53 protein-coding genes (2 of these 53 running past the window's edge) are annotated in these 57,671 nt (G+C 65.2%); 17 read left to right on the forward strand and 36 right to left on the reverse strand.

Going from position 1 to position 57,671, the window contains the following annotated elements:
• A protein-coding gene (locus OIE68_RS17980) for an MFS transporter (protein WP_327100513.1) crosses the window boundary here: on the reverse strand, window positions 1-410 show its start. It extends 1,105 nt beyond the left edge of the window; 410 of the gene's 1,515 nt are visible here — the first part of the coding sequence; its start codon is at window positions 408-410; its stop codon lies beyond the left edge, outside the window.
• 299 nt (window positions 411-709) lie between these two features.
• Here OIE68_RS17980 and OIE68_RS17985 point away from each other — a divergent pair, with 299 nt between their 5' ends.
• Both OIE68_RS17985 and hsaA (OIE68_RS17990) read left to right on the forward strand, forming a co-directional pair.
• A complete protein-coding gene (locus OIE68_RS17985; protein ID WP_327100514.1) occupies window positions 710-2,188 on the forward strand; it encodes an aldehyde dehydrogenase family protein in 1,479 nt (492 codons plus the stop codon).
• Between the two features lie 84 nt (window positions 2,189-2,272).
• The gene (gene hsaA / locus OIE68_RS17990; RefSeq protein ID WP_327100515.1) at window positions 2,273-3,433 is read left to right on the forward strand and encodes a 3-hydroxy-9,10-secoandrosta-1,3,5(10)-triene-9,17-dione monooxygenase oxygenase subunit; all 1,161 of its coding nucleotides are present in this window, start codon (window positions 2,273-2,275) and stop codon (window positions 3,431-3,433) included.
• Between the two features lie 19 nt (window positions 3,434-3,452).
• On the opposite strand, the gene OIE68_RS17995 is transcribed toward hsaA (OIE68_RS17990), so the two are convergent.
• The 6 genes from OIE68_RS17995 to OIE68_RS18020 form a co-directional block, all read right to left on the reverse strand.
• Window positions 3,453-3,992, reverse strand: a complete 540-nt coding sequence (locus OIE68_RS17995) for a flavin reductase family protein (protein WP_327100516.1) — start codon at window positions 3,990-3,992, stop codon at window positions 3,453-3,455.
• A 129-nt stretch (window positions 3,993-4,121) separates the two neighbouring features.
• On the reverse strand, window positions 4,122-5,024 hold the full coding sequence (locus OIE68_RS18000) for an IclR family transcriptional regulator (RefSeq protein ID WP_327100517.1): 903 nt from the start codon (window positions 5,022-5,024) through the stop codon (window positions 4,122-4,124).
• Between the two features lie 80 nt (window positions 5,025-5,104).
• The gene (locus OIE68_RS18005; protein WP_327100518.1) at window positions 5,105-5,932 is read right to left on the reverse strand and encodes an NAD(P)-dependent oxidoreductase; all 828 of its coding nucleotides are present in this window, start codon (window positions 5,930-5,932) and stop codon (window positions 5,105-5,107) included.
• Window positions 5,929-7,416, reverse strand: a complete 1,488-nt coding sequence (locus OIE68_RS18010) for a long-chain fatty acid--CoA ligase (protein ID WP_327100519.1) — start codon at window positions 7,414-7,416, stop codon at window positions 5,929-5,931. Before OIE68_RS18010 ends, OIE68_RS18005 begins: the two co-directional genes overlap by 4 nt.
• Window positions 7,417-7,495: 79 nt before the next feature.
• The gene (locus OIE68_RS18015) at window positions 7,496-8,689 is read right to left on the reverse strand and encodes a cytochrome P450 (protein ID WP_327100520.1); all 1,194 of its coding nucleotides are present in this window, start codon (window positions 8,687-8,689) and stop codon (window positions 7,496-7,498) included.
• Between the two features lie 24 nt (window positions 8,690-8,713).
• The gene (locus OIE68_RS18020; RefSeq protein ID WP_327100521.1) at window positions 8,714-9,709 is read right to left on the reverse strand and encodes a VOC family protein; all 996 of its coding nucleotides are present in this window, start codon (window positions 9,707-9,709) and stop codon (window positions 8,714-8,716) included.
• A 301-nt stretch (window positions 9,710-10,010) separates the two neighbouring features.
• On the opposite strand from OIE68_RS18020, the gene OIE68_RS18025 reads away from it, so the two are divergent.
• Both OIE68_RS18025 and OIE68_RS18030 read left to right on the forward strand, forming a co-directional pair.
• Window positions 10,011-11,621 carry an FAD-dependent oxidoreductase gene (locus tag OIE68_RS18025; protein WP_327100522.1) on the forward strand — a complete coding sequence of 537 codons (1,611 nt, stop codon included), beginning with the start codon at window positions 10,011-10,013 and terminating at the stop codon, window positions 11,619-11,621.
• A gap of 9 nt (window positions 11,622-11,630) precedes the next feature.
• On the forward strand, window positions 11,631-12,011 hold the full coding sequence (locus OIE68_RS18030) for a hypothetical protein (RefSeq protein ID WP_327100523.1): 381 nt from the start codon (window positions 11,631-11,633) through the stop codon (window positions 12,009-12,011).
• Between the two features lie 33 nt (window positions 12,012-12,044).
• Here OIE68_RS18030 and OIE68_RS18035 read toward each other — a convergent pair whose 3' ends face one another.
• Genes OIE68_RS18035 through OIE68_RS18045 form a run of 3 tightly spaced genes read right to left on the reverse strand, consistent with a single transcriptional unit; the run spans window position 12,045 to window position 13,640 of the window.
• Window positions 12,045-12,884 carry a helix-turn-helix transcriptional regulator gene (locus OIE68_RS18035; RefSeq protein ID WP_327100524.1) on the reverse strand — a complete coding sequence of 280 codons (840 nt, stop codon included), beginning with the start codon at window positions 12,882-12,884 and terminating at the stop codon, window positions 12,045-12,047.
• The gene (locus tag OIE68_RS18040; protein WP_327100525.1) at window positions 12,881-13,381 is read right to left on the reverse strand and encodes a DUF6879 family protein; all 501 of its coding nucleotides are present in this window, start codon (window positions 13,379-13,381) and stop codon (window positions 12,881-12,883) included. Before OIE68_RS18040 ends, OIE68_RS18035 begins: the two co-directional genes overlap by 4 nt.
• A complete protein-coding gene (locus OIE68_RS18045) occupies window positions 13,371-13,640 on the reverse strand; it encodes a hypothetical protein (RefSeq protein WP_327100526.1) in 270 nt (89 codons plus the stop codon). Before OIE68_RS18045 ends, OIE68_RS18040 begins: the two co-directional genes overlap by 11 nt.
• Window positions 13,641-14,115: 475 nt before the next feature.
• On the opposite strand from OIE68_RS18045, the gene OIE68_RS18050 reads away from it, so the two are divergent.
• Complete coding sequence (locus OIE68_RS18050; protein ID WP_327100527.1) at window positions 14,116-14,427, forward strand: hypothetical protein; 312 nt, start codon at window positions 14,116-14,118, stop codon at window positions 14,425-14,427.
• A gap of 403 nt (window positions 14,428-14,830) precedes the next feature.
• Here OIE68_RS18050 and OIE68_RS18055 read toward each other — a convergent pair whose 3' ends face one another.
• The 14 genes from OIE68_RS18055 to OIE68_RS18120 form a co-directional block, all read right to left on the reverse strand.
• Window positions 14,831-15,424: a hypothetical protein gene (locus OIE68_RS18055; RefSeq protein ID WP_327100528.1), complete on the reverse strand. Its 594-nt coding sequence runs from the start codon at window positions 15,422-15,424 to the stop codon at window positions 14,831-14,833.
• Between the two features lie 280 nt (window positions 15,425-15,704).
• Window positions 15,705-15,944 carry a hypothetical protein gene (locus OIE68_RS18060; RefSeq protein WP_327100529.1) on the reverse strand — a complete coding sequence of 80 codons (240 nt, stop codon included), beginning with the start codon at window positions 15,942-15,944 and terminating at the stop codon, window positions 15,705-15,707.
• Between the two features lie 506 nt (window positions 15,945-16,450).
• The gene (locus tag OIE68_RS18065; protein ID WP_327100530.1) at window positions 16,451-16,762 is read right to left on the reverse strand and encodes a hypothetical protein; all 312 of its coding nucleotides are present in this window, start codon (window positions 16,760-16,762) and stop codon (window positions 16,451-16,453) included.
• A 16-nt stretch (window positions 16,763-16,778) separates the two neighbouring features.
• Entirely contained in the window at window positions 16,779-18,260 is a 1,482-nt protein-coding gene (locus OIE68_RS18070; protein WP_327100531.1) for a fatty acid--CoA ligase family protein, read from the reverse strand.
• 92 nt (window positions 18,261-18,352) lie between these two features.
• Entirely contained in the window at window positions 18,353-20,044 is a 1,692-nt protein-coding gene (locus OIE68_RS18075) for an FAD-binding protein (protein ID WP_327100532.1), read from the reverse strand.
• The gene (locus OIE68_RS18080; RefSeq protein WP_327100533.1) at window positions 20,044-22,437 is read right to left on the reverse strand and encodes a CoA transferase; all 2,394 of its coding nucleotides are present in this window, start codon (window positions 22,435-22,437) and stop codon (window positions 20,044-20,046) included. The genes OIE68_RS18075 and OIE68_RS18080 overlap by 1 nt, the downstream gene beginning before the upstream one ends.
• 3 nt (window positions 22,438-22,440) lie before the next feature.
• Window positions 22,441-23,397, reverse strand: coding sequence for an enoyl-CoA hydratase/isomerase family protein (locus tag OIE68_RS18085; RefSeq protein ID WP_327100534.1), 957 nt, complete (start codon window positions 23,395-23,397; stop codon window positions 22,441-22,443).
• Complete coding sequence (locus OIE68_RS18090; protein ID WP_327100535.1) at window positions 23,390-24,544, reverse strand: M24 family metallopeptidase; 1,155 nt, start codon at window positions 24,542-24,544, stop codon at window positions 23,390-23,392. The genes OIE68_RS18085 and OIE68_RS18090 overlap by 8 nt, the downstream gene beginning before the upstream one ends.
• Window positions 24,534-25,769: a Xaa-Pro peptidase family protein gene (locus OIE68_RS18095; protein WP_327100536.1), complete on the reverse strand. Its 1,236-nt coding sequence runs from the start codon at window positions 25,767-25,769 to the stop codon at window positions 24,534-24,536. The genes OIE68_RS18090 and OIE68_RS18095 overlap by 11 nt, the downstream gene beginning before the upstream one ends.
• Window positions 25,766-26,938: an amidohydrolase family protein gene (locus OIE68_RS18100; protein WP_327100537.1), complete on the reverse strand. Its 1,173-nt coding sequence runs from the start codon at window positions 26,936-26,938 to the stop codon at window positions 25,766-25,768. The genes OIE68_RS18095 and OIE68_RS18100 overlap by 4 nt, the downstream gene beginning before the upstream one ends.
• A gap of 34 nt (window positions 26,939-26,972) precedes the next feature.
• The gene (locus tag OIE68_RS18105) at window positions 26,973-28,211 is read right to left on the reverse strand and encodes a cytochrome P450 (RefSeq protein WP_327100538.1); all 1,239 of its coding nucleotides are present in this window, start codon (window positions 28,209-28,211) and stop codon (window positions 26,973-26,975) included.
• 9 nt (window positions 28,212-28,220) lie between these two features.
• Window positions 28,221-28,415 carry a ferredoxin gene (locus OIE68_RS18110; protein WP_327100539.1) on the reverse strand — a complete coding sequence of 65 codons (195 nt, stop codon included), beginning with the start codon at window positions 28,413-28,415 and terminating at the stop codon, window positions 28,221-28,223.
• A complete protein-coding gene (locus tag OIE68_RS18115; RefSeq protein ID WP_327100540.1) occupies window positions 28,412-29,221 on the reverse strand; it encodes an SDR family oxidoreductase in 810 nt (269 codons plus the stop codon). Before OIE68_RS18115 ends, OIE68_RS18110 begins: the two co-directional genes overlap by 4 nt.
• Before the next feature lie 222 nt (window positions 29,222-29,443).
• Entirely contained in the window at window positions 29,444-29,956 is a 513-nt protein-coding gene (locus OIE68_RS18120; RefSeq protein WP_327100541.1) for a hypothetical protein, read from the reverse strand.
• A 308-nt stretch (window positions 29,957-30,264) separates the two neighbouring features.
• Between OIE68_RS18120 and OIE68_RS18125 the strand changes: the two genes are divergently transcribed.
• Together OIE68_RS18125 and OIE68_RS18130 are read left to right on the forward strand one after the other, a co-directional pair.
• Window positions 30,265-31,884 (forward strand): MFS transporter, encoded by a 1,620-nt coding sequence (locus OIE68_RS18125; protein WP_327100542.1) that lies wholly within the window; start codon window positions 30,265-30,267, stop codon window positions 31,882-31,884.
• Between the two features lie 401 nt (window positions 31,885-32,285).
• On the forward strand, window positions 32,286-33,881 hold the full coding sequence (locus tag OIE68_RS18130) for a GMC oxidoreductase (protein WP_327100543.1): 1,596 nt from the start codon (window positions 32,286-32,288) through the stop codon (window positions 33,879-33,881).
• 46 nt (window positions 33,882-33,927) lie between these two features.
• Here OIE68_RS18130 and OIE68_RS18135 read toward each other — a convergent pair whose 3' ends face one another.
• A complete protein-coding gene (locus tag OIE68_RS18135) occupies window positions 33,928-34,533 on the reverse strand; it encodes a TetR family transcriptional regulator (RefSeq protein WP_327100544.1) in 606 nt (201 codons plus the stop codon).
• A 134-nt stretch (window positions 34,534-34,667) separates the two neighbouring features.
• Between OIE68_RS18135 and OIE68_RS18140 the strand changes: the two genes are divergently transcribed.
• Window positions 34,668-35,939: an amidohydrolase family protein gene (locus OIE68_RS18140; protein WP_327100545.1), complete on the forward strand. Its 1,272-nt coding sequence runs from the start codon at window positions 34,668-34,670 to the stop codon at window positions 35,937-35,939.
• A gap of 4 nt (window positions 35,940-35,943) precedes the next feature.
• Here the strand turns inward: OIE68_RS18140 and OIE68_RS18145 are convergent, their stop codons facing one another.
• A complete protein-coding gene (locus OIE68_RS18145) occupies window positions 35,944-36,693 on the reverse strand; it encodes an enoyl-CoA hydratase-related protein (RefSeq protein WP_327100546.1) in 750 nt (249 codons plus the stop codon).
• 191 nt (window positions 36,694-36,884) lie between these two features.
• Between OIE68_RS18145 and OIE68_RS18150 the strand changes: the two genes are divergently transcribed.
• Complete coding sequence (locus OIE68_RS18150) at window positions 36,885-37,934, forward strand: aldehyde dehydrogenase family protein (RefSeq protein WP_327101709.1); 1,050 nt, start codon at window positions 36,885-36,887, stop codon at window positions 37,932-37,934.
• Here the strand turns inward: OIE68_RS18150 and OIE68_RS18155 are convergent.
• From OIE68_RS18155 to OIE68_RS18165, 3 genes are read right to left on the reverse strand one after another with little or no spacing between them, the layout of a single operon-like run.
• On the reverse strand, window positions 37,837-38,559 hold the full coding sequence (locus tag OIE68_RS18155) for an ABC transporter ATP-binding protein (protein ID WP_327100547.1): 723 nt from the start codon (window positions 38,557-38,559) through the stop codon (window positions 37,837-37,839). The two genes, OIE68_RS18150 and OIE68_RS18155, sit on opposite strands and share 98 nt — an antisense overlap.
• Window positions 38,556-39,362, reverse strand: coding sequence for an ABC transporter ATP-binding protein (locus OIE68_RS18160; protein ID WP_327100548.1), 807 nt, complete (start codon window positions 39,360-39,362; stop codon window positions 38,556-38,558). Before OIE68_RS18160 ends, OIE68_RS18155 begins: the two co-directional genes overlap by 4 nt.
• Entirely contained in the window at window positions 39,359-41,395 is a 2,037-nt protein-coding gene (locus OIE68_RS18165; protein ID WP_327100549.1) for an ABC transporter permease, read from the reverse strand. The genes OIE68_RS18160 and OIE68_RS18165 overlap by 4 nt, the downstream gene beginning before the upstream one ends.
• A gap of 189 nt (window positions 41,396-41,584) precedes the next feature.
• Between OIE68_RS18165 and OIE68_RS18170 the strand changes: the two genes are divergently transcribed.
• Together OIE68_RS18170 and OIE68_RS18175 are read left to right on the forward strand one after the other, a co-directional pair.
• Window positions 41,585-42,838, forward strand: a complete 1,254-nt coding sequence (locus OIE68_RS18170; protein WP_327100550.1) for an ABC transporter substrate-binding protein — start codon at window positions 41,585-41,587, stop codon at window positions 42,836-42,838.
• Window positions 42,839-42,890: 52 nt separating this feature from the next.
• On the forward strand, window positions 42,891-43,589 hold the full coding sequence (locus tag OIE68_RS18175; protein WP_327100551.1) for a hypothetical protein: 699 nt from the start codon (window positions 42,891-42,893) through the stop codon (window positions 43,587-43,589).
• Between the two features lie 321 nt (window positions 43,590-43,910).
• Here the strand turns inward: OIE68_RS18175 and OIE68_RS18180 are convergent, their stop codons facing one another.
• Entirely contained in the window at window positions 43,911-44,867 is a 957-nt protein-coding gene (locus OIE68_RS18180) for an enoyl-CoA hydratase (RefSeq protein WP_327100552.1), read from the reverse strand.
• 6 nt (window positions 44,868-44,873) lie between these two features.
• Complete coding sequence (locus OIE68_RS18185) at window positions 44,874-46,046, reverse strand: thiolase family protein (RefSeq protein WP_327100553.1); 1,173 nt, start codon at window positions 46,044-46,046, stop codon at window positions 44,874-44,876.
• Between the two features lie 131 nt (window positions 46,047-46,177).
• On the opposite strand from OIE68_RS18185, the gene OIE68_RS18190 reads away from it, so the two are divergent.
• The 3 genes from OIE68_RS18190 to OIE68_RS18200 all read left to right on the forward strand — a co-directional run bounded on the left by OIE68_RS18190 (window position 46,178) and on the right by OIE68_RS18200 (window position 48,907).
• Window positions 46,178-47,296, forward strand: coding sequence for an acyl-CoA dehydrogenase family protein (locus OIE68_RS18190; RefSeq protein ID WP_327100554.1), 1,119 nt, complete (start codon window positions 46,178-46,180; stop codon window positions 47,294-47,296).
• 15 nt (window positions 47,297-47,311) lie between these two features.
• Window positions 47,312-48,082: an SDR family NAD(P)-dependent oxidoreductase gene (locus OIE68_RS18195; RefSeq protein ID WP_327100555.1), complete on the forward strand. Its 771-nt coding sequence runs from the start codon at window positions 47,312-47,314 to the stop codon at window positions 48,080-48,082.
• 69 nt (window positions 48,083-48,151) lie between these two features.
• Entirely contained in the window at window positions 48,152-48,907 is a 756-nt protein-coding gene (locus OIE68_RS18200; RefSeq protein WP_327100556.1) for an SDR family NAD(P)-dependent oxidoreductase, read from the forward strand.
• A gap of 91 nt (window positions 48,908-48,998) precedes the next feature.
• Here OIE68_RS18200 and OIE68_RS18205 read toward each other — a convergent pair whose 3' ends face one another.
• Window positions 48,999-49,754, reverse strand: a complete 756-nt coding sequence (locus OIE68_RS18205) for a hypothetical protein (RefSeq protein WP_327100557.1) — start codon at window positions 49,752-49,754, stop codon at window positions 48,999-49,001.
• A gap of 227 nt (window positions 49,755-49,981) precedes the next feature.
• On the opposite strand from OIE68_RS18205, the gene hsaA (OIE68_RS18210) reads away from it, so the two are divergent.
• On the forward strand, window positions 49,982-51,148 hold the full coding sequence (gene hsaA, locus OIE68_RS18210; RefSeq protein WP_327100558.1) for a 3-hydroxy-9,10-secoandrosta-1,3,5(10)-triene-9,17-dione monooxygenase oxygenase subunit: 1,167 nt from the start codon (window positions 49,982-49,984) through the stop codon (window positions 51,146-51,148).
• Window positions 51,149-51,243: 95 nt separating this feature from the next.
• Here hsaA (OIE68_RS18210) and OIE68_RS18215 read toward each other — a convergent pair whose 3' ends face one another.
• The 4 genes from OIE68_RS18215 to OIE68_RS18230 all read right to left on the reverse strand — a co-directional run bounded on the left by OIE68_RS18215 (window position 51,244) and on the right by OIE68_RS18230 (window position 55,006).
• A complete protein-coding gene (locus OIE68_RS18215) occupies window positions 51,244-51,792 on the reverse strand; it encodes a flavin reductase family protein (RefSeq protein WP_327100559.1) in 549 nt (182 codons plus the stop codon).
• Window positions 51,793-51,816: 24 nt separating this feature from the next.
• Window positions 51,817-52,998, reverse strand: coding sequence for a hydroxylase (locus tag OIE68_RS18220; RefSeq protein WP_327100560.1), 1,182 nt, complete (start codon window positions 52,996-52,998; stop codon window positions 51,817-51,819).
• A 164-nt stretch (window positions 52,999-53,162) separates the two neighbouring features.
• On the reverse strand, window positions 53,163-54,008 hold the full coding sequence (locus OIE68_RS18225) for an alpha/beta fold hydrolase (protein WP_327100561.1): 846 nt from the start codon (window positions 54,006-54,008) through the stop codon (window positions 53,163-53,165).
• Window positions 54,005-55,006 carry a VOC family protein gene (locus OIE68_RS18230; protein WP_327100562.1) on the reverse strand — a complete coding sequence of 334 codons (1,002 nt, stop codon included), beginning with the start codon at window positions 55,004-55,006 and terminating at the stop codon, window positions 54,005-54,007. Before OIE68_RS18230 ends, OIE68_RS18225 begins: the two co-directional genes overlap by 4 nt.
• 249 nt (window positions 55,007-55,255) lie before the next feature.
• Here OIE68_RS18230 and OIE68_RS18235 point away from each other — a divergent pair, with 249 nt between their 5' ends.
• Both OIE68_RS18235 and OIE68_RS18240 read left to right on the forward strand, forming a co-directional pair.
• Complete coding sequence (locus tag OIE68_RS18235; protein WP_327100563.1) at window positions 55,256-56,857, forward strand: FAD-dependent oxidoreductase; 1,602 nt, start codon at window positions 55,256-55,258, stop codon at window positions 56,855-56,857.
• A gap of 337 nt (window positions 56,858-57,194) precedes the next feature.
• Window positions 57,195-57,671, forward strand: partial view of an IclR family transcriptional regulator gene (locus OIE68_RS18240; protein WP_040699384.1) — the 5' portion only. 339 nt of this gene lie beyond the right edge of the window; the window shows 477 of its 816 coding nt (coding positions 1-477); its start codon is at window positions 57,195-57,197; the stop codon falls past the right edge of the window.

Genomic DNA, 57,671 nt, shown 5'->3' on the forward strand with positions numbered 1-57,671 from the left:
GAGTAGGCCAGGAAGACACACGGCGTGAGCACCCCCATCAACGCCCGGCCGGCGATCAGTATCGCGTAGCTGGTCGCGACCGCGGAAACCAGCGCGCCGAGCACCGAGACGGCGACGCAGGCCAGCAATATCTTCCGCTTGCCGTACATATCGGCCAGCTTGCCGAGCAGCGGACCCGTCACCGCCCCGACCAGCAGGAATGCCGTCAGCAGCCAAGCACCCTGAGTCGTCTGGAAATGCACGGAGATTTCCGGCGCCGCCATCGCGACCATCATGTAGCTGAGGGTGAGTATCTCGAGGGTCAGCACGATCGAGGCCAGGGAAAGCACCAGCCGCGGCGTCCATGTCTGTGCGGCATCCGGCGTCCGTGCGACATCGGGCGATTCATCGAATTGCATTGCAGGGCTCATCGAACGAGTCCTTTCGGGGGCTGCCACGGAGCTCTCGTTTCCGACTCGCACCGAGCAATCGAGCCGTGGCTTTGGTTTGGTGATCGCGTTCGCCCTGCTCGGAGTGGGGCGAAGACGTAAGCGACAGCACACCCCCTGTGTGTCGGGTCACACAATCGCACTTTCCACTCAGCGGCAATTGGACAAACGACTCAGCCAGTTCGGCTATTCAGTACACTTTTAAGGCGTGGTGTGCGGGCAGCGCCGCAGGTGAGCCTGCCCAGAAGACCGACGCAGATCCGGCAATCAGGAGACCGAACATGACCACGGCGTACTCGTTCTCGACGCAGCTCTATATCGACGGGCACCGCACCGACGGCGAATCGGACGAGCTCATCAGTGTGCGCAATCCCGCGACGGAGGAGACGATCGCCTACGTCCCGCAGGCCACGATCCCGGACGTGCGTCGCGCTATCACGGCCGCGCGCAAGGCATTCGACGAAGGTCCCTGGCCGCGGATGAAGCCCGCAGAGCGGGCCGCGGTGCTGCTGCGCATGGCCGAGGAGATGGAGCGCCGCCTGCCCGAGCTCGTTGCAGTCAATATGGCCGAGGCGGGTTCGGTCCGCTCGTTGGCCGAGACCCTGCAGACCCGGGTGCCGGTGGCCCATCTGCGCGATATGGCCGAGCGCGTCATGCCGACCTTCGCGTGGGAACGCCCGATGGAACCCACGATCGCCGCTGGTATCGGCATCTCCCAGGGACAGATCCGGCGCGAGGGCTTCGGGGTCTGCGCGCTGATCGCGGCTTATAACTTCCCGTTCTTCCTCAGCATGATGAAGGTGATCCCCGCCCTGGCCGCGGGATGCACCGCCGTGCTGAAGCCCGCGCCGACCACCCCGCTGGAATCCTTGTTGATCGGTGACTTCGCCGACGCCGCCGGTCTGCCGCCGGGCGTGCTGAATATCGTGACCGGCGATATCGACGCGGGCCAGGAGCTGACCACCAATCCCATGGTGGACCTGGTCAGCTTCACGGGATCGGACACCGTCGGACGGATGGTCTACGCACAGGCCGCGAGCTCGATCAAAAAGGTCGTGCTCGAACTCGGCGGAAAGTCCGCGAATATCGTCCGCGCCGATGCCGACCTCGACGGGGCGGTCCGGTCCGCACTCATGGGCATCACGGCGCACGCCGGCCAAGGCTGCTCGATCCTGACCCGCACGATCGTGCACGAATCCGTCCACGATGAACTTGTCGCGCGGCTGCGCGTCGCTCTCGCCGGTGTCCGGGTCGGCGATCCGGCGCACGAATCCACCACAATGGGTCCGTTGATCACCGCGGCGCAGCGGGAGAAGGTCGAGAAGCTGATCCGCGTGGGCGAGGAGGAGGGCGCGCGGATCGTCAGCGGTGGCGGACGTCCGGCCGGCCTGGACAAGGGCTACTTCGTGGAGCCGACCCTCTTCGTCGATGTCGACAATTCGATGACAATCGCGCAGACGGAGTTCTTCGGCCCGGTCGGCGTCGTCATCCCCTTCCGCACCGACGACGAGGCGGTCCGCATCGCGAACGACAGCCCCTATGGTTTGGCCGGCGCAGTCTGGAGTGCCGACACCAAGGCCGCCTACGAGATCGCGACGCGCGTTCGCGCGGGCGGCATAGCGATCAACGGCGGCAGTGCGGGGGTCAACCCGCGTTCGCCGTTCGGCGGATACAAGCAGAGCGGAATCGGCCGGGAATGGGGCGAATTCGGTCTCGACGAATTCCTGCAGACCAAGGCCATCAGCTGGGCCGCCCGCTGATCGGCCCGGCTCGACTGTCTCCGTGCCTGTTACGCTCCGCCATGTAGTCACTGGTGCAGGGGGCGAGGACACGAAAGAACCGGGATGAATGCAGACGTAGCCGCAGCGGTCAGCGAACTGTTGCCAACGCTCGCCGAAAGGGCGGCGCTGGTCGACGAGACCGGTGAGATACCGGCGGAGACGATGACCGATTTGATCGGTGCAGGCGTCTTCGGGCTGCTGCGACCGAAATCCCAGGGCGGGCTGGAGGCCGACCCGCTGGATTTCTATGACGCGGTCCGCGCAGTCGCCACCGCGTGCGGCTCGACCGGATGGGTGACGTCGGTACTCGGCCTGACCCCTTGGCATGTGGCACTGTTCGACGAGCGCGCGCAACGTGATGTGTGGTCGGAGGATCCGGACGCATTGATCTGCTCGTCCTACGCGCCGGTCGGCAGATTCGTTCCGGTCGCCGGAGGATACGAAGTCAGCGGCCATTGGCGATTCGCCAGCGGATGCGCGCATTCGTCGTGGGCGCTGCTCGGTGGCACCATCGTGGCCGAGAACGGCCAGCCGGTGGATATGGTCAGCGGGCTGGTGCCCTGCGCCGACTATCGGATGTCGAAGGTGTGGGATGCGGCCGGACTGCGCGGCGCGGGCAGCGATGATCTGTACGCCGAGCGGATTTTCGTCCCGGAACACCGCGTAACGCGGTTCTACGACATCGCTTTGCTACAGAGCCCGGGGCATAAGGCCAATCCCGGCCCGCTCTACCGGATGCCGTACGGCACCATGTACACCTACGCGAACAGCTCACCGATGGTAGGGATGGCGCAGGGCTGCCTCGACGTCTTTCTTTCGCGGATGCGAGACAGTAACCGGCTCAGTTTCGGTGGCGGCAGTATCACCCCCGACCAGCCGACCGCGGCGGCGCGGGCCAGCGCGGAAATCGACGCGGCCATCCTGCAGATGAGCCGGAGCCTGCGCGATTTGTACGAGTGCGTTTGTAGGCGACAGGACATTCCGCTCGAGCTGCGGTTGCGAGCCCGTCGTGATCAAGCCCTAGGCGCCGAACGCGCGTTGACGTCGATCGACCTGGTGTTCGCGGCGACCGGCGGAATGCTGCTGCGCCGCCGCAACGCGATCGAGCGGGCCTGGCGCGACGCGCATATCGCGGGCATTCACGCGTCCAACGATGTCGGCACGGCGCTGACGCTGTTCGGGCGCGGAACGTTCGGATTGCCGGTCGACGACATGATGGTCTGAGTCCGAATCCGGACCCGGGTCACCACCAGCCGACGAGACGATCCATCAGCAGCGTCGCACTCGCGAGATAGTCGCCGTACCCACCCCGGAAAAAGAGCAGCGGTGTCCGCACCGACTCGATATTCAGATTGCTGACCCGGCCGACGACCAAATAGTGGTCGCCGATCTCGACGACCTGTACGAGCGTGCAGTCGACCCATGCCACGATGCCGTCCAGCACCGGATTGCCGAGCGGTGACGGTGTCCAGGACACGCCCTCGAACCGGTCCGAGCCCCGAGCCGACAACCGGCGTGAGGTCGGTTCCTGGTTGCCGGCGAGCGCGTTGGCGCAGAATCGGCCCGCCTCCTGGATCATCGACAGCGTCGACGAGGTCCGGTTCACCAGGAAAGACACCAATGGTGGCTCGAGCGAAACCGAAGTGAAGGTGCCGACGATCAACCCGTGCGGACACCCGTCCGATGCCGTGGTGGTAATCGCGACAACACTCGTCGGAAAATGACCGAGCACATCACGGAAGCGCCTGGCGCCCATCGACACCGGATCGGGAAGCGGACTCATAGGGGTCCTCACCTCTCTTGCGGAAAAATCGAGCCGACGGCCGACTGGAACGCAAGTTTGGTCAGGAAACGGGGTGGACCTGTTGTGCTTTCCGCTCAGCGGAAAACGGCCTGGCTGCGTGCGGGGAGCTCAGAACCACTCGCCGCGCTCGCCCAGAGCGACGATTCGTCCGACGGTCTCGGTGAGTGCCGGGGTCTGCGGCTCATCCGGCACGGCGACGGTTTCGAAGCGCGCCGAATGTTTGCGCGCGGTGTCACCCATCAGCTTTTCCGATATCGCGTGCGCGGTATTGGCGACCAGGGGCGCCAGCCGCTCGAGCGGTGCTCGCACGTCGCCGACGAGTGAGATCCCGCCGACCGGTCCCTTGGGACCGCGGACCGCCGCACCGACGCAGGCGACCTGCTGGAAGCATTCGCCGCGTTCGAAGGCCAGACCGCGGCGCGCACGAATGCGAATCAGCTCCTGATGCAGGACCTCGAGATCGCCGATGCTGTGCGCGGTCCGCTTGACCAGGACATCGCGGTACAGATCGTCGATCTGTTCCGGCGACAGCCACGCCAGCATGCTCTTTCCGACGGCCGTGCAGTGCGCGGGTACCCGGCCACCGACGACCGAAGGCACCTGGACCGCGGCCTTGCCACCGAACTTGTCCACGTAGTACGCCTCGGTGCCGTCCAGAACAGCCAGGTGCACCACCATCTCCGTGCGCACCGACAGGTTGTGCAGGAGCGGGAACGCCGCTGTCCGCAACGCGCCGTGCCCCTCTTCCCGGCCACCGAACCCGAGTGCCCGTTGACCGAGGCCGTAGTCACGACCGTTGCGCTCGAGCCACCGCAGCCGAACCAGTTGTTCCAGGATTCGATGGGTCGTCGAGCGCGGCAGATTGCTGTGTCCGGCGACGTCCTCGAGCGAGAGCCGGATCTGCGGCCCACCGAACGAATCCATGATCAGAGTCATTCGTTCCACCATCGACGGTGGCGACTCTTGCCGTTCGGAGGTGGCGACCGCATTGTCATTCACCACTGAGGCCATTGGCCAGCCTCCTTCTTGGAGCTTGAACCTCAGGCGCGAGTGTAGCGAAAGATGGCCGCTCTGTAACGGCGATATCGGAATTAAGTTTCCTCTTTAAGGCTGATATCGCCGATGTCGATCGGTCCGCCGCAGGCCGCGCCGAGCAGGCCCGAGAAATCGACGCCTGAATCGGTCAATGCGGCTCTGCAGGCGGCGACGTCCTTGTGCAAAAAGGGAGCGACCGCGGCGGCGAAGGATTCGGAGCCGCCGCGGTCTGCGATATAACGCCCGGCCGTCGTACCGCCGCTGCTGATCGCGAGCGCTTCGAGCATTACACCTTCGTCGATCCCAACCCCGCGGCCTAATGTCAGACCTTGCAGGGTCAGCTGCGAGACCGCGGCGAACAGCAGGTTGTTGATCAACTTCACCCGCAGCGCCGACCCCCGTCCACCGGTTTCGATGACGGTTCCGGCGTAGCAATCGACGACCCGACGCGCGATCGAGACATGTTCGGGCGTGCCGCCGAGGAAAACCACCAGCTTGCCCGCACGCACCGCCTCCGGTGTGCCGCTGAATGTCGCGTCCACGACCGCGGCCTGTCCGGTCGGCGCGAACCGGTCCAGACTGTGCAGCACCTCCGGCGTCCCGGTGGTGTGCGACAGCAGGACCGTGCCGTCGGCCATCGCTGCGACGACTTCGGGCAGCAGGGTGGATATCTGGTCGTCGCCGAACAAACAGCTGACCACGACATCCGCGGCCGCGATATCCCGGATTCGGTCGACGGGCTCCGCGCCGAGTGCCGCCAGCCGGTCCCGTACTTCCGGCCGCCGCGCGTACAGCCGGACCCGGTGCCCCGCCGCTAGTAGTCGCTCCACCATCGCCGCACCGATGCGTCCTGCGCCGATGAATCCGATCGTCAGTGCCGTCATGATCGGTTCCGTCGCTCCCGCACGATATCGAGAAGTTCCATCCGGCTCACCTTGCTCGACGGCGTTCGTGGCAGCTGGTCCAGGACCACGACGTGCACCGGCACTTCGTACGGCAGCAGGTGTGCGCGACAGAGCGCGACGAGTTCATCGCTGTCGGGAGGTATCAGTCCCGGTTCGATTTCGATCGCGGCCACGGGCACATGTCCGAGCCGAGCGTCGGGCAGTCCGGCCACCGCGGCCTCACGCACCGCCACATGCGACTCCAGCACCCGCTTGACGATCTCCGGCTGGACCTTGAAGCCACCACGGATGATGGCGTCGTCGGCACGTCCGTCGATCCAGAGGAAGCCATCGACATCGATCCGCGCCAGATCGCTGGTCTGGACCCACTCTCCGGCGCCTTCCGCGGTCTGCGCGGTGCGGACCTCGAGCCGTCCGGTCGCCCAACCGCCGAGCTCGACGCCATCCTCGCCGGTCACCCGCAACTCCACGCCAGGAAAGGCGCGACCGGCACTGCCTGCCTTCAGGTCCCACCACTGTTCGTGCAGCGCCAGCGTCCAGCCGGCCACCGCGCCCGCGAATTCGGTTGCCCCATAGGTCATGAGCACCGGGATGCCATACGTGCGAAAGAAGGAGTCCGCCAACTCTTTCGGGCACGGCGCGGTCCCGGAGGTGACGACCTGCAGGCTCGCCAGTCGCTCTCGCGACACCCCGGAATCGAGCACGGCCCGCAGTGCCGCGGGCACCAGGCTCACGGCCCGCAACCGATGCCGCTCCACGGCGCTTACCCATGGTTCCAAGACGAACTTGGGCATGAGAATCATCCGCCGCCCCATGGCGAGGCAGGCCAGTGCCCGCCACAGGCCGCCGATATGCACGAGCGGCGCGTTCACCAGTACCGCTGACCGGGACAGCAACCGGTCTCCCCGCGCCGTCTGCCCACCGGAAGTCAGCGCCTGATCCAACTGCTCGGTGCGCAGATGCACCCGCTTGGGCACACCGGTCGTCCCCGAGGTCAGCATTTCCACGACGGTTCCCGGATTGGTCACGGCGGAGGCACGGACCTGGCCGCCCATTCGCCGCACCGAGCCGTCGTCCCGCAGTTCCAGGGCGATACCGGCGGCCGTGGCGGCATCGAGCACGCCGTCACGGGCGAGCAGCTCGGATCCGCACACGACCGCGGGCAGATCACACGCGATGATGTCGGCGGCCAGCCGCGGCGCCGGCTGCAGCGGAGCGAGCAGCACGACGCATCGACCGGACGCGATCAGCGCGGCGACCACCGCGACATGTTCGGGCCGGTTCTCCAGGACCACACCGACTCGGGAGCCCGCACCTAGACCGGCGGATTCCAGCGCATCGACGACCGAGCGCGCAGTCGCCTGGATCCGCCCCCAGGTCCACCAGATCTCCTCGTGCTCGATCGCTTCGGCGTCGGCCGGAGCCTCGGCAAGCAGCCGGGTCAGCTGGTCGCGAATTCCCACGTGGGTAATGCCTTTCGACGGTCCGAGTCCCACTCGGCGTGAATATGGTCGTATCGTCATGCACCGGCCCGGCCGTGGTTCACCACTCGAGGCGCAGGGACATCAGGCCGTACATGTTTCCGGTCTGCTCGAGCTGCTGTCCCGGGGCGATCCGGTAGTCCGGAATTCGCTTGTGCCACTCCTCCATCGCGACATTCAGCTCCAGTCGAGCCAGGTGCGAGCCCAAGCAGCGGTGCGGTCCCGAACCGAAGGCGATGTGGTTGTTCGTGGTGCGCTGCAGATCCACCTCGAGCGGATTGTCGAACCGCTCGGCGTCCCGGTTGCTCACCGCGAGCGGCAGCATCACCATGTCCCCTGACTTCACCGGACAGCCGCCGATCTCGGTGTCCCGCATTGCCTTTCGTGCCGGAATGACGAACGAATAGACACGCAGGACTTCCTCGACGCCATTGGCGATCAGCGACGGGTCGGCGACGATGGCCGCGCGATCCTCGTGGTGCGCGGCGAAGTGGTACATGGCCCAGCCGATGGCGATGGGGACCGTGTCGAAGCCCGCCTGGAACATCAGGATGCAGAACGCGTGCATATCGGCGTCGCTGAGCAGCTCGCCATCGATCCGCCAGCTCATCATGCGCGACAGCAGATCATCGCGCGGCGCGTCGCGACGCAGCGCGATCTGCTCTTCGAAATAGGCCGACGCGGCGGCCATCGCGGCAAGTTGCCGACGGTGGTCGGGATCCTCGGCGTGCGGCAGGTGCAGCATCTCGTGCACCCATTCCAGGAATTGGTCCAGGTCCTGCTCGGGCAGGCCCATCAGCCGCATGAAGATCAGGGTCGGGAACCTGCGCGCGAACTCGTCGAGGACGTCCGCGCCACCCTTGGGCAGCAGCCGGTCGATCATGTCCGCCGCGATCTTCCGGATCTCCGGCTCGCGGGTAGCGACCCACTTGGGCCCGAACTCGCCGCCCAACAGCCGCCGCCACTTGGTGTGCAGCGGCGGATCCAGCATCTCGGGAATCCACAGGAACTTCGGATTCGGCTCGAGGACCGTCACCGAGGTGCTGGAGAACGTCCGCCAGTCCTGTAGCGCCTCTTGGATCGCCTGGCCGTCCGTGATGACCCAATAACCCTGTGCGACAGTGCTTCTGAACGCGGAGTGGGTGCTGGCGAGTTGATCCCACTGCTCATGATGGCTCAGCAGTGAACCGGATAGTCGATTGTCGAAATAGTAAGCAGGCACACCCTCATGGGTGCCTTTGGACTCGAGTGTCATGCTGATCACGGTTCCTCTCGTTGGTCACAATCCGGCCGACGGTGTGGTCGACAGGAACGCGCCGCCAGGACCGACATCGAGCGCCTCGCCGTACCACGTCTGCCCCCACTGCAATTCGGGGATCTTCCACTCGAGCGCCTGCCAGTCCGGATCCATGATCAGGTACCCGCCGGAGTAGAGCTCGACGCGGTGACCGGAGCCAGGATCGTGGATGTAGAGATACATCGCCTGACCGATACCGTGCTTGCCCGGACCGTGCCCGAAGTCGATCTCGAGATCACGGATCTCGTCCGCAGCCCGCAGAATGTCGTGGAAGTTCTCGATATTGAACGCCACGTGGTGGAACGCCCCGTTTTTCTCCTCCCCGTTGACACCGATCGCGATGTCGTGCACCTGGGGCGTCACCGACAGCCACGAGGCGAGGATGGTTTCCGGGAACTGCGGGATCATCGCGAACTCCCGGCGCTTGAACCCCAACGCATTGCGCAACCAGCCCTCGGCCTGGTTCACCGTAGTCGGACTGCACTGCACGTTCAGATGGTCCAGCCGCCGGACGCCGAAGCCGCGGCGGCGTGAAGAGTTGCTGAGCAGTTTCGAGCGCAATTCCGGTGGTGCGACCGGCTTTTCGATGTCGTAGTACAGCTCGAATGGATGCTCACTACCTGGCACCAGGAAGCGGAGCGCGGTGCCGCGGCCGAGTTCGTGATCGACAGGCAGCTCGACCGCCTCGATCTCCGCCTCGGTCAGCTGCTTGTGGAACAGCTCGACATCCTGCGGCCGTTTCACCCGGAAGCTGTAACTGTTCACCCGCGCCTCGTCCTGCTGGGTGAGTACCAGCGAGTGGTGCACCAGTTCCTGGTACCCGCGCAGATAGGCCACACCGTCGGATTCGGCGACCACCTCCATACCCAGCAGGTCCCGGAAGAACCAGATCGAACGCCGCAGATCCGGCGTCCCCAGGTTCAGGCCACCGGCGTGGGCAATCTGCGGGCCGGGATCGTAGTCGTGCGAACCAGCCATGCGAGCTCTCCTTCGAGTCGGATTGTCCTGCTGGCTGGCAAGTTTGAGCAGGAACCGGGCGCCGGATGCCGGACTTTCCGAACAATGAGACGCACCGGCTTCCGACGAGCCGCCGCGGACGGCTCCCCCACCACGACCGGCGCCATCCCGCTCAGCGGAATCCCGCACTCGACCCGACATCGTCGGCCGCACACTCGACGGACCCTCGATCCCCCATGACCGGTCGCTTCGCTGCCGCACGGTCCGGAGCCGCCGCAACCGACCGCGCGAGCTATCGACACAGCGAAACAAGGAGACAGCAATGCCCGCTGACCAGGAAACCTACGATGTCGTGGTAGTCGGCTCCGGCGGCGGTGGCCTGATCGGCGCCTATGCGGCCGCCGCCCGTGGGCTGCGCACACTGGTACTGGAGAAGACCGCGCTGATCGGTGGCACGACGTCGTATTCCGGTGCGGGACTGTGGTTTCCGGGCAGCGCCCCGATCTCGCGCGCGGGCATCGAGGATGATCCCGAGGGCGCCCGCACCTACCTGCGCGACGTTGTCGCCGACAAGTCGCGCGAACCGCTGCAGGACGCCTACCTGCGGACCGCGCCCCAACTGATCGATGACCTCGAGCAGAACCCGCTGTTCGGAACCTTCGCCTACCAACCCGTGCCCGAATACTTCTACGGGCGTCCCGGATCGACCGCCACCGGGCGAACCGTATTCCCGCAGGAGATTTCGGTCGCCGAACTCGGGGAGCTCGCCCCGCTCATCCGTCGCTCCGTCCCCCAAGAACGCTGGGGTATCGACGAAGGGCCGGTGCTCGTCGGCGGCCGCGCACTGATCGGCCGGACGCTGAAGGCATTCCTGGCAACGGGCAACGGCTCCTACCTGCTCGAGACCGCCCTCACCGACCTGCTGGTCGAGGACGGCCGGGTCACCGGTGTGGTGGCGGTCAGCGGCGGCGAGCGCCGCACATTCCGCGCGACCCGCGGCGTAATCCTGGCCGCCGGCGGCTTCGAGCACAACCGTGAGATGCGCGAGCAGTATTCACCCGTGCCGCTCACCGGCGAATGGTCCCATGGCGCGCCGGAGAACACCGGTGACGCGATCCTGGCCGGCCGCGCGATCGGCGCGGCCACCGACCTGCTCGACGAGGCCTGGTACGTCCCCGGTGTGGTGCAGCCCGACGGTCGGCCCGTCTTCCATACCGGCACCCGCGGCGGGATCTGGGTCAATGCCGAGGGCGAGCGCTTCATGAACGAGACGCAGCCCTACGACCGCGCCGGGCACGAAATGGCCCGGCTGCAACGCGATACCGGTATTACGCACAGCACCGCGTATTGGATATTCGACCACCGGCAGCTCGAACGCGACGGCTTCGGCGGCGACCCGGAGCAGCCGGTGCGTCCGGAGTGGTTCGCGTCCGCCGCCTTGCGCCGCGCCGACACCCTCGAAGAATTGGCCGAACTGATCGGCGTGCCGCCGGAGAAACTGCGCAAGTCGATCGAGGAGTACAACGGCTATTCGAAGTCCGGTGTCGACGAGCGTTTCCACCGCGGCGAGGCGCCGTGGGACCAGATGTTCCAGTACATCGTCGGTTACCCGGCCGATCCCCGGCAGAACTACCTCGTGCCGCTGGCGACCGACCTCGCCAACCCGCTGCTCATCCCCGTCGACACCCCGCCCTACTACGCGGCCACCGTCGTACTGTCCGATATCGGAACCAAGGGTGGTCTCGTGACCGACGAGCACGCCCGCGTACTCCGCTCGGACGCAACGCCGATCGAAGGTCTCTACGCGACCGGCAACACCATGGCCGCAATGTCCGGCAGCGCGTACCCCGGCGCCGGAACACCGATCGGTTCGAGTCTCGTCTTCGCCTATCTCGCCGCACTCGACCTCGCCGGTGCCGCATCAAACGAATAGGAGTCGGCCATGACCCGAGTAGCCACACCCACCGAATCGACCCTGTCGGGAAGGTCTTTCCTGCCTGCCACACTCGAGGTCGCGCTGCGTTGTCCGGCCCGGTCCGACTACATCGAACTGCGCTTCGCGACCTCGGCAGGGTCGTGGCAATGGTGCTTCCCCGAACCACAGCACCGATACGCCGACCCGAGCGCCGCCACCTCGATCGCGCTGGCATTCGGGCGGTACGGCGCCCAGGCTCATCTGATTCGAGCAGGCGGACTCGGCCCCGCGCTCCCGAGCTCCGCGGCCCTGCCGCTGATCCTCGCCGACGCCCGAATCCTGGTCGAGCGCCGGCTGATCACCCCCGGTTTGTTGGCAACTCCAGTTAGTAAAGGGCCTGCCGCATAGAAATCCAACGCAGTCCTCGTGCGGGTTCAGGGCTCAGGACTCAGCCCGTCTTTCGAGCGCGTTGCGGATGAGTTCTCGGGCTGCCTCGCCGGTCACCGATTGACCGGCGAGGATATCGAATGTCCGATGGTATACCTTGATCTCTCGCGGCTGCGTAATGTTCAGCTCCGCCGCGATGCCTTCAACCAAGACCATTTTGGAATCGAACATCAAGAAACTAGTTGTAGCCGTTTCGAATGGCGCCATGAACGGAATAATCCCGAGCGTTATCCGTGGCATACCTTGAACGGCCAACAATCTATCCATTTGACCGATCATGGTCTGATCGTCCCCCACAGTGGTGTACAAAGCTTGTTCAGCGATGACGAAATGGAACAAGTGATCGCGCTGGTACAAGATTGCTTGGCGCTCCATGCGCTTGGACACGCCCTGATCCAAGTCATCGGGTATCTGCTGGAATTCGATAACCTTCCGTAAAATCCCGGAAGCATAATCCGCGGTTTGGAGCAGTCCAGGGATAAGGACTGGTTCATACCATCGGAGTATGCGTGCCTCGGATTCCCATTTGATCGAAGCTTGTTGCCGCCGCTTGGTGCCGGTACCGAGAATCTTTCGCCATTCGAGGTACGCGGAGTCTATGTTTTGCCGGGTAGCGAGCAGGTCCGCTAGCTGGTCTTCGGCTTCGCAGTCTCGGCAATACGCGGATATATCATCATGCGATGGCTTGATTCTGCCGTATTCGATTTTTGAAACTTTGCTAGGGTCCCAACCGTTACGGCGTGCGAGTTCAGCGCCCGACAAGTGGGCGGTAAAGCGAATCTCTCGAAGACGTGCCCCGAGAGATTCGCGTTGCTGGTGTACAGAATCGGTCACGGCGTGACGTACTCCGAATAAGGTACAGCCAAAGACCGGAACCGTTCTTTTAGCCCTTGACAGTAAGCGGCAATGTGCGGGTCGGTGGTTACCGCCCCGTACCAGCCCCCGAACTCTCCGAATGCGGAGAATATGACCAGCTCGTCATCGAACAGCCAGAAATCGTCCGGTGGAACTTCCCCGGCGTCGTGCCGGGGCAGGTACCGGATGTCCTCCCCAGCCTTGGTGTTGAGTTCGGCTGCGGCCATAGAGAATCGGGTGTAGTCGGTGTGTGGCTCCGTGACAATACGAACCCGCGTAACCGCTACTCCCCGGCCGGTCGTTTCCTGTATCAGGTTCGTCCAGTCCTGGAACCAGGCGTAGTCATCTGGTTCACCCGCGAGGAACCTCCGCAGTGGTTCGTTCTCGTACGGCTCGGCATAGGAGTCGAGCACTTCGAGATGGAACGCTTCCCGCTTGCAGGTCCGGAGCAGATCCGGAAAACCCTCATCGGGCACTAGCCGCACCGTAGAACGTCCTTTCTAGCTTCGGGACCTCGATAGCCGTTTCATCGTCGGCCAGGTCGAGCCGACTCAGTGTCTCGTCATCCGTGATCGGTCGACCGGTCAGCCGGAACGTACCCCGGCCGGTGTCGGTCAAGGTCGCACCGATGAACGTATCCGGCTCCAAAAAGCCGAGCAGTAGGTGAGGCAGCTCAACGGTATCGGTCCGGTCTGTCTTCCATGCTTGGACGACGTACCCGCCAGGGTCGTTCACCAGCAACGTAGGGCATCCGTTGTTGGTGCTTCCGCCTTTGCCTAGAAAACGTAACGACATCGCTGTACCTCCCTGTTACGACGTGCACGAGGTTGCACATACTTATCCGATTGTGGCTCAGCGATGCTTGCTGTGCAGTGGGAATCTTTGATCCGTGCACGATTGAGCATGATCGTGGACCGGTGCCCTAGCAGGTCCTAGCGTCTGAGCTGGCCCCCGTGGCATGTGACACCAACCGGTCACGGGGTGCCTTCCAAGGATGCGGCCGAGCCGAGGAGACACCCGTGTTGAACAGTCGACAGCCACAGCCTGATTGTGTTCTGCCGCACCGAAACCCGTTCGTCGGCCCACCACGGCCCGAGCTTCAAGGATGGTGGCAACCACCTCCAGCCGAAGTGATCGAACTGTTCGTCGTTGCGGTCAACCAGTGGAGCTACCAGGCCGATTCCGAAGAATCGTCCAACGGGGAGGCGTGATGCGCCGACATGGGTTGCGGACCACGCAAACCGAGAACGGTCACAAGGTCGCGGTGTGGCAGTTGGTAGCGCGTACGCCGCGTGTCCTGCGCGTGCAGCTTCCTGCGGAGCATTTCACCGCTTACCGGGTACCGTCTAATACACCGCTCTACGGAGCCCAACCGGGCACGATCATGTTCGACGCGTATCCGGATTTGGCCGACGCTCGGGAGATGCTTCCGCAGCACGAAGACCTGTGGAACGTTCTGCGCGATGAATACTGGGCTGTGCTGCTCAGTAAAACCGATCTCCCAAATCCGTTGGGGGCGTAGAGATGCCATCCGATCTCGTTCCGTCTCGTTCGCGGGAGATAGCGCCATCCGTACAGGCGTTGCTCGCGCAGTTCCACGAAGAGACTCAACAGAAACTCGCGCTCGCCCCAGCGGACAGCGCACCCCTGTTTCAGGGGGCAGACGGCTCGCTGATTCGTGGCATTCGAGGATTTCGCCAGCGACGGGCTGGTGGCCAGTTCATGCGCGCGACTACATCGAGAACCTGGCCTTCACCGTGACCGAGGACCTGCGCGTGCTGGCGGTCGTGCGATCGACCGCGTCCTCAACCCGATCGACAACCACTGGTTCGAATGCTGGAACGAGGGCGACCCGTTCCCGACGAGCTGCGTGCCGAGCTCGACAGTCACCGCGCCGCGCTCAGCTGATCGTTGGAAGCCTCGGTTCAGAACTTGCCGGTGTGGTGTTCGATTCGGTGCCCGAGTTGGGTGGCGAATTCGGTGATGAAGTCCTCGGTGAGGGGCGGCCAACCCCAGAAGTCGAAGGCGAGGGTGCCCAGGGCGAAGTCGTCTGCCCATTGCCAGGTGGTGATGGGGCCCGGTGTGGTGCAGGAGGGGCAGATCGCTGAGCCGGTGCCTGTTTGTTTCCAGGCGTCGATCGCGTCCGAGAACGGCTGCCATACGGCGGGATCGGCTTGCCATTGCTGCGGGTAGTCGATGATCACGGTGGTGGCCTGGCAGCGTGGGCATACTGCGGAGGCCGGTTCGATGCCGCCCTGGCCAGGATAGTGGTCGTGGCGGCCGACGATGACGGCGACGGGGCCGGGGATCCAGTCGGCGCCCCATTCATGGGTGATCTGCGGCCAGTCGGGGCCTGGGACATAGCCTTCGTCGACCTGGAGGCTGTACATCGCCTCGCGTGAAGTCTCGCGAAGCAGCCATCGTCGCGACACCATCCAGTCCACCATGTGCTCGGCCAGCGTGCTCGCGTCGGCCGAGGTCACATCGAGGTCGACGATTCGTTCGAAATAGTTACCCACACCCGCATCCTGCCACCGAGGACCGACGCCCGTACCCGAGTCAGCGGGGCACCGAGTGGCCTTCATCTGATCGCTGAACAAAAACGTTTCACGGCAACATGATTCGACTGTTAGCGTCGCCATCGGTGAGTACTTCGTCATCTCTTGCGAGGTCGGTGCCGAGATCGATGCGATCGACAGCACGATGATCGAACTCCCGCGGGTTCGTCGGCGGTGGCGATGTCGTTGAAGCCGAAGGTGGCGCGTAGCGGGCGTTGAACTCGGCGGCCGCCTGGAAGAATCAGATGCTCGCCGACCGTCGTGACGAACTCGGCCACGCCCGCACCGAGGTGTCGGCCGATGCCGTTGCAGCCCTCGATTGCCCAGACTCGATCGGTGAATCGTTGTGTGGCGTTGAGCATTTGCGCGTATCCGACGGTGTCGTGGCATATCGGCCGGTGGCCAGAATCCGTCCGGTCTTGTCGATGATTTCGATGGTGGCCGAGCGTTCGTGTGGATCCATTCCGACGATGACGGTCATCGGTGTTCCGCCCTGGACGGCAATCGTGGTGTCCGTGCGGGAGGGCACCGCTAGTTCGAGCCTGGGCAGACCCCTTTCCAGCCACTCCCCGCACGGCACCCGGTGGAAGGCAAGCCAATTAGAGAGCCACACCAATACCGATGGTGGGCAGCCGCATGAGGGAGCACCCCACCGGGCACCTGGACAAATCCTGGCCGGGATCGGGTCCTGACACCAGTCTCTAACTAGCCGCATACCGAGCGAACGATCCGAGCTGACGCTTGGGTGTCTGCGCGGGTGGTCTCCGATGTGCCAGCGGAGCGCCGATCGCCGACAACTTGGTGGAATCGGTAGGTCAAGCCATGGTCTTCACCCGCCGAACGCCTATCGGCACGATCCGAATCGCTGGCCCTTCGACCATCAGAGTGTTCGGGTTGCGGAGCGTTAGGCCCGGCGGCATATCGTGTCGACCAACCGGCATCGATGGAAGCAATCCGGCTCGCCGGAGTGTCGGATGGTGTCGACGGTCAGTCCGATGCTGGGAGCGGCTTGGCCGCCTTGAGCTCCAGTGCCTCGCCATCGATGGCGGGAATACCGGGACCTGGCTTGGTGCAGAGTAATTCGACTGTTGCGTCGGCGTTGGTGTAGCGCTTGCCTATTGCGGTGCCGCCGTTGGAGGTGGCCGGGGCGGCGGTGCCGTTCTTTTCCGCTGCGGAGAGCACCGCGGGGGCGCCGCCGATGGTGAGTTCGATCGGGGCCGCGGGGACTTTGACGACGATCAGTTCTGTCGAATCGACGGAGCTGTAGACGCGTGTGCCGGGCTTCAGGGATAGTGCCATGGGGTTTCTTACCTCTCTAAGGTGCGCTCAGGTCCTCTAGCACGAGCCTGCGCAGTAGCTTTCCGGTGTCGGTGTGCGGCAACGACTCTCGGAAGACGATCATTTCCGGGGTCTTCGAGCCGCGCAGGCGTGACCGCACGAGGGTGCGCAACTCTTCGTCGGTTGCGACGGCGCCCGCGCGGAGCACTACCGCTGCGGCGAGGGTCTGGCCCCATTCGTCGCTCGGTGGGCCGACGACGCACGCTTGGGCGACTGCAGGGTGGGACAGTAGGACTTCTTCGATCTCGGCGGGGGCGATATTCTCGCCGCCTCGGATGATCGTGTCGTCGGCTCTGCCCTCGATATAGAGGTATCCGTCGGCATCGACATGGCCCTTGTCTCGGGTGCAAAACCAGCCGTCGGCGTCGAGCAGGCTGCCTGTGGCGTATTCACCGGAGATCTGGTCGCCGCGTAGGAAGATGATGCCCGACTTGCCTGGGGGCAGTGCTCGGCCGTCGTCGTCGCGGATCTCGATCTCGACTGTCGGCAGTACCTGACCGGCCGACGAGAGCCGGGCCCGGATCAGTGGGTCATCGGAAAGCAGTGCGGCTCGGTGGTCTTCGGGGCCGAGGACGGCGATCGTCGACGCCGTTTCGGTCAAACCGTAGGCGTTGACGAATCCGACCTTCGGGAATCGCGTAAGTGCCTCGCGCAGTACGCGTTCGGATACTTTCGCGCCGCCGTACGAGAGGGAACGTAGCGTCGGGAGGTCCGCAGTGCCGAGTCCGGCCACCGTGTCCACAATCCGCGCCAGCATCGTCGGCACCACCATCGCGTTTGTCACGTCTTCCGCGCGGACCGTGTCGAGCCAAACGAGCGGATCGAAGGCACGCAGGTACACCAGTCGACGGCCCGCGAACAGATTCGACAGCATATTGGCCACGCCGGCGACATGGTAGGGCGGCACCGACACCAGCACCGCCTCTTCGGCACCGGCACTGCCGAATTCGACGGTGCTCAGCAGGTAGGCCATCAGGTGGCGATGCCGCAGCAGCGCCGACTTCGGGGCCGCCGTGGTGCCGCTGGTGTACAGCACGACCGCCACGTCGTCGTCGTCGATCGGCGGATCCGCGGGTGGCGGGTCGGCGGGGAGTCCCGCCAGCCAATCGTCGAATAGGAGCACCTGCCCGCCGGCCGTCACTCGCGGCGCCGTCACGGCGTCCGCCAATACGAGAGCCTCGGGCTGCCGTTCGATCAAGCTGTTCAGCTGGGTGTCGTCCAACCGGTAGTTCACCGGGACGAACGGCACCCCCGCGCACGCCGCGGCCAAGAGTGCCACCGGCAGCAGCGGATGGTTCTCCCCCGTGTACACCAGCGCCGGGAACGCATGTAACGTCGCCGCGCCACGCTTGGCGAGCACGCCCAGATCGGCACCGGTGACCCGCCGCTCGGCATCGCCGAGCAGCACCCGGTCGGCAAAGCCCGACTCGATCATCTCGACCATCGACGAGAGATGCACATTACCTCCGCAGGGTCAGATCAGTGTCCGTGCGAACGCCGCGCGGAGCGGGCGGCCGGTCGCCGGAACAAATTGTGACGCAACAACCTTCATCATTCGGAGTGTTCTCGGCCGGGAGACTCACACGCGTGATTCGCCGCCGCGTACCCGAATACCGCCGAGGCGGCGATACTCGCCCCGGCGCCGAGGTACCTGCGGCCCATCACGGATGCGGTGCAGTTGCCGGTGGCATACAAACCGCTGATCGGCTCCCCCTCGGCGTTCAATACCCGGGAGAACTCGTCACAGAGCAGTCCACCGCTGGTGCCGATATCTCCGGGGTACAGCGCGGCCGCGTAGAACGGCCCCTTCTCGATCGGCCCCAGGCTGGGATTCGGCTGGTGGGTGCGGTCGCCATAGAACCGCTCGTGGTCGCCCTCGCCGCGATGGAAGTCTTCATCGACGCCGGTTTCGGCGAATCCATTGAAACGGCTGACCGTCTCCAACAGCGAATCGGCGGGGATACCGCATTGGCGCGCAAGGTCTTCCAGCGTCTCGCCGCGTTTCAGCACACCGCCGGTGATCAACTTCTTCGGTGTCCAGCCTGCGGGAGCCATCCCGAACGGATAGCTGGCCCGGTGGCGGGAATCGATGATGAGCCATGACGGAATAGCGCCGCCGGACTCGCGGTGATGGGCATACATCCGCTGGCCCGCCTCCTGATAGGAGCACGCCTCGTTGAAATAGCGTCGGCCTTGCGCGTCGACGATGAGCGATCCCGGCTTGCACCGCTCGGAAAGGCACATGCCGGGGGTGCCGTCGGGCATAATCCACGACGGCATCCACCACGCCTCGTCCAGCATGTCCGTGGCGGCTCCGAGATCCATCGCGAGCCGGATCGCGTCTCCGGTGTCGCCCGGGTTTGCCGAGGTCCAGTCGGCACCGATGGGCTGCCCGTCCGAATACTCCTTGCGCATCGTCTCGTTGCGGGCGAAACCACCGGCGGCGAGCAGGATTCCGTCCCGCGCACGCACGCGCACAGCTCCTCCGTCGCGCTGGATGACCGCGCCCACGACCCGGCCGTCCTCGACGACGAGGTCGGTGAGCGCGGACTCGCGCCAGATCGGAACCTGCCGCCGCAGCAGCGCGTCGACCAACCGGGCGATCAATGCTGCCCCATTGGCCGCCAACTGCCGTCCGCGAAGGCGCCCCCCGACAGTGCGCCTTCCGACCCTGGCCATCGTGGCCATACCGATTCGGGTCCGCATCAACGACATCGGCGCCGCCTCCACGGTGTAGATCACCATGCCGCCGGCGAAGCCGGGCCGGATCCGGTCACGCCAGGCACCGAGTTTCTTCTTATCGAAGATCTCCGGTTCGATGGATCTGCCCCGGGCGGATCCGCCTTCGCAGCCCCGGACTCCGGCGTAGTAATCGCTATACCCTTCGCACCGACGGAATTTCAGGCCCTCGGATTCGAGGAATTCGACCATGTCGATCCCCGAATGGAGGTAGGCCAGTCGCCGCGCAGGAGACGATGCCCGACCCGCGTCACCGACAACTGTGTCGAAGTACCGCAGCGCGTCCTCGAGTGAGTCGGGCACGCCATCGCGCTGCATGAGTGGATTGTTGGGCAACCACAGCACACCACCCGACATGCAGGTCGATCCGCCGACCAGATCGGACTTCTCCACGACGAGAACATCTTTGCCGAGGGCCCTGGCACGCAGTGCGCCCACGACCCCGGCACCGCTCCCGACGACCAGGAAGTCGGTCGTAAGGTCCCAGTCGTTCATCGATGTCATCACTTCCCCTTGCCCATCGCGGGCGCCCGCCCGATGACGCCGTCGGCCTCGAGCGCGGCGATTTCGGATTCACCGAATCCGAGTCCCGCCAGCACTTCCTGGTTGTGCTCCCCCAACAACGGCGCGTGGCGCGTGTGCCACCGTTCGGGGCCGTCCGACAGCGTGAACGGCACTGTGCTGTGCCGGACCGTCGGGTTCACCGGATGCTCGACGTACTCGTAGAAGCCGCGCGACTCGAGCTGCGGCAGTTCGGCGACGCGATGCGGCTGCATGACTTTGCCCACCGGAACTCCGGCGTCCCAAAGGATTTGGACGATCTCCCCCGCGCTGCGCTGCCCACACCACGCGGCGAGATTCTTGTCGATGAGGTCGTGCTGCTCGCGACGCCCGCTGGCGGTGGACAGCTGCGACTCCATCGCCCAGTCCGGCCGACCTATCGCATCGCGTAGACCAGACCATTGCTCATCGGTGGCCACCGCGACCGCGACCCAGGAGTCGTTGCCGCCGTATTCGTCGATATCGGCGGTCCGGTAGAGGTTTTGCGGTGCCGCCTCCGGTCCCCGATTACCGTCGCGCACAAGGAGTTGCCCGTAGGCGGAGTGCTCGATCACCTGTTCGGCGGCGACATTCATTGCGGCGTCCACCATCGCCGCCTCGACGAGCATGCCCGCGCCGGTACGCCGCCGATGTTCCAGCGCGAGCAGCAGCGCATTGAGGGCGTGCAGACCGGCATTCGGATCGCCGATCGAGAACGGCTCGACCGGGTTCTGATCGGGATGCCCGGTCAACCAGGTGAGTCCGGACGCATCCTCGATGATGTAGGCGAAGGCCGGGTTGTCCCGCCACGGCCCGTCGAGGCCGAATCCCGGCATCCGGACCATGATCGCGTCGGGGTGCAGGCTGCGCACCTTCTCGTAGTCGAGCCCGATCTGCTCGAGCACCCGCGGGGTGTAGTTCTCGACGATCACATCGCAGCTCTGGATCAGCCGGTGCAGCACCTCGATCCCGCGCTCGCTCCGGAAGTCCAGTGTGACGCTCTTCTTATTCGTGTTCAGGCTCGAGAAGATCGGCGAGCGTTCCCACCACTGTTCCTCGCTGAGCGGGACACCGGCGATGAGCCGGGTTCCATCGGGGCGAGTGGTCGACTCGACGTGGATCACTTCGGCGCCGAGCATGGCGAGCAAGTGTGTGCAGGACGGCCCGGCCCAGAAGGCGGTCATATCCAGCACGCGAAGTCCGTTGAAGGGCAACCCTTTCGCGGTGTCTCGTCGAGCTACCGGGGGTGTGGCGCGATATCGTTCCCCGTGCTCGTCGAGGCGCGGGGCGGGGCTAGGTGCGGGCGGTGGCTCGGATCCCAAGCGGAACGGCGGCGCGGGTTGGGTGTAACCGTCGCGTGGGTTGGCCACGAATGATCCGCGTGCCCGGTAATGCTCCATCTCGGCGATGTTCTCGCCATTGGCTACCAGGGAATTGGGAATTCTGAAAGCCGTCGCCAGTTCCCGGATTTCCTCGACAGTGTGCTCGGCGAACCACGGGGCGATCTCACTCGCCAGGTCGCCCGCCCGCCCGCTGATCGAGAACGGCGCGCTCTCATCGATCCACTCCGGATGCCCGACCATCGCGCACAGGTCGAACCACTGCTGCGCGGTCCCGCACCCGACAGCCACCATTCCGTCCTTGGCGCTGGCCACCCCAGGCACCATGAGCCCTCGTCCTGGCCGCATCAACCGACCGAGCGCCTCGAAGAATGTGACGGAATAGTAAGTGAGACTGAGAATCTGGCTCTCGAGTACGGACAGGTCGACCAGCTCGCCCACGCCGGTGTCGAGGGTCCGCACCCGCGATGCCAGGGTGCCGGCCGCGGCATATGCCCCGGCAACCCACTCGCCGATCCGGCCTCCGACATAGACCGGAGCACGGTCCGGCGCGCCGCGACCGAGCCCGATGATCCCGCCCGACCACGCCTGCAGCGTGAACTCGGTAGCCGGTCGGTCCTGCCAGGGACCGTGCAGACCGAATGGGGTGATCGCGGTGACCGTCAGATGGGGATGCCGGTCATGAATGGCTTCCGGAGTGAACGACGGATGCTCCGCGACACTCGATCCGCGACTCCAGACCACCGCGTCTGCCCCCGCCAACAGTCGGTCCACGAAGTCGATCTCATCCGGATCGGCGACGACACTGTGCTTCGAGCACGCGAGGAAACCGAACAGCGCACCGTCGGCGCCGGAGGCAATTTCGGCGTGCGACGCCGACCAGCTTCGCAGCCGATCACCCTCCGGCGCTTCGACTTTGACGACCTCAGCACCGGCATCGGCCAGCAGCTTCGTACAATAAGCCCCGGCGATCCCACTGGAGAAATCGACGACCACGTAACCATCGAGCGGTTCCACGAGCTAGTCCTTCCGCTCCCGAGCGCGCTTGCTCAGCCGCCATTCCGGCGGAAATTTGCTGTCGTTGTCCTTGACCGCGTTATTGATTCCGCGATTCATGGCCTGCTCGAACATCATGTCTTCGGCGTCGGGCGCCGCGAAGCCGCCGACCGTTTCGAAAAGTCCGCTGATCATGCTGCCCAGATATTCGCCCTGGTACTGCTTCATGAACTCGAAGAAGGACTTCTGCATGAACACGGTGTCCGTCGGCCGGTTGCTGGCACAGGCCTGTGCGTATTTGTCCACTTCCGCTTCCAGCTGGTCCCTCGGGACGACGCTGTTGAGGAAGTTGCACTGGTACATTTCGGCGGCGGTGAACGCCCGCCCGGTGAACACCATCTCCTGGAATTTGCGCAGACCCATGGTCTGCGCCCACCACCACATCCGCGGCGCCCACCCGACGTAACGGAAGGCCGGATGCCCGAACAGCGCGTCGTCGGAGGAGATCACCAGATCGGCATCGGCGGCCTGATAGAAGTGCCACCCGTAGCAGTAGCCCTTCACCTCCAGGATGCTGATCTTCTTGAAATCCTGGAGGCTGCGAATTCCGGAGTGGGAGTTGGCATACCACGAGCTGAGCGTCGCGCCGTGCCGGAACGACCCCTGGGGCGGATAGGTGACTTCATCGGCGCCGATGCGGAATTCGGCGAGCTTCGGCCCCTGATCGGGGCTGGTGTGCGCCGCCATGAACTCCGGCAGGTCGGCACCGGTGCCGAGATCATCACCCTCGCCACGGATTACGAGCACCTTGACGTCGTCGTCGACACTGGCGCGGTGCAACAGGTCGGCATAGCGCACCCGGGCGGCGATGGTCGGCGCATTGAGGTGGTCGGGCCGGTTGAACGTGATCGTGGCGATCTTGGTCTTTGGATCCTTCGCGTAGAGGATGATTTCCTCGGCCGAAGGCACGGACTCACTCATGCGACGCTCCGATCGCGAGGCCCGCGTTGCTGTTCCACGACGGGCCGGAGGTCAGCACCTCGGGTCCGTCTGCTGTGATCAGCACCATCTCCCGTCCGAAGACTGCGCCGATGCCCTGCTCCCAGACGTAGCCGGTGACCGCGAGCACCATCCCGGGTTCCAGGTGCTCCGCGGCGGCGGTGGCCGGAAGTTGTCGCGACACAACGGGCGCATCGAACCCCAGCCCCAGTGCATGGGCCACCGGCAGCGGCGGCAACGGTTCACCGGCAGCCTCGTAAGCGCTGAGGAATTCGGAGGCGAGCCGACCCGGCCGACAGGCGGCGAGCAGGCGCGACCACAGCTGATCCCACCGCTCGTAGAGGGCACTTGTGCCGTCCTTCGGCGCCCAGGTCGGCCAGGTCCGGCCGATCTGGGCGATGTAGCCGTTGCCGATGACGCCCGCGGAGAAGGCCACCAGGTCACCGGCCTGCGCGCGCCGGTCACCGGACGCGCGCCGCCACGGGTGGTCCGGTGCGGTCACCCACGCGGCGTCCTGGGTGGCCGGGGTACTCATCCCTCCGGCCGCCATCGCCTGCAACATCACTCCGGTCAGGGTCTTCTCGGTGACGCCGGGCCGCAGTTCGGCAACCGCCGCCGCCAGGCCCGCTTCCGCGATGCGGATCGAATCCCGAAGCACCACAATTTCTTCGGGAGTCTTGATCCGCCGGGCGGCACGCATGGCCTGCTCGCCGTCGACCAGTTCCGCCTGGGGAAATGCCATCGGCAGGAACTGGGAGAACAGCGGGGACAGGGCATCCGTACCCACCCGCCTGGCGGTGGCGGCACCGCCGATCTGGCGCAGCACCCCCATGAGGTTGAGCGGATTCCACATGATCCCGTACAGGTTTTCGTGCGGAATGTCCTCGGGAACGCCTTCGTCCCAGGTGCTCAACAGATGAATGTCGCCGGTTTCGCGGACGAGGACGCATCCGGGACCGAACGGCCTGGTCCCCGCGGTCCACAGCTGCGGTGTGCCGGTGACATAGCGGATATTGGCCTGCCTGCCCAGTACGAGCAGGTCGAGGTCGTGGGCTTCCATCTGGGCCAGTACGCGCGCCCGTCGCCCGAGACGGAGTGCGCGTTCGTCGGCCAGGATTTCAGTTGCCATAGGGGGCGTAGGTGTAGTCGGTCAACGGAATGAAGCCTTCCTCGGTGATCACGATGATCTCCTCGCTGCGATAGCCCCCGGTGCCGTCCTCCCACACCACCGGTTCCAGCACCACTACCGTGCCCGGTGCGAGGACGAAGTTCTTGTCGAAGTCTTCGCCCAGGTCCGTGCCGATCATGGGCATCTCGGCGGGGCCGACGCCGATACCGTGCCCCAGATAGAAGTGGGGCAGCCAGGGCTTTTCGCCGCCATTGGCGTCGATGGCCGCCCTGGCCAGTTCATTCAGCGAGGCTCCGGCGCGGGTCACCGCGAGCACCGCGTCCAGGATCTCCCGCCATCTGGTGAATTGCGCCTGCTGCCTCGGGGTGGGGTCCTGACCAACCACCCAGGTCCGGCCGAAGTCGGAGCAGTACCCGCCGTAGCTGATGCTCACGTCGGTCCACAGGACATCGCCGCGCGCCAGCTCCCGTTCGGTCGTAAGCAAAGGCAACGCAAGATCGTCGTGTACCGTCCAGACGCCTTCTGCCTTGCTTTCCGGCATGACCTGCCAGATGGGGTCGAGAATATTGGCGGTGGCGCCGAGTTCGAACGCCCGCCGCACGAAGGCCGCCGAGAGGTCGATCTGCCGGATTCCGGGTGCCAGCGCCGCGTGGACATCGACCATCGCGGTGTCGGTTATCCGGCACGCCGTGCGAATGCAGGCCAGCTCGTCCTGGGTCTTGACCAATTTGGCCGCGCTGAGCACCAGGGCGGCGTCGGTGAGCGACCCGGACGGGAACAATTTCCGCTCCGCGCGTCGCATCGCACCCGTGGACTGGTCCACGGCCACCCTCGCCCCGCTGGGGACGAGCTCGGCCAGGATCCGCGCGAAATCCGTTACACCTTCGTCGAATTCGAGATAGACGGGTCCGTGGACATAGTCCGCGGGCAACTCCGTTTCGGTGGCCGCGCCCTCACGGAAGGGCATGAACAAATGCGGCCACTCGTCGTCCGCCAGGACCACCGCGACCGGGCACTCAATATGCGACAGACCGGCGTCGCCGAGCGGCCAACTCGCTCCGGTCGCATACATGACGGATTGATCTTCGAGCAGAACCAGCGCATCCACGCCCTGCTCCGCCATCGCCGCCCGTAACCGAGCTCCGGTTTCGCGCCGCATGCGGGCGCGATCCGGTACGTCCGGAATCCGGATCGAAGTCCCTACCGCTGTCGGAGAATTAGTCATTCGATACCCAGGAACTTCTTGATGTTGCCGCTGACGATTTGTGCTGCCTTTTCCGGGCCGACCGCGTCGATTACCAGCTGCAGCGACTTCTCCGAATAGCCGAAAGTGCTTTCGTTGTGCGGATAGTCGGTGGACCACATCACGTTGTCCACGCCGATCTGGTCGATCAGCTGCAAGCCGAGCGGATCCACCATGAACGCGGCACTCATGTGCTTGTTCCAGTAGTAGCGGACGTCGTGCTTCAGTTTCGGCTCGCACATGTGCAGGTAGGACGCGTACAGATGTTCGCCGTCCTGCAGTGCCGAGGGAACCCAGGAAATCCCGCCCTCGAACCAGCCGATCCGAAGTTTCGGATGCCGGTCCAGGATGCCGGAGAAGATGTACCTGGAAAACATCTCCCGGAAGGAGTCGACATTGACCATCATCCCGACCACGAGGGTATTGAACTCGCAGGGAGCCTTGAGCCCGGTCTCCCCGATGTGATGGGAAATGGGCACGCCCGACGCTTCGATCTCGTCCCACACCGGGTCCATCGCCGTACTGGCGTAGTCGATCTGGTTGCCGTCGGCGTCCGTACCCGGGTTGAGCGGCAGCAGGAAAGTCTTGAGCCCCAACGACTTCAGCTCTTCCAGGGTCCGCCGCGTACCGGCCGGATCCCACCAGTTGATCAGCCCCGCGGCGTAGAACCGCCCCTTGGAGCGCTCCTGCAGGCCCGCCATGTACTGGTTGTAGATCCGGAACAAACGCTCGCGCATTTCCTTGTCGGAATGGAAGAACAGCGCCAAGACGGCGTTCGGAAACGCCAGTTCCTTGTAGACGCCGTCTTCGGCAAGCTGCTGAATACGGGCCTCGAGGTTGCCGCTGGCCGCGCCGACGAGGTCGTCGTACTGCATCAGGACGGCACTGAATTCGGGCGGCAAGAATGAATGTCCGGCCGCGCCGACCTGATAGGCACCTTCCTCATACCAGATCCGCGGCGCCTGAGCCTTCAGCTCCTCGGGAAGGTACTGGAAGAAAATATCGTCCGAGAGGGAGATGTGATTATCCGCCGACCACACCTCCGTCCCCGGGGGAAGACCAACGTCGCCCGTGGCGTTACCTTGCCTGTCCTTCGGCGCACCGTAGCCCTCGGGTGGATACAGCGAGACGTTCTTCGTCGGGCTTGACATCACTTGCCTCCCATGCATTTCTTATCGGAATTGGTCACCATTCGACCGGCAATTCGTAGACCCCATAGGCCAGCCGGTCGTGCTTGAAATCGACCCGGTCGATCGTCGTCGCCAGGCGCAGCGTCGGAATTCGGCGGAACAACGTCTGGAAGACGATCTGCAATTCCGCACGGGCGAGCTGCTGGCCGACACACTGATGCCGCCCGTGCCCGAATGCCATGTGCTGGTTCGCATTCGCGCGGTCGGAATCCAGCCGGCCCGGCTCCTGGAAGGTGTTGGGGTCCCAGTTCGCCGGGGCGAGGTCGATGATGATGCCCTCGTCGGCGCGGATCACCTCGCCACCGATCTCGATGTCCTCCATGGCGACCCGCCGCTGCCCGGTGTGGATGATGCTGAGGTAACGCAGCAATTCCTCGATGGCATTGGCGAGCACCTTCGGATCGTCGGTGTCACGAACAACCGCCAGCTGTTCGGGATGCTCCAGCAAGGCGAGGGTGCCGAGACCGATCATGTTGCCGGTGGTCTCGTGACCCGCGAAGAGCAGGCCGACGCCCTGCATGGCGGCTTCCCATCGATCGATCTCACCGGCCTTGACCCGTTCCGCCAGATCGGAAATCGCGTCCTCGGCGGGATTCTCGGCCTTGGCATCCACCAGATCGGCCAGGTAATTGATCATCTCGACGACGTTGGCCTGTGTCTCCTCGGCCGTGTTGTTTCGACCGAGTCCGACGTTGCTGCGGTCCTGGAAGAATTCGTGATCCTCGTAGGGCACGCCGAGCAGTTCACTGATGACCAGAGAAGGCACGGGCAATGCCAGCGCCGCCACAAGGTCGGCCGGACGCGGTCCGGCGAGCATGGCATCGATATGCTCGTCGGTGATCTTCTGAATCGCCGACCGCAGTGCCTCGACGCGCTTGAGGGCGAAGGGCTTGGTCAGCATTCTGCGATGTCGGGCATGTTCGTCGAGATCCCGATTGAATACCGATCCCGGACGCACGGTCGACATGGCCCGCATACCTTCGTTCCAGTGCGGAAATCCGGGGCGACGGTCGTCGACGCTGACTCGCGGATCGTAGAACAGGGCTTTCGCTTCGGCGTATCCGGTGATCAACCACGGCGTGCTGCCATCCCAGATCCGCACTCGGCTGAGCGGATTCGCCGCGGCGAGTTCGAGCTCCAGGGGCGGCGGCGCGAAGGGGCAGCGCATCGAGCGCTCCATCGGATACTGGGGCACGGCGGCGTCGGTCGCGGTTCCGCTCGGTGTATCGGACATGAGTCTCCGTCATTCCTCGATATTGATGGCGCGCGCGGGGCAGGCCGCAGCTGCCTGATGGACGTCGTCGGCCCGGTCCGGCGCCGGATGTTCGTTCAGCAATACGACGACGCCGTCCTCGTCGCGTTGGTCGAATACGTCGCCCGCGTACAGCGCGCACTGACCGTTGGCGAGGCATTTGTCTTGGTCGGCAATCACTTTCATCGAAGGTCCTTGACTTGGCTCTTCATGCCCGCGACGGTGCCACCGTCGACCGGCAGGATCGTGCCCGTCACATACGCCGACCGGTCGCTGCCGAAATACAGCGCGGCCTCGGCGACATCGCGAGCTTCGCCGTCTCGCCGCAGCGGTTTGGTATTTCGCATGATCTCGCGGGCGGCGCCGACAAACCTGTCGGCGTCCTCCGCACTCATGTTCGCGACGGCCGAGGCGAGCAGGGATGTCGGAATGTTTCCGGGTGCGATGCAATTGATTCGGATATCGGCGGCGGCGAATTCCATCGCGGCCGATTTGGTGAAATGTATAACCGCCGCTTTGGATGCGCGATACGACATCACGCTGGCGCCCGCCTGAACCCCGCCGATCGAAGAGACATTGATGATCGAGCCGCCCCCGTTGGCAACCATATGGCGTGCCGCTTCCCGCGTCCCCGCCATTACACCGAGCAGGTTGACACCGAGCACCTGATGGAAATCGGCGAGGTCGTCGTCGAGGAATCCGGCATGCATCGCGCCGGAAATGCCCGCGTTGTTGACCATGATGTCGAGACCGCCGAATCGCTCGACGGCGGTGGCGACCATTTGGGTGACCTGCTCGGGATCCGCGACATCGGTCTTGGTGAAGATGACGTCTGCGCCGAGGCGTTCGGCCAGCTGTTCACCGCCATCCGAATCCCGGTCGGCGATGACGACCCGGGCGCCTTCGGCCGCGAACAGCTCGACAATGGCCGCACCGATTCCAGCCGCGCCGCCGGTAACGATGGCGACTTTGCCAGCTAATTCATTCACCACAGCGTGTATGCCTTTCGTCGACGGCCGAATGAGCATCGGCGACCCGCTGCCGCCCGATACTCGGTGTGTGATACGAAAAATCTTGGACAACAACGGATCCCATGCAGACTGGTCGAGTTTCACCAGGCGCTGCGCTCAGGGCCGATGCTATTGACCGCACGAATTTCACGGGTCGCCGTCTCACTCAGTAGAAAACCGAGTTACCGACCCGTATCGCGGCGATCAACAGCCGGCCGGAGCGCCGCCCTGCAACTTCAGCAGACCGCAGAAGGTCGCCGCGGCGACCTTCCACTTCCCGTCGACGCTGATGGCCTTGCCCGCCTGATTCGGCAGGGCCGGGTTGCCGTTGATCAGGACGCTGTAGGTGACCGAGGCATGCGTGCTGTCGTCGAGTTTCACAGTGGACACCGTCGCCGTGGAACCGGCGGTCATCGGATTGCTCGCCTGCGCCTCCAGCGTCGGGGCGAAGGTCGAACCGTTCTCCACGAGACCGGCTTTCGTGTCGGCGGAGGTCTTGCCGTCGAAGAATGCGACGAAGACGTCGGTGATTTCCTTGACCGCCGGGTCGTTCGAATCGGCCTGCGCGGAAGTGGCCTGCGCCGCCGGGGCGCTCGTCGCCGTCGTGGTGGTGCTCGCGGAGTCGTCGTTCGAGCTGGAACAACCGATGACAGTTGCCGAAACCACTGCCATGGCCCCGGCGGCGGCCAGTACACGGCGAACGAACAGATGGGTCATAGTGCGTCCTTGTGAAGGGGGGTGTGTTGGAAGACACATGAAAGCCCTCGATGACGCGTCGCATATCCGTTGTTCCGCTCAGCGGGCAAAGCGTGCTCGTAGCTCATCGGTGCGACAGCGCTGAGTGCGACAACCACTACCGCCGCGCCCCGGTCTCGACCGCATCACCAAAGGTCGCCGCACGGATATGCACGAATTTCCGGTGAGTAGGACGAATGCGCGGACGACGGATGCGACCTCATATCGTCCGCCGCCAAGAGCCGCCTCATGTGACTCCCATCTCATCGTTTCTCCCCCTGGAGCGTTCTATGTCCGCTACCACCACTCCTCCACCGGATGAAGTCGACCTCGCCGTCGATACCGGTCGGCTCGAGAACGCCTCGCGCCTTCGCATCTACACGGTGCTCGCGCTCATCGTGCTGATGACCGAGGTCGTCCCCGTTCAGTACACGATGATCACCCCGGCACTGCACGATATGAGCGCCACCTTCCCCGACGTCGGGGCCAACATCAACTGGGTGGTCATCTTGATCGGCCTGGTCGGTGCCTCCGCGACACCGCTGCTGGGCAAGATGAGCGACATCTGGGGCAAGAAGCGGTTGTTCGTGGCGTGCGGCGTGCTGTTCGTCGTCGGCTCGTTGATCGACGCAGTCACCGACAACTGGACGCTGTTCCTGATCGGACGTGGTCTGCAGGCGTTCGCCGTCGCCAGCCAGTTCATTGCCTTCGGCCTGATCCGGGATCTGATGCCGCGGCGGTTCGTGGCGACCGCGCTCGGCTTCGTCGGCGCCGGGATCGGTATTGCCGCTGCGATAGCGCCGGTGATCGGCGGTGTGATGCTCGACCACTTCTCCTGGCGGTCGTTGTTCTGGGGTCTGGGCGGTTTCACCGCCGTGATGACGCTGCTCGTCGTGCTCGTAGTCCCGGAATCGAAGCTGCGGGTACGCGATCGGATCGATCCCTTCGGCGCGGTGCTGCTGTCCGCCGGTACGCTGCTGGTTCTGCTCTACCTGGACAACGGCCAAAGCTGGGGTTGGGGCCGCGCAACCAGCATCGCCTGGCTGGTTGGCGGACTACTGCTGCTGGCACTTTTCTTCGTGGTGGAAACCCGAGTGAGCCGCCCGATGGTCGACCTGCGGCTGTTGTTGAACCCCAAGGTCAGCATGGTGCTGCTGATGTCCTTCTTCGGCGTCGGCATCATCGCGATACAGCCGCTGACGCTGGCGTACATGACCCAGACCCCGAATGCCGACGGGCTGCGCGACCAGGTCGCACAGGGTGTCGTGGCCAAAGCCCATGAGATGACCGGAGCTACGCTCCCGGTCGACATGGTGAAGGTGGTCCTCGATCCCAGCTACAGCTACGGCAACGGCTTCACCATGTTGCAGTACGCGCTCCATGTCGGACTCTGGGCCGGGCTCGTCGCCGTCATCGCCGGCCCACTCGGCGGCTGGCTGGCGCACCGATACGGCGCCCGCATTCCGGCGATCCTCGGCTTCGCCGTCAACGTGGTCGCGGGCGTTGGCTACCTCCTGGTCGACTACAGCTGGGCCACCTATTCGGTGTTCTACGCGCTGTCCGGGATCGGGTTCGGCTTCTTCTACGCCGCCGTGGCCAATCTCGTCGTCGATGCGGTACCACAGGAACAGCAAGGCATCAGTACCGGCATGCTCGGTGTCACCATCAACCTCGGCACGTCGGTCTCCCTCGCCGTGGTCACTGCCTTGCTCAACAACAACCCGATCAAGGCGAGCATCGACGTCATGGGCAACCACGTCGTCCAGCCGATACCGCAGGTGTTCGGCGACAGCGGCTACACCCAGACTTTCTGGCTCGCGCTGGGCACCGCTGTGATCGCACTGGTCCTGGCGGTGATGCTGCGGCACGGCCGGGCAGCGGCGCGCGGCGGCGCCGACCACACCGAATAACTCACTCCCGCAACACAATCCCCCGCCGACGGCCGTCACCCATCGTGCCCACGCCTTGTCGGCGGGCCCAGACCTCCCGCGGATGTCGTCAACTCCCTGCACTCACCGACATCCGCGGGAGGTCCCCCGAACCCCCGCGCGCGCGAAATCCACTGCCGCGGGCCGGTATTCCTCCTCTCAACGTCCCGCGGGATTCGCCGCGGGAGCTCCCCGACACCCCGCGCGCGAAATCCACTGCCGCGCGGGCCGGTATTCGTCCTCTCAACATCCTGCGGGATTCGCCGCGGGAGCTCCCCGACACCCCGCGCGCGAAATCCACTGTCGCGCGGGCCGGTATTCCTTGCTCTCAACATCCCCGCGGGGATCCGATCCGATCCCCGCGATCAGGAGGTCGATCAAACATGTCCGCATTCACGCGCCGGTCGTTTCTCGGTGGCGCCGCCGGTGCCGCAGTCGCATTGGCGGGTACGGGAATTGCCGCCGGTGGCAGCGGTATCGCGACAAATATGAGGAGTGTCCCGCTCGTCCGCGAAGACCATCGGGTCATCGTGATCGGGACCGGATTCGGCGGCGGCGTCACCGCGCTGCGCCTAGCCCAGGCCGGAGTCCCGGTCTTGATGCTGGAGCGCGGATTACGATGGCCGACAGGTCCGAATGCGGAGACGTTCCCGCACGCCACGTCTCCGGATAAGCGCATTCTCTGGTACGAGTCCGCGCCGGAGCTGTTCGGTAAGCCGGTGGCGTTCGACCCCTACGCCGGACTGCTCGAGACGGTATCAGGCGAGAATATGACAGCGCTGTGCGCGGCCGGTGTCGGCGGCGGATCCCTTGTGTACCAAGGCATGTCGCTGCAGCCGTCGCAGGCCGCATTCGCCACGCAGTTCCCGGACGGTCTGGATTGGCCGACGATGAACCGGGTCCACTATCCGCGCGTCGCGCAGATGTTGAAGCTCGCGGTCGCCCCGGACGAACTGATCGCCAGTCCGAACTATCAGGCCGTCCGGGTCTTCGAACAACATGTACGCAAGGCCGGTTTGCCGGTGTCGAAGATTCCGATGCCGATCGACTGGAATTACGCGCTCGCCGAACTCCGTGGCGAGATGAAGCCCTCCTATACCAATGGCGACGGTGCGCTCGGTGTGAACAACGGCGGAAAACACTCCGTCGACGTCACCTATATCGCCGCGGCGGAGGCGACCGGCAAGGTGCAGGTCGAAATACTCCACCACGTCACCGAGGTCGAACGCGCCAGGGACGGACGGTGGACCGTCTACGTCGACCGGACCGACTCCTCCGGCACCGTGCTGGAGAACAAGATCCTCACCGCGGGCACGCTGGTCATGGCCGCCGGAAGCCTCAACACCACCAAACTGCTGGTGCGAGCCAAAGCGAAGGGAACCATCCCGGACCTGCCGGACGCACTCGGCGCCGGGTGGGGCACCAACGCCGACCGCATCTACACCTGGACCTGCCTCGACAGCGATCTCGGCTACCCCCAGGGCGGACCGGTCGTCTACGGCAGCCTGAACTGGGACGATCCCACGAAAGCGGCCACGGTCATCCAGGCATCGATCCCACCGGCGGGCGTGGATGCGCGCACCACCATGCTGGTCGGCTACGGCGTCAGCAACGCCCGCGGACGCTTCGTATACGACTCGGGCAAGGACGAGGCAGTGCTGCGCTGGCCCAAAGAAGGAGACGCGGCGATCCAGAACGGCGCCATCGGTCCGCTGGTGCAGAAGATCGCCGGCCCGGCAAGCGTTCTCGTCGATACGAACCTGGCAGTCCCCTCCACTTGGCACGCGCTCGGCGGTGCGAATATGGGCCCGGTCTGCGATCTGGAAGGCCGCGTGCACGGGCAGCGCGGACTCTATGTCCTCGACGGCGCGCTGATCCCGGGCAACAGCGCGGCCTGCAACCCATCGATGACCATCGCGGCCGTCGCCGAACGCGCACTCGACCACATAGTTGCGCAAGACGTCGGTTCGATCATCTGACCCCCTTCGGCGGGGTCGCTCCTCAGCGGGCGACCCCGCCGATCCGTTAGTGGACGCGCCCGTTGCGCACCGACGAGAGCGCGTCGAATGCTTCATCGAGCAACTCCGCCAGATCGAGTTCGCCATTGGATGCCGACCAGCGCTCGACGGCGATATTCAGGCAACTCGTCGCGGCGGCGACCTTGATCTCCACCGAGATGGGGACCGGTCCCGATACGCCTGCCCGCTCGGCCAGCGCCGCAGTGAGGGCGGGTCGCCAACTGTGCTGCTTCTCCAGCTGCCGCCCGGACAACTCCGGGGTGTCGAAGATGAGTCGCGTCATGGCGAGCGCGGCGACCGGGTCCTGCAGATAGAACTCGATGACCCCTCCCAGCGCCCGGCGCAACGCCGTCCAGTCGTCCTCTTCGGCGGGCCGGGCACGCAGCGCGTCCGCGAACTGGTCGGCGTGGGCGTCGAAGGCGCTCAGCACCGCTTCCTCCTTGCTGCCGAAGTAGCGCAGGAGAGTGCTGCGGGATACCCCGGCAGCCGCGGCCATGTCATCCACGGTGACGTTGTGGAACCCCCGCTCACGGGTCAGTTCATAGGCGACCTGTGCGAGGTCGGCTCGCACTGCGGCGCGGGCGATCATTCTCGTGCGCTTGGTTCCGCTCATGGGCATGACGCTACCCTTTGCAATTCAGTGACAGAACTGAGTTCTGCGAGCTAGTCTGACACTCAGTCTCACCAATGAGGCTAAGTCTCTACTCGCGCCGGTGCGCGGAACTGTCAAGAAAGCAAGGTGTCAACGTGTCGGATTTCTTCGTCGTATCGGGCGATACGCACATCATCGAGCCGGTCGACCTGTACAAAACCCGGCTGCCCAAACATCTGCGGGACCGCGCCCTCTGGGAGGAGGAGTTCACCCTCGACGAGCCGATCGTGGCGGGCGGACACACCGAGTTCAAGAAGCTGCACACGGTCGGGTTCGACGGTTGGACCATCTCCAAGTACCGGCAGCTCGGCGGGCGGACACCGGACGGCGAGCCGGAGAACGTCATCCGGGATATGGATCTCGATGGCGTCGACGCCTCGGTGATGTTCCCGAACCTGTCGCTGTTCGTCCTGTTCACCGACGACCACGAGCTGTCGATGGCGCACGCGCGGGCGTGGAACGACTATCTCGTCGAACGGTATCTCCCGCACAAGGATCGGATGCGCCCGACGGCGGCGATCCCGCTCACCGACATTCCGGACGCGGTCGCCGAGATCGAGCGATGTGCGCGCATGGGATTGGGAGCCGTCCTGCTGCCGGAGATCCCGCCCCTGCCCTACTGGTCGCGGGAGTACGACCCGGTGTGGGCGGCCGCTCAGGCGCACGGGTTGCCGGTGTTCTTCCACGTCGCCACCGGCGGGGTGATGGTCAAGGAGTCGGTGTCCGAAACGGCGACGACCGTCAAAGGCCTGATGACGGCCATGAATATGGGGAAGGGACAGCTGACCGACGATATGGTCGCGGGCCGGACCATGGGCGGCGGGAACACCGCATCGGCCAGCCCGCAGGCCATCATCGCCGCCCTCATCGGCGGCGGTGTCTGCGAACGATTTCCGAACCTGCACTTCAACCTCACCGAGTTCGGCGCGGGCTGGCTGGTCTCGTTCATGGGCATGATGGACAAATCCTGGCGGACCGGCATCGGCCAGGACGCCGATTGGTGGCTCGGGTTCTGGGACGACTCTCGCCCGCCGAACGACCAGCCGACCATGGGACGACTGTTCGCCATCAACGGGAAATGGCCCTACCCGCTCGCGCCCAGCGAATACCTCCAGCGTCAGATCCATGTGCAGTTCGCGGACGACCCAGTGGCCGTCAAGGCCCGCCACATCACCGGGATGTCGACCGTCATCTGGGGCAACGACTACCCGCACGCGGAAGGCACCTTCCGCAGTAGCAAGGAATGCATCGACTTCAACTTCGACGGGGTTCCCGACGACGAGCGGGCGATCATCCTCGGCGGCACTCTGGCCGATGTCGTGGGCTTCGACAAGAGCGTGAAGAAGGCCCCGGTCAACGTCGCCTGACTGGTCAGCGCCCCCGCCACTGCGGTGGGCGCTTTTCCAGGAATGCGGCAACGCCTTCTTTCAAGTCTTCGCTGCGCATTACCCGCGCCACGGCTTCGGCGGTGGCGTCCCAACCGTCTGCATCGGCCGCGTCGTACTGAGACGCGATCGCCGCCAGTGTCGCCCCGACCGCCACGGGTGACGAGGCGCAAACGTCATCGGCGAGTTCCAGTGCCGCATCGAGTGCGCGGCCGGGTTCGGTAACGCGATTCACCAGCCCGAGCTGGTGCGCGCGTTCGGCGTCGAATACGGCGCCGGTGATCAATAGCTCCTTGGCGACGTGCAGGGGCAGGGCGCGCAGTGTGCGGAAGAGCGCGCCCGAGGAGGCGACCACACCGCGCCGGGTCTCCGGAAGTGCGAAACGGGCGGTGCGCGAAGCGACTACGAGATCGCAGGCGAGGACGATCTCGAGACCACCGCCGTAGGCCGGTCCCTCGACCGCCGCGATCAGTGGTTTCGCCCGGCGACGGCGAATGATGCCGTACTCCCCGCCCCGTTCGGTGCCGCCGCCCGCACCGTCCCTCAGGTCGGTGCCCGCCGAGAACACCGATGCGGTTCCCGTCAGCACTGCGACCCAGAGCGTCGGATCGTCGTCGAGCAGGTTCAGCGCCGCGTCGATACCCTCGGCAACCGCTCGATCGATGGCATTGCGTTTCTCCTCGCGGTTGATCCGAACCACGAGCACCCGGCCCCGTCGTTCTTGGCGAACAGTCATCGTATCGACCCGATCGCGGGGATCGCTGCGGCCGAGCCGGTCGCGCCTTTCATACTGAAATCCTATCGACGTTCTGCACAATGAGGGCACCTTTATACAGCTTTTACCAGCAAGTTAGTCGAATTATTGTAATTAGTACACGCTATTAGCTAACGTGACCGAAGCCGGTGGCATGACCTGGCGTCGTCGGCATCATCGTCACCTGGAACGGACCGGTCATCTCCCTCGGCATGAAGGTCGTACCGGCGCTGGCGGCCGGAAATTGCGTCGTGGTGAAACCCTCGGAGTTCACCCCCTTCTCCCCTGATCTGTTCGCGCAACTGCTGCGGGAAGCCGGTGTGCCGCAAGGAGTTTGCACCATACTGACCGGTGGCCCGGAGGCTGGAGCCGCCCTGGTTCGGCATCCGAAGGTGGCGAAGGTGAGTTTCGCCGGCGGGCCCGTCGCGGCACGCCAGATCATGCACGCGTGTGCCGACCAGCTCAAACCCGCAGTGCTGGAGTTGGGCGGTAAGACCGCGAGCCTTGTGTTCCCGGACGCCGGAGACCTCGACGCCGTGGCCAACCGTGCTGTGCGCGACTGCATCGGAGTACTGGCAGGCCAAGGCTGTGCCGTGCCGAGCCGTCTGATCGTGCACGAGGACATCCACGACGAGATGGTCGAACGGGTAACCGCCATCGCGGCCACCTACAAGGTGGGCGATCCGTTCGATCCGGAGGTCAAGGTCGGACCGCTCATCAATGCCGCCGCTGTCGAGCGGGTCTGCGGCATGCTCGACCGCGTCCGGCGTGATGGTGCGGGCCGAATCGTGCTGGGCGGCAGCAAGGCAGGCGGCGACCTCGCGGACAAGAACTTCGTGGAGCCGACGATCATCGTCGATACCGATCCCGACCACGAGATCGCACAGACGGAGATCTTCGGCCCGGTACTGCTGATCTTCAAGTTCTCGACCGATGACGAGGCGGTCGCGTTGGCCAACAGCACGCCCTACGGGCTCGGCGCGAATATCCAGTCGACGAATCTCATAGGGAAGGCGGGCGGGCCGGGATCGACGAATTCCTGCGCTACAAGACGGTTTCCATCATCGAGCCGGAGTAGACCGAAAGGGGCCGAGGCAATACCTCGGCCCCTTTTCTATGTACACCTCAAGCCGCAGTGGCGTCACCGAGATAACCGCGCAGCAGTTCGTCACCGGCTTGGTCGGCGGCACCCGACCAGGCGATCCGCCCGCGCTGCAGGATGAGGCAGTGGTCGGCGAAAGCCAGTGCGCGACTGGCGAACTGCTCGATCATGATCACCGTGACACCGGCCGCCCTGGCCCGCTGCAGGCTCTCGAAGACCACATCGACCATCTTCGGCGCCAGGCCGAGCGACATCTCGTCGGCGATCACCAACCGCGGTTCGACCATCAGCGCCCTGGCCAGCGACAGCATCTGCTGTTCGCCGCCGGACAGGGTGCCTGCGGCCTGACGCTGCCGTTGCTGCAGCACAGGAAAGATCTCGAAGGCATGATCGATGGCCACGGCCCTGCGCCGCCGGTCGGCCGCCGTGGCCATGCGCAGATTCTCCAGCACGGTCAGGGTCGGGAACACGCCGCGGCCTTCGGGCAGATGTACGAGGCCTGCGCGCCGAATCCGGTCCGGCGTCGCGCCGGTGATATCGCGGCCGTCGAGTTCGACGGTTCCGTCCACCGGTGCGACGAGCCCGGACAGCGCCCTGGCCAGGGTGCTTTTTCCGGAACCGTTCGGCCCGAGCACGGCGAGCGCGCTGTTCGGGTGCACATCGAAGGTCACGCCCTGCAGTGCCTGCGCGGCACCGTAGCGGACGCTCAGGTCGCGGACGGCGAGCAGGGAAGACGTGGTGGTCATGCCGAGGTCCTTTCCTCGTCGGGGCCCGCGCCCAGGTACGCGGCGCGCACGGCCGGATCCGCACGGACCTCGGCCGGGGTTCCTTCGCTGATCTTGACGCCGAAGTCGAGCACATGGACGACATCGCTGAGCCCGAGCACCAGATCGACATCGTGCTCGACCAGCAGCAGCGATACGCCGTGGTCGGCCACGACACGGGTGAATGTGCCCGCGAGCTCATCGGTTTCGCGCGCGTCCAGCCCCGACGACGGTTCGTCCAGCAGTAGCACATTCGGATCGACGGCCAGTGCCCTGGCGATCTCGACGAGCCGACTGGTGCCCAGCGGCAGTCCGGCCACCGGCAGATCGGCGTGCCCGGTCAGTTGCAGTGCGGCGAGGATCTCGTCGACCCGCCGGTCCTCGTCGGCGGGGGCTCGGCGGAAACCGCCCGCCGTCACGAGGTCGGTCCACATCCGGCTGCGTGCGTGCCGGAGCCGGTAGCCGAGCACCACGTGTTCGCGGACGGTCAGTCCGGGGAAGAGCTCCGGATGCTGGAAGGTACGAGCGAGGCCGCGCCGGGCCCGCGACTGCGCACTCGCCTTGGTGACGTCGTGCCCGTCCATCAGGACGGCGCCGGAGCTCGGTTTCAGCAGTCCGGACAGCACCGCGAACAAGGTGCTCTTACCTGCGCCGTTGGGGCCGACGAGACCGACGATGGATGCAGGCGGGACCTGGAGGTCGACGTCGTTGAGGGCGACGAGCCCACCGAAGCGGACGGTCACACCTTTGGCCTCGATCCGCGGTGGGGTTGGGTCGGTGGTCATGCCAGGTCTCCCGGGGTCAGCTGTGGTTCCTCGACGCGCTCGCGGGATCGCTCCGCAGCCGGTGTCGTCTCGGAACCCTTTGTTGCCTTTGATATTTCGGAGCTTTCGACGGCGGGCCGTCGGCGCTGCCACCAACGAATGACATCGTCGAGTTGCCGCGCGTGCATCGCGACGATCCCGTCCGGATTGCGGGCGAGCATGATCGCGCCGAAACCGAACATGATGACCGGGATCTCCGCCCAACTCGTCGGCAGATAGGTCTGGAACACGCTGGGCAGCACGGCGAAGGCCACCCCCGCGACCAACGCGCCCATGATCGACCGTGAGCCCAGGGTGACCAGAACGGCCAGCCAGACCAGACCGGTGAACGCGTTGAACGAATCGGGCAGCGCCGACTGGTAATTCAGCGCGAGGAATCCGCCGCCGATCGCCGCGACGAACGTGGCAAGGGCCGATACCAGCACCTTGATCGGAAGAATGCTCAGGCCAAGCGTGCGCGAGCCGGGTTCGCTCCACCGGACCGCGGTCACCGCGAGTCCCGCGGTCGAACGCCGCAGATTGACCACGAGCAGACCGAGCCCGACGAACACCACCAGGGCGAGCAGAGCGAATGTCGCGTTGTCCGCGGCCCATTCGGGGCGCGGCATATAGATGCCCTGGCCGGAGTTGTAGAACCGGTCCCGCATGAAGATCAGGTTCTGGGCGAGCAGGCCGAAGGTCAGCGTGACCAGGGCAACGTACAGGTTGCCCAGGCGGATGGTGAGCAATCCGAGGATCACCCCGATCGGCACGATGCACAGCGCACTGACCAGGACCGCCACCAGCGGCGACCATCCGGAGTTCGTGGTCAGATCGGCCGCGAAGATGGCACCCATCCCCGCGAAAGTGATCTGACACAGCCAGATCATGCCGCCCTCACCGGTGACCAGCGTGAACGACAGCAGCGCGATCGCGAGCGCGATACCCGCACCGACCAGACCGGCCCAGAAGTCCTCGAGGACCAGGGGTAGTACCGCCACGATGACCAACGTGACCACGCCCGCGACGAGTGCGGCCGTCGGTCGGGTCCGGCCGGTGCGTGTCCCGCCCGAGCTACCAGGCGCTCCGGCATTCGCCGTGCGGATCGCGCGATCGAGCGCGCCGCCCGCCGTGGTATCGCCGGCCTGTCCACGCACCGCGTAGTACAGCAGGAAGACCAGCATGAACATGAACGGGATGCTGGGCACGATCTGCGCCGAGAACGGGCTCTGCGGATCGAGGTAACGCTGGATGACATTGGTGACCACACCCATGGCGAGCGCGACCGAGACCGCCATCGGCAGACTGCGCAGCCGGGCCGCGACCACCGCCGCGAAGGCGGCTGACATCAAGGAAGTCATGCCCTCGACCGTGAGTCCCGCGGTCGGGGCGACGAGCACCCCCGCGAGTCCGGCCAACAGTGCACTGAATGCCCACACGCCGAGCGACACCCGGGTCGGGCTGACTCCGGACATCGCGGTCAGCGCCTCGGAGTCGACCAAGGCCCGAACCCGCAGGCCGATATCGGTATACCGCAGCAGACCGGTGCCGACGAGCAGAACCACTGCCAGGCCCGTATAGGTGATCACCTGGTTCATATCGACGACCGCCCCGAATACATGGAATATCCGCAGCGGTTGGGGAGCCAGGCCGGGTGCCGTGGTGTTCACCAAGTGTCCCAGCACCAGGTTGACCAGCGGTGGCAATGCGACCGAAAGGCCGATCGTCGCGACGATCTTGACCAGCGGCGAGCGCAATCGCAGGTAGCGGAAAAGCAGCACGTAGAGCGCGATGCCGAGAGCCGGGCCGAACAGCCCGATCGCGACGACGGCCGCGAGCGGCATCGACCACCCGTGTTCGACGTGCAGGAAGAAGTAGAAGCGGGCGACGGCGAAGGCCATGGCGCCGAAGGCGAAGTTGAAAACGCCCGAGGAAACGTAGGTGACGACCAGCGATGCCGCGGCGATTGCGTAAATCGCTCCGAGGGCTAAGCCGGCGAGAACATAGGAGAGCAACGGTGAGGCCCCTAAAAGTTCGACGCTCTGGAGGTATGGGTAAGAGTGCGCTAATAGAGGGTCATCGTCAAGGATTTTGTCCGGATTCTTCGTGAAAATCGGATACAAAGGGTACTGAATATGCTCCACTGTAGCCCTCAGAGCCGTTCCGGCACCGTAGCTGGATCGGCGATAGCTAGAGGAGTGCAGATGCGCAGAGTCGGTGCGATCGCAGCATGGGTGTGCGCCGCAATGTTTCTTGTTCCTGCGTGCGGCAGCGGCGGCTCCGGCGGCCCGGGCAATACGAGTGGGCCGGTCAAGGTGGGTGTGCTGACCTCGCTCAGCGGCGCCGCGACCGCCAACTACGCAGGTACCGAACCCGGAGTGAAAGCCCGCTTCGCCGCATACCAGGCGGCGAACGGGAAGTGCGCGGCACGCGGCTTCGACGTCGTCATGGGTGATGACCAGTCCACACCGCAGGGCGCGTTGACCGCGGCGCAGAAGTTGGTGCAGCAGGATCACGTCTACGCGGTGCTGCCGGTGAGCACGTACTTCTACGGCGCGGGGCAGTACGCGGGCACCCAGGCGAGCAAGACGCCGTTCCTCGGCGCCGGCTTCGACGGCGGCGAGCAGTGGTTCAACCCGAAGTACGACAATCTCTTCGCCGCGACGGGTGGTACCGACTACAACAAGACCGCGACGACCCTGGGTGACTACTGGAAGAAAATCGGCGGCACCAAGGCCGCCGTGCTCTCCTACAACACCCCGAGTGCCACGAAGTCGGCGGAAGGCGCGGCGCTGTCGGCCGAACACGCAGGGCTGACGCGCGGTTATGTCAACATCCGCATTCCGTTCGGGACCACCGATGTCGGTCCCTACGTCCTCGGCATCAAGGAATCCGGTGCCGATGTGCTGTACGCGCCGGTCATTCCGGACACCGGATTCGCGCTCATGACCGGTCTGCGGCAGGCCGGGGTCGAGATGAAGTCGGTGCTGCTGGCGACCGGCTACGGGGCGGACCTGCTGAAGTCGCCGCCGGCGATCGCGGCGGGCCAAGGCGTCGGTTTCATGACGTCCTTCGCACCGACGGAGATGAATACCGAAGCGACTCGGGCATTTTCGGCGGCACTCAAGCAGCACGCGGGCTCGGAGACCGGTATCCCGTCCTTCTCGATGGCGGTGGGCTGGGTCAGCGCCGACCTGTTGATCGAGGGGCTCGAGAAAGCCGGCTGCAATGCCGGCCAGGAGCAGTTGATGTCCGCGCTGCGCACCGATAAGACCTGGACCGCCGGTGGACTGTTCCCGAAGCCTGCCGATTTCGAGAACCGGGGCTCCTACTCGGTCGGCTCCCCGGGCAACTGCACCTTCATCTCGATCCTGCGCGGCGACAAGTTCGTGCCGGACACGAATGGCGCTCCGGCCTGCGGCGAGCAGATCCCGGATCTGAAGGTCGTGCCGAAGTAGACGTCCCTCCACATCGAAGTCCGAGGGATCCGAAAGAAAAGAGAAATACAGGATGAGGAAGATCGCAGCCGCCGGTGTGTTACTGGCATCCGCGCTCGCCGTTACCGCACCCCCCGGGGCCGCCGCACCACAGGCCGACGACCGTGGCGTGAACTACACGGCGAATGCCACCGACAGATCGACGATCATCACCACCGATGCCGGTTCGATGGCCGTGGAAGACGGGGTATTCAAGATCAAGGCAGCCAATGGGACCACCCTCGCCGGTGCCGAATTGGCTTTCCGGGTAGACGATTTCGTCTTCCCCATCGCTGCGGAGATCAAGGATCGTACCGCGACACTGACACCGCAGTTCGACCAGGAACACGCGGTGTACAAGCCGGTCGCCCTGCCCTACGAGGACCAGGCCCCCTGGAAGACTCAGTACGACCGGGAACAGGCCGCGTTCGGCCGAATGATGGGCACCATCACGATGGGGGCGACAATCGGCAGCATGGTCGGCGGCATCGCCGGCGGGGCTGTCGGCTGTGTGCTGGGCGGCATCGCCGGCGCTACCGTGGCCTCGGCGACCATCGTCGGATTGTTCGGTGCGTTCATTCCCGCCGCAGCCATCGGCTGTATCGGCGGGATCGTGGCCATCGGTGCGCTGGGCACCCTGGCCGGGCAGATCCTGGTGACCGCGCCGATCGCGATCATGGCGGCCATCCAGTACTTCACCACGATCAACTCACCGATGCCCGCACCGAAGTAACCGAATCGGGAAGCCCTGACAGGGACGCCCGCATCGCTACGGCGAGCACTCTGGCCGCCACAACCAGAGTGCTCGCCTGCCCGATGACCCCGATCAGAGCGACCGGCGTAGACGAGAGCCCCGTACCTCGCCACCAGGCGAGGTACGGGGCTCTTGCGAATCCGCCTATGTCAGCGGCGCTCAATCACAGTGGGGGCTGACCACCAGCTGTTGTTCGTCCCAGGGAGTACCACCACCCCAAATGATGCACTCGTCGGAAGGGTGAACCTTCACAGGACCGGCGTAGTACTCACTACGCTCAGTTTGTCGGTTGTCGCACAGTTACTTTCGGTTGGTCCGAGCCGCGAATCGGCGCGCCACGTCCACCACATCCGAGCGCCATCGCAACTTCGCCCGCGCCTCGAGCGCTAGGGCGTGGGCCAGGCTGGTGCCTTCACCGTCGGCAAGCAGTTCGAGTGTCGCCACGACGGCATCCGGGTGGGTGCGGCGGATCAGATCCGCGAGCTCCCAGGCTCGGTCGAGCAGCCGATCGTGTGGGACGACCTCGTTCACCAGCCCCACCGCCAACGCCCGTGCCGCATCGATCCGCTCCCCCGTCAGCATCATCTGACGCGCCAGCCGCACACCCACCGCCCGCGGCAGCAGTGCGCTCATCCCCCACCCCGGCGGCAATCCGATCGCGGCGTGTGTGTCGGCGAAACTCGCATGCTCCGAGGCGATGAGGAACGAACAGGACAGCGCCAATTCCAGTGCGCCCGTGTAGCACAACCCGTTGATGACCCCGAGTACGGGCGTGCGGGCCGCCCGTACCACCGCCGCCGGATCGGTGCGCGCCCCGCGCGGTGATCCGGCGCCATTGCCCAGCGCCTCTTTCAGGTCGATACCCGCCGAGAATGCCGGATCGGTTCCCGTGAGCACGACCAACCGGGTTGCGGCATCGGAATCGGCTGCGCGCATCGCCGCAATCAACCCCCGGCGCATCGTGATCGTCATCGCGTTGCGCACCCGCGGCCGGTCCAGGGTCAGCCACAGCACGCCGTCCACCCAGCGGCAGTCCAGACCCTCCGTACTCAGCTCCTCGGCGTTCAGCCCACCGGCGTCGAGCCGACCGGCACCCAACCCACTGGCACCCAACCCACCGGCACCCAACCCACTGGCGTCCAACCGACCGGCACCCAACCCACTGGCATCCAGCCCTTCGACGCCCAACCCTGCGGCATTCAGCCCCTCAGCGTCCGACCCCGCAGCACCCAGTCCTTCGTCCGACCTCTCGATCACGGCCGCTCAGACCGTCAGGACCAGTGCTGAACCCATGCCGCCGCCCGCGCACATGGCCGCGACCGCAGTACCGCCGCCGCGACGGCGCAATTCATGGGCCAGGGTCACCACCATCCGGGTGCCGGTGGTCGCGATCGGATGGCCGAGGCTGCAACCGCTGCCGAACGGATTGACCCGCTCGGGATCCAGGCCCAAACCCCGAACGGCGGCCACGGTTACCGATGCGAAGGCCTCGTTGATCTCGAACAGATCGACGTCGCCGATGCCGATCCCGGCCCGGTCCAACGCCTTTCGGATCGCCTCGATCGGCGCGAGGCCGGTGCGCACCGGATCGACGCCGACGCTCGCCCACGACCGCACCGTGGCCAGCGGTGCGAGCCCGTGTTCGGCGGCCAGTTCGGAACTGGCGACGACCACCGCGGCCGCACCGTCGTTCAATCCGCTGGAGTTACCGGCGGTGATCGAGAAACCCTCGATCTCCGGATGCAGCGGCTTCAGCGCCGCGAGTTTCGCCATGCTGGAGCCGCGGCGCGGATGTTCATCGACGTCGAAGACCGACACCCCGCCGTCCCGATCGGTGACCTTGACCGGGACGATCTCGTCGAGGAACCGACCGGCATCGATCGCCGCTATGGCCCGCTCGTGCGACCCGAGAGCCCAGGCGTCCATCTCCTCCCGGGACACCCCGGCCAGCCGCGCCGTATTCCAACCGACGAGCATCGCCATATCGTTGCTCGGCGCCTCGGGTGTCGACACATGCGACGGCGAGCTCCACGGGTCTTGCCAGTCGTCGGTACCGGGAATCCGCCGCCGCGAAACGGGAGCGGTCGAGAACGACTGGGTCCCACCGGCGATCACCGCACGATCCATCCCGGCCAGCACGCTCCCGGCGCCGGTCGCGATACTGGCCAATCCGGAAGCGCAGTGCCGGTTGTGCGCCAAGCCGGGAACGTGCGTGAGCCCGGCCTCGATCGCGGCATACCTGGCGATATCGCCGCCACCGGCCACGGATTCGCCGAGCACGACGTCATCGATCAGCTCCGGTGGCAAGCCGCTGCGTTGCGCCGCCTCCCGGACAACGACGGTGGCGAGATCGAAGGCGCTGGTATCACGCAGGGTGCCCTTGCGGGCGGTGCCGATGGCGGTACGGCAGGCGGAGAGCAAAACGGCGTCAGTCATATAATTCGTTGTACTCTATTACCGCGCTGCCTGAAAGATCAGAGGCGAAAAGCGTGGTGAATCTCGACTCGAGATGTAAAAAAGGATACCTTCGCAATGATGTATATGTCTTCGGCATCGGGTGGTGACTGATGAACTTCGAGCTCAGCGACGAGCAGACGATGTTGTGCGCTGCCTCGCGCGACCTACTGTCGGACCGGGCGCCGATCGAGACGTTACGGACCTGGATGGAACGCGACGAAGACGTCGACCCGCAGCTGTGGCGGCTCACCGCCGAGCTCGGTTGGCCCGGCCTGGCTCTACCCGAGGAGCACGGCGGTGCGGGCCAGGGGCTGGTCGAGCTGACACTGGTCGCGGAGGAGATCGGGCGCGGGCTCGGACGCGGCCCGTTTGTCTCGACCGCCGTCGTCGGTGCCGCGATCGCCGCCGCGGGTGCACCCGCACTGCGGGCCGAGGTGCTGCCCGCGCTTGCCGAGGGATCCGGTTGGGCCACTTGGGCTTTCGCTGAACCGCGGGCACCGTGGACGCTGGACGGGCTACAGGCCGAGGCCCGGGGCAACGGGGACGGGTTCATCCTCGATGGGGTCAAGACCGCGGTACAGGATGCGGGCGGTGCGCGTTGGCTGCTGGTCACCGCGCGGCACGAAGGCGTTCCGACATCATTTCTCGTCGACCGGGACAGCGCCGGGGTCACCGTCCGGCGTCAGCAGGTCCTGGATCTGACGCGCGCGTTCTACGAGGTCCGGCTCGAGCAAGTGCACGTCCCGGCCGAGCGCCGCCTCGAGGTCGGAGCCTGCGAGGTGCAATGGCTGCTCGACTACGCCTCGGTGCTGCGATGTGCCGATGCCCTCGGGGTCATGGCGCGCATGCTGGAACTCACCGTCGAATACACCGGGGCCCGCGTGCAGTTCGGTCGGCCGATCGGCACCTTCCAGGCCGTCAAGCACGCGTGCGCCGATATGGCGATGTTCGTGCACGGCGCCCGCGCGGCGACCTACTACGCGGCGATGGCCGCCGATGCCGATGACGCCACGCGCGCCGCATGCGTCGCCGCCTCCTATACCTCCTCCGCCGCCGGGGAGGTCACGGCCCGCGCCCTGCAGTTACACGGTGGTATCGGCTTCACCTGGGAGCACGACCTGCATCTCTACCTGCGCCGAGCCGAGACCGACGCCGTCCTCTACGGCGGCGTCACCGTCCATCGCGACCGGCTGTGCACCCTGCTGCAACAGTCCACCGCATCCGTCTGAGCGAGAAGGAATTCCATGGAAATCAAGGGTAAGAAGGTCGTCGTATTCGGCGGCGCCTCCGGCATGGGCCGGGCCAGTGCCGAACTGCTTGCGGCGCGCGGCGCTGATGTCGCGGTGCTCGACCGTCCCGGTACCGCGGGCGCCGAGGTCGCCGCCGCACTCGGCGCCAGCTTCCACCCCGTCGACATCACCGACTTCGCGGCGACCGAGCAGGCACTCGCCGACGCGGTGGATTCCCTTGGCGGACTGCATGTCTCGATCACCACGGCGGGCGGCGGCAAGGCCAAGCGCACGCTCGGCAAGGAAGGTCCGCACGACCTCGAGACCTTCCGTCAGGTGCTCGACCTCAACGCCGTCGCGACCTTCAACATCAGCAGGCTCGCCGCAGCGCATATGAGCCGCAACGAACCGGAGGATCCCGAGGAGACCGGCGAACGCGGCGTCATCATCAACACCTCGTCTATCGCGGCCTTCGAAGGCCAGATCGGTCAGGTCGCCTATGGCGCCGCCAAGGCCGCCATCGCGGGTATGTGCCTCACCATGGCCCGTGATCTCGGCTCCCTCGGCATTCGGGTGCTCGCTATCGCGCCCAGCCTGTTCGACACCGGTATAACCGTCAAAATCCCGGACGAGATGCGGGCGCAATTGGTCAAGGACGCCGCCTTCCCCAAACGGCTCGGCCGTCCGGAGGAGTACGCCAAACTCGCCCTCGCCATCATCGACAACCCCATGCTCAACGGCCAGTGCCTGCGCCTGGACGCCGGCCAGCGCTTCGCTCCGAGGTGATCGCGGTACCGAACGCGAAAGGTCAAGTCGAGCACCGAATTACGGTGTCTCGTTCGAAGGAGGGACGTGATGTCCGAAAACGAGCATCAGGGCAAGGTCGCGGTCATCACCGGCGGTGGCCGCGGCTTCGGTAAGGCATTCGGCACCGCATTGTCGGAACTGGGCGCGCACGTCGTGCTCGCCGATATCGACGGCGCGGTCGCCACGTCCGCCGCCGCGGAGTTGACCGCGCAGGGCCGCGGTGCGACGGGGGTAGCCTGCGATGTCGCCGACGCCGACGGCGTCGCCGCGATGATGGACGCGGTCACCGAACGCCACGGCGGTATCGACATCCTGGTCAACAATGCGGGCCTGCATGCCGCCTACAACCGGCCGTTCACCGAACTCGGCCTGGCCGCGGTCCGGCGGGTATTCGACGTCAATGTCATGGGCCTGATCAACTGCACGCTCGCGGCGCACAAGGCCATGACCGGGCGGGACGGCGCCTCGATCGTCAATATCTCGTCGTCGGCGGCATACGCCAACCGAACCGTCTATGGCGTCTCCAAGCTCACTGTCCGGGGACTGACCGTCGCCTTCGCCCGTGAGCTCGCCGAGGCGGGTATCCGGGTCAACTCGATCGCGCCGGGCTTGATCCTCACCGATACGGTCCGTGCCCAGTTGTCCGCCGCGGAGGCGGAGCGGGTGCTGAGCGAACAGATCCTGCACCGTGCGGGCGAAGAGCAAGACATTGTCGAGGCACTGCTCTACTTGGTCTCGCCGCGGGCGTCCTTCATTACGGGGGAAACACTCCGTGTGACAGGCGGTTTCGCGCTGTCGGTCTAGCGTTGCGCCGAATTTCCCTGCGCGGCAACAACTGCGGCCGGGTCTCGCAGGAGAAATCGCGAGACCCGGCCGTTCAGTGCTGTCCGGACAGCTACGAGGTCGCCGGCTGAGGCTCTTCGGCTGCCTCGTCGGCTTCCTTCGCGGCGAGTTCGACTTCCTCGCTCTTGATTGCCTTCAGCAGCACCAGCGGCGTGATGACCTTCCAGATGAGGTAGACGATCGCCGGAATGCCCTGGGCCAGGATCCCATTCCACGCGAACGGGCCGGTCTTGTTCAGGAAGACGAAGGCGCCCGAGATGAGCAGGACACCCAGAAGCATGCTGAGGTGCGCGTACCAGCGCGGGAAAATCGGCTTGGCGCGCTGATCGAAGTAGGAAGCGAATCCGATCGACCAGACCTGCAGCACGAAAATGCAGGCGTTGCCCACATACATCAGCCAGAAGATGTCGGTCATCGCGGACAGGACATCGGGGGAATGACTTTCCGGCCGATATGCAGCGGCGGCCAGAATCGCCAAGGGGTAGAAGAAGCCGGTCGGCGCGACGACGCCGGTGGTCAGCTGGACCATCGACAACCAGCCCCAGCCGCCTTCGACCCGCCTCATCTGCATGCTGGTCACGACCACGTATGGATATTCGAATGGCACGGTCAGCACCATGATGGCCACACACAGCAGAATCCCGTGCTGATTCTCGACCAGGAAGTCGCGAACCTCATTCGCGGTCATCGTCGGACTCATGGGCGAGAGCAAGTCGCCGACCCCGTAGGCGACCAGCATCAGTACGAGCACCAGGAATCCGCTCCACGCCGACCAGCGCTGTAATCTGAAATAGATTGATTTTTTCAACGGATCTCCTTCGATCTCTGCACTCATCGCCAGCAATTCCGTCCCAGGGACGAAAGCTCCCCTAGTGTGATGACCCGCACATTCGACCGGCGGCGAACTTCCGCAGAGCGGGATGCCCGCGCAGCCGCCTCAGCGTCCGCGCCGCGTATTCCCGTTCAGCGGCAGCGGCGTGCGAGCCGGTCGTGTTCCGGCTGGAGTACGCGGTGCTCGAGGCGCAGGATTACCGCATGGACAACGATGTAGCCGAGGCGGTGCGCGGGCTGCTGCCGGAACTGGCCGAACGCGCGGCGCAGGTCGACGTGACCGGCGAAATACCGGAACAGACGATGACCGACCTGATCGCCGTCGGCGTCTTTCGGCTGCTGCAACCGAAATGGAGCGGCGGCCTGGAGGCCGACCCGAATCAGTTCTACGACGTGGTCCGGATGATCGCGGGCACCTGCGGCTCCACCGGGTGGGTCGCCTCGGTGCTCGGGGTAGTGCCGTGGCATGTGGCACTTTTCGACGAGCGCGCACAACGCGAGGTGTGGTCCGAAAACCCGAATGCGCTGATCTGTCCGTCCTATGCGCCGGTCGGCCGGTTGACACCGGTCGAAGGGGGCTACGAACTCAGCGGACATTGGCGCTTCGCGTCCGGCTGCGCACACGCGTCATGGGCGGTCCTCGGCGGCACTGTCTATGCCGAGAACGGTGATCCGGTGGATATCGTGTCCGCGCTGGTACCGCGCGCGGATTACCGTATCGACAAGGTGTGGGATTCCGTGGGCCTGCGCGGCACCGGGAGCCATGACCTGCACATCGAGCGCATCTTCGTCCCGGAATACCGGACGACGCGCAACTACGACGTGACCCACCGGCGTGGTCCGGGCCAGAAACTGAATACCGGTCCGCTGTATCGCATGCCGTTCGGAACGATGTACAGCTATTCGGTCACCGCGCCGATGATCGGCTTGGCGGAAGGCTGCCTGGAGAAATTTCTGACGCGTATGCGCAATCTCAACCGACCGAGTTTCGGGGGCGGCAGTCTCAGCACGGACCGGTCCGTGCAGATCGCCGTCGCGCGCGCCGAATCGGATGTCGACGCCGCCGTCCTGCAGCTGCACCGGAACCTGCAGGACCTGTACGAACGTGCGCGCCGCCGCGAGGACATCCCGATGGAGCTGCGGCTGCGAGGCCGCCGGGATCAGGTGTGCGGCACCGAGCGCGCGATCACCGCGATCGATCTGGTTTTCCAGGCCGCGGGCGGCCTGTCACGACGCCGTGGCAATCCGATCGAACGGGCCTGGCGGGATGCGCATACGGGCAGTATCCATGCTGGTAACGATGTCGAATCGTCGCTGGCGCTGTGCGGCCGTGGCTCGTTCGGGTTGTACGTCGACGACATGCTGGTCTGAACAGACAGCGACCCCAATGGCCTGCCCTGCCATTGGGGTCGTCGAATTGTGCACTGGCACAGTCGAATTGCTCACTGGCACATGAGCTCAGGTGACTACCACCCGACGAGCCGGTCCAGTACCAGCGGCGCGCTGGCGAGATAGTCGCCGTACCCGCCGCGGAAGAACAGCAGTGGGGTTCGCACCGACTCCACACGCAGTTCGTGCACCTGCCCGACTACCAGGACATGGTCGCCGATCTCGACGATCTGCGCCACGGTGCAGTCGACCCATGCGACAACCCCATCCAGTACGGGATTGCCCAATGTGGACGGCTGCCACGTCACACCCTGGAACCGGTTGCCGCCCCTGGACGCCATCCGCCGCGACACGTGTTCCTGGTTGCCCGCCAACGCATTCGCGCAGAACCGCCCGGTGTCGCGAATCCGTTGCAGGGTCGAGGAAGACGTGTCCACCAGGAATGACACCAGGGGCGGGTCGAGCGAGACAGAGGTGAACGTCCCGACGACCAACCCGTGCGGCCGCTGATCATCGTCGAGGGTGGTGATCGCGACCACGCTCGTGGGGAAATGGCCGAGCACATCCCGGAAGTGGCGCCCAGTGATCGCCACCACCGTCTCCTGCGTCGATCCGATCTCACTCATAACCATCCTCCCTGACTGTTTGCGTCAGACCATCACGATCATCGACGGCGGCAGCTCGAGCCCCATCTTGACCAGGGAATTCGCGTGGTAGGCCGTGCCGGGGACATGGATCATGTGCTGCAGTGCCATATGCGCGTCGCGCCAGTACCGCTGGATCGGGTTACTGCGCCGACCGGCGTTTCCACCGGAGCGTGCGAAGATCTCGTCCAATGCAGACACCGCCCGCCAGGCGCAGCGGACCTGATTGCGCCGGATATTCGACCGATCCTCCAGCGTGACCGGCTTTCCAGCCTCCACCTGGTCGTAGAGCCGGCTGACGCCGTCGATCAACTGAATCCGCGAGGCCTCGATCTCCGAAGCCGCCTCGCCCGCGGCGTAGAGCGTGTAAGGATCGTCGCGCACCTGGACACCGGTCACGGCAACCCGGTCGCGCTGTTGGGCCAGGTGCACGGCCAGTCCGCCCTCGCAGATCCCGATGACCGCGGCGGTGAGCCCGAGCGGGAACATGGTCGTGAACGGCAGCTTGTACACCGTGTCGGTGAGCCCGCGCTTCTCGGCCGCCGCACCCTGCATGATCTCGTCCTGGACGATGACGTGGTAGTCGGGCAGGAACGCCCCCTCGATCACCACGTCCTTACTGCCGGTACCCGACAGACCGACCACGTCCCAGGAATCCTCGATGATCTTGTAGTCCGCACGCGGGACGACCACATGCAGCACGGTGGGCGGCCCGGCGGGCTTGCCAGTGCCGTCGCCGAGCAGGGCGCCGAGGAAGACCCACTCACAGTGGTCGGTACCCGAGGAGAACGGCCAGCGCCCGCTGAGCCGGTAACCGCCTTCCACTGGATCGGCGACGCCCATCGGCATATAGGGCGAGGCGATCCAGGTGTCCGGGTTCTCGCCCCAAACCTCTTGCGGCAGACGGGGATCCATCTGCGCCATCTCCCACGGATGAACGCCGACGACGCCGCACACCCAGCCCGCGGCGGGGTCGTGCTGCGCGACCGCCATCACGGCTTCGGCGAAGTCGCGCGGGTGCGCTTCATAACCACCGAACTCCTTGGGCTGCAGCAGCCGGATCACCCCGGCAGAGCGCAGCAGTTGGGCGGTCTTATCGCTCAGCTTGCCGAGCTTCTCGTTCTCCTCGGCGAGTGCGGCCAGTTCCGGCCCCAACTCCTCGACACGTTGGACTACTTCGTGTGCCACGACGCACACCTCCTACTCACTGGGAAATTACAGGTGCCGCCGCGACGGACACCGAAAGTGCCGATCTGGCGAGGGGATTCGCTCATTGTGATTCCTTGGTCCATTCGGTCACCACGGACTTTCCGCTCACTGGGAAGACGCATGGTGCACCCGAGTCGGACGAACTATGCGGCGGATGGTTTGCGGGTGAGGAATTCGATCGCGACCCGCTCGAAATCGGACTTCCGCTCGATCTGCACCCAGTGCCCACAGCGGGCGAAGGTGTGCAGTTCGACATCGGGCAGCCAGCGGTTCGCGAAGTGCGCCTGGTCGTAGGGCAGCATTCGGTCGTCGCGGCCCCACAGCATCAGCGTCGGAGTCGTGATGGTGGCGGCCTTGGTCCACAGCGGCGTATACGTCTGACGCAGCTGTGGATTGAACATCGAACCGAAGATCGCCTTCATCCGGTCGATCACACCCTCGGCGGTGGCATTGCGCATGCGTTCGTCGACCAGTTCGTCCGTGATCAGCGCGGGGTTGAACACCATCGCCTTGATCCAGGCGATCATCCGGTCGCGGGTGGGATCGCCGAGGAATTCGAACAGTCGCTGAAACCCCTCGCTGGGGTCGGCCTGGAAGATGCCGACCGAAAGTCCGCCGGAGCCCATGATGGCCATCCGGCGCACCCGTTCGGGATGCAGCGCGGCCAGTTCCGCCACTACCGCTCCGCCCATGGAGTTGCCGATGAACACCGCGGAATCGATGCCGAGGTGATCCATCAGCCGCGCGATCCGCTTCGCGGCGACCACCGGATAGATCTCGTCGAGTTCGGGAAGCGCGCTACCGCCGAAGCCCGGCAGATCGGGCGCGATCACCCGGAACTGCTCGCCGAAAACCGGCAGATTGTGCTGAAAGTTCGACCAGGCACTGACACCGGGACCCGAACCGTGCAACAGAATCAGCGGCTCACCCTCGCCTACCTCGTGGTAGTTGAAGGTAAGCCCATCGACATCAGCGGTCCGCTGCGTCATTTCAGGCCCGCGGACGGCGAGGTCGTGAGGAATCCGGCGCCCGGGCCGACGTCGAGGACGTCGCCGTACCAGGTCTGGCCGTACATCAGCTCGGGCACCTTCCACTCGAGCGCCTGCCAGTCCGGATCCATGATCAGGTACCCGCCGGAGTAGAGCTCGACGCGGTGACCGGAGCCGGGATCGTGGATGTAGAGGTACATTGCCTGACCGATACCGTGCTTGCCCGGACCGTGCCCGAAGTCGATCTCGAGATCACGGATCTCGTCCGCGGCCCGCAGAATGTCGTGGTAGTTCTCGATATTGAAGGCGATGTGATGGAACCGTGCCTTCGCGTCCTCCGCGTTCACGCCGATCGCGATGTCGTGCACCTGCGGTGTCACCGACAGCCAGGACGCCATGATGGTCTCCGGGAACTGCGGAATCATCGCAAATTCACGGCGCTTGAAGCCCAGCGCTTCACGCAGCCACTGCTCGGACTGATTCACCGTGCTCGCGCTGGTCTGCACGTTCAGATGGTCGAGGCGGCGCACGCCGAAGCCGCGACGGCGCGAGCTGTTGCTCGGCAGCTTCGAGCGCAATTCCTCTGGTGCGAGCGGCTTGTCGATGTCGTAGTAGAGCTCGAACGGATGCTCACTACCTGGCACCAGGAAGCGGATCGCGGTGCCGCGGCCGAGTTCGTGCCCGGCGGGCAGTTCGATCGACTCGATCTCCTGCTGCTCGAGCTGCTTGTGGAACAGCTCGACGTCCTGCGGGCGCTGGACCCGGAAACTGTAGGTGTTCACCGTGGCCTCGTCCTGCTGGGTCAGCACGAGCGAGTGGTGGGTGAGCTCCTGGTAGCCGCGCAGATAGGCCACGCCGTCGTCGGTCTGCGCGACGACCTCCATGCCGAGCAGGTCGCGGAAGAACCCCAGCGAACGCTCCAGGTCCGTCGTGCCGAGATTGATGCCACCGGCATGGGCGATCTGCGGGCCGGGATCGTAGTCGTGGGAAAGAGTCATGCAAGCTCTCCTTGAAATCGATTGACGGCCAGGAACGCTAATTCGTGTGGCACCCGCCACTAGGAGAATTTCCGCCCACCGGAAGCGGCGCACTCGCGTCGGCTGGACCGGGCGCTGATTCCGCACAGCGGAAACCGATTCCGGCCCGATAGCCGCAGCCACCACACTCGGGAGGTCTACGCCCCGGGTGACCCAGGTCACTGCCGGGCGATGGCAGGAGATTCGCGGTCCGGAAGCAAGGAGACAGTTATGCCCGCTGACGAGGAAACCTACGACGTCGTGGTCGTCGGGTCCGGAGGAGGGCTGGTCGGCGCTTACGCCGCCGCATCTCGCGGCCTGCGCACACTCGTCATCGAGAAGACCGATCGCTTCGGCGGCACGACCGCCTATTCCGGTGCAGGACTGTGGTTTCCGGGTAGTACCCCGTTGCGGCGCGCGGGCGTCGAGAACGACGTCGAAACTGTGCGCGGCTACCTCCGGGAGATCGTCGACGATCCCTCGCGCGAAGCCCTGCAGGACGCCTACCTGCACACCGGGCCGATACTGATCGACGAACTCGAGCAGAACCCGCAGTTCGGGTCCTTCTTCTACCAGCCCGTGCCCGACTACTTCGCGGAGAAGCCGGGCGCGACGGCCGCGGGCAACACCATCTTCCCGGCCGAGATCGAGGCCGCCGAGCTCGGTGATCTCGCCCCGCTGATCCGCGACCAGCTGCCCATCGAGATCTGGGGCGGAGAGCCGGCACCCGTACTCACCGGCGGCCGCGCCCTCATAGCGCGAACGCTGAAGGCGTTCCTGGAGACCGGGAACGGCTCCTACAAGCTCGAGACCGCGCTCGAGAGCCTGATCGTCGAGGGCGACCGAGTGGTCGGCGTGGAGGCGGTCAGCAAGGGCGAGCGGGTCCGGATTCGCGCTACCCGCGGCGTCATCCTCGCCGCCGGCGGATTCGAGCGCAATCGCGAACTGCGCGAGAAGCACAAGGTCGCCCCGTATCACGGTGACTGGTCCGATGGCGCTCCTGGGAACACCGGCGACGCGCTGCAGGCTGCCGTCGCGATCGGAGCCGCCACCGAGTTGCTGGACCAAGCGTGGTACATCCCCGGTCTCATGCAACCCGGCGGACGACCGGTCTTCCACACCGGTAGCCGCAGCGGCATCTGGGTCAACAGCGCGGGCGAGCGCTTCATGAACGAACTGCTGCCCTACGACCGGGCCGGGCGCGAGATGCTGCGTCTGCACAAGGAGACCGGCGTCGCACACACTCCGTGCCACTGGATCTTCGATCAGCGCCACATCGACCGGGACAGCTTCGGTGGCGACCCGGCCGTGCCGCCCCGCCCGGAGTGGTTCGAATCGGGTGCGCTGCGCAAGGCCGACACCATCGAGGAGTTGGCCGATCTCATCGCGGTGCCCGCCGAGAACCTCCGTAAGTCGATCGAGGAGTTCAACTCCTATGCCGCCGAGGGGGTCGACCAGAAGTTCCACCGTGGCGAGACCGCCTGGGACCAGATGACCCAGTACGTCGTCGGATTCCCCGCCGGACCCGTGATGAGTTACGTGAGTCCACTCGACAACGGCTACCAGAACCCGCTGGTCGCGCCGATCGACACACCGCCCTACTACACCGCCACCATCGCGCTTGCCGATATCGGCACCAAGGGCGGCCTCAAGACCGACGAGCATGCCCGCGTCCTGCGCGCGGACGGCGAGCCGATCGCGGGTCTGTACGCCAGTGGTAACACGATGGCCGCCATGTCCGGCCGGGTGTACCCGGGCGCGGGGACACCGGTCGGCTCTTCTCTGGTCTTCTCGTATCTCGCGGCGCTCGACCTCGCAGGCGCCGCCGTGTGACAGGCGGGTTGATGACCGAGATTGCTTGAGCACGAGCAATATTCAGTAGCCTGAGGCTCGGCCGGGAGCGAACGACTTCCGGCCGATCCCAGGAGCGCCCGGCGGCAAGTAACAGCCGGGATACAGATCAGTATCCTCTTTCGCTAAAAAATTCTCTGTACCGATCTGTATAAATTTCGGCGATTTCCGCCAATCGGGGGTCTTCGCGTGGTTACACTGGCCGCTGAAGTTCGAGTCTCCGAAGTAAGGAGGCGCTGAAATGACCTCGATGTTGAGGATCAGTGAAGCTGCCGACGCCGCAGAGCAGTCTGCGTTATCCCCCTCGCTAGTAGAACGCATGACGTTGATCATGGAATCGTTCGGGGGCGCACAGACGCGCCTCACGCTGGAGGAGGTCAGCGGCCGGACCAACATACCCCGGTCCTCGACCCATCGCATTCTGAAACATCTCGTTCAGCTGCGCTGGTTGGAACGCGACGGCCGGGAGTACGGCCTCGGATCCCTGGCATTGGGTCTCGGCGGCCGAGAAGACGGCCACAACGCATTACGCGCCGCGGCATTCCCGCTGCTGCACGCGCTGGCGGTGCGCACCGAGATGGTCGTACACCTAGCCGTATTGGACGGCACCGATGTCTACTACCTGGATAAATTCGGTGGCCGGGCCGCGGTCGAAATTCCGTCGCGGGTCGGTGGCCGCGCCCCCGCCCACTGCACGGCCATCGGCAAAAGCATGCTCGCGTGGTTGTCACCCGAGCGGGTCGATAAACAGTTCAAGGGCGCGATCCAGAAGCGAACCACCCGAAGCATCAGCGAT

It is taken from the genome of Nocardia vinacea (assembly GCF_035920345.1).
Lineage (GTDB): Bacteria > Actinomycetota > Actinomycetes > Mycobacteriales > Mycobacteriaceae > Nocardia > Nocardia vinacea_A.

Coding starts and splice junctions, on each gene's coding strand:
- OIE68_RS18025 (WP_327100522.1), top strand. CDS start 10,011: ATGCCCGCTGACCAGGAAACCTACGATGTCGTGGTAGTCGGCTCCGGC.
- OIE68_RS18215 (WP_327100559.1), bottom strand. CDS start 51,792: ATGAGTGAGATCGGATCGACGCAGGAGACGGTGGTGGCGATCACTGGG.
- OIE68_RS18195 (WP_327100555.1), top strand. CDS start 47,312: ATGGAAATCAAGGGTAAGAAGGTCGTCGTATTCGGCGGCGCCTCCGGC.
- OIE68_RS18200 (WP_327100556.1), top strand. CDS start 48,152: ATGTCCGAAAACGAGCATCAGGGCAAGGTCGCGGTCATCACCGGCGGT.
- OIE68_RS17995 (WP_327100516.1), bottom strand. CDS start 3,992: ATGAGTCCGCTTCCCGATCCGGTGTCGATGGGCGCCAGGCGCTTCCGT.
- OIE68_RS18170 (WP_327100550.1), top strand. CDS start 41,585: ATGCGCAGAGTCGGTGCGATCGCAGCATGGGTGTGCGCCGCAATGTTT.
- OIE68_RS18015 (WP_327100520.1), bottom strand. CDS start 8,689: ATGACACTCGAGTCCAAAGGCACCCATGAGGGTGTGCCTGCTTACTAT.
- OIE68_RS18155 (WP_327100547.1), bottom strand. CDS start 38,559: ATGACCACCACGTCTTCCCTGCTCGCCGTCCGCGACCTGAGCGTCCGC.
- OIE68_RS18050 (WP_327100527.1), top strand. CDS start 14,116: ATGCGCCGACATGGGTTGCGGACCACGCAAACCGAGAACGGTCACAAG.
- OIE68_RS18090 (WP_327100535.1), bottom strand. CDS start 24,544: ATGGCAACTGAAATCCTGGCCGACGAACGCGCACTCCGTCTCGGGCGA.
- OIE68_RS18060 (WP_327100529.1), bottom strand. CDS start 15,944: ATGACCGTCATCGTCGGAATGGATCCACACGAACGCTCGGCCACCATC.
- OIE68_RS18100 (WP_327100537.1), bottom strand. CDS start 26,938: ATGTCAAGCCCGACGAAGAACGTCTCGCTGTATCCACCCGAGGGCTAC.
- OIE68_RS18175 (WP_327100551.1), top strand. CDS start 42,891: ATGAGGAAGATCGCAGCCGCCGGTGTGTTACTGGCATCCGCGCTCGCC.
- OIE68_RS18020 (WP_327100521.1), bottom strand. CDS start 9,709: ATGGCTGGTTCGCACGACTACGATCCCGGCCCGCAGATTGCCCACGCC.
- OIE68_RS18065 (WP_327100530.1), bottom strand. CDS start 16,762: ATGGCACTATCCCTGAAGCCCGGCACACGCGTCTACAGCTCCGTCGAT.
- OIE68_RS18225 (WP_327100561.1), bottom strand. CDS start 54,008: ATGACGCAGCGGACCGCTGATGTCGATGGGCTTACCTTCAACTACCAC.
- OIE68_RS18185 (WP_327100553.1), bottom strand. CDS start 46,046: ATGACTGACGCCGTTTTGCTCTCCGCCTGCCGTACCGCCATCGGCACC.
- OIE68_RS17985 (WP_327100514.1), top strand. CDS start 710: ATGACCACGGCGTACTCGTTCTCGACGCAGCTCTATATCGACGGGCAC.
- hsaA (WP_327100558.1), top strand. CDS start 49,982: ATGGACAACGATGTAGCCGAGGCGGTGCGCGGGCTGCTGCCGGAACTG.
- OIE68_RS18130 (WP_327100543.1), top strand. CDS start 32,286: ATGTCCGCATTCACGCGCCGGTCGTTTCTCGGTGGCGCCGCCGGTGCC.
- OIE68_RS18160 (WP_327100548.1), bottom strand. CDS start 39,362: ATGACCACCGACCCAACCCCACCGCGGATCGAGGCCAAAGGTGTGACC.
- OIE68_RS18075 (WP_327100532.1), bottom strand. CDS start 20,044: ATGACATCGATGAACGACTGGGACCTTACGACCGACTTCCTGGTCGTC.
- OIE68_RS18005 (WP_327100518.1), bottom strand. CDS start 5,932: ATGACGGCACTGACGATCGGATTCATCGGCGCAGGACGCATCGGTGCG.
- OIE68_RS18230 (WP_327100562.1), bottom strand. CDS start 55,006: ATGACTCTTTCCCACGACTACGATCCCGGCCCGCAGATCGCCCATGCC.
- OIE68_RS18120 (WP_327100541.1), bottom strand. CDS start 29,956: ATGACCCATCTGTTCGTTCGCCGTGTACTGGCCGCCGCCGGGGCCATG.
- OIE68_RS18110 (WP_327100539.1), bottom strand. CDS start 28,415: ATGAAAGTGATTGCCGACCAAGACAAATGCCTCGCCAACGGTCAGTGC.
- OIE68_RS18000 (WP_327100517.1), bottom strand. CDS start 5,024: ATGGCCTCAGTGGTGAATGACAATGCGGTCGCCACCTCCGAACGGCAA.
- OIE68_RS18095 (WP_327100536.1), bottom strand. CDS start 25,769: ATGACTAATTCTCCGACAGCGGTAGGGACTTCGATCCGGATTCCGGAC.
- OIE68_RS18190 (WP_327100554.1), top strand. CDS start 46,178: ATGAACTTCGAGCTCAGCGACGAGCAGACGATGTTGTGCGCTGCCTCG.
- OIE68_RS18235 (WP_327100563.1), top strand. CDS start 55,256: ATGCCCGCTGACGAGGAAACCTACGACGTCGTGGTCGTCGGGTCCGGA.
- OIE68_RS18030 (WP_327100523.1), top strand. CDS start 11,631: ATGACCCGAGTAGCCACACCCACCGAATCGACCCTGTCGGGAAGGTCT.
- hsaA (WP_327100515.1), top strand. CDS start 2,273: ATGAATGCAGACGTAGCCGCAGCGGTCAGCGAACTGTTGCCAACGCTC.
- OIE68_RS18145 (WP_327100546.1), bottom strand. CDS start 36,693: ATGACTGTTCGCCAAGAACGACGGGGCCGGGTGCTCGTGGTTCGGATC.
- OIE68_RS18125 (WP_327100542.1), top strand. CDS start 30,265: ATGTCCGCTACCACCACTCCTCCACCGGATGAAGTCGACCTCGCCGTC.
- OIE68_RS18085 (WP_327100534.1), bottom strand. CDS start 23,397: ATGAGTGAGTCCGTGCCTTCGGCCGAGGAAATCATCCTCTACGCGAAG.
- OIE68_RS18105 (WP_327100538.1), bottom strand. CDS start 28,211: ATGTCCGATACACCGAGCGGAACCGCGACCGACGCCGCCGTGCCCCAG.
- OIE68_RS18135 (WP_327100544.1), bottom strand. CDS start 34,533: ATGAGCGGAACCAAGCGCACGAGAATGATCGCCCGCGCCGCAGTGCGA.